This window comes from Cohnella baijiui (assembly GCF_020731285.1).
GTDB lineage: Bacteria > Bacillota > Bacilli > Paenibacillales > Paenibacillaceae > Cohnella.
In genome coordinates this window covers 1-56,929 of the sequence record NZ_JAJFOW010000036.1, presented here as the reverse complement: position 1 = coordinate 56,929, position 56,929 = coordinate 1, and the positions used below count along the sequence as shown (strand labels likewise).

56 protein-coding genes and 2 riboswitches (1 of these 58 cut by a window edge) are annotated in these 56,929 nt (G+C 59.0%); of the genes, 42 read left to right on the top strand and 14 right to left on the bottom strand.

Features of this window, described 5'->3' with window-relative positions; genetic code table 11:
* Together LKX83_RS24940 and LKX83_RS24935 are read left to right on the top strand one after the other, a co-directional pair.
* Positions 1–1,109, top strand: the 3' portion of a protein-coding gene (locus LKX83_RS24940) for a glycoside hydrolase family 30 protein (RefSeq protein ID WP_227885550.1). Its footprint begins 250 nt before the window's first position; only the last 1,109 of its 1,359 coding nucleotides appear in the window; its start codon lies off the left edge, out of view; it ends in the stop codon at positions 1,107–1,109.
* A gap of 182 nt (positions 1,110–1,291) precedes the next feature.
* Positions 1,292–1,789: a DUF3995 domain-containing protein gene (locus tag LKX83_RS24935; protein ID WP_227885549.1), complete on the top strand. Its 498-nt coding sequence runs from the start codon at positions 1,292–1,294 to the stop codon at positions 1,787–1,789.
* A 363-nt stretch (positions 1,790–2,152) separates the two neighbouring features.
* Here the strand turns inward: LKX83_RS24935 and LKX83_RS24930 are convergent, their stop codons facing one another.
* On the bottom strand, positions 2,153–2,506 hold the full coding sequence (locus tag LKX83_RS24930; RefSeq protein ID WP_227885548.1) for a DoxX family protein: 354 nt from the start codon (positions 2,504–2,506) through the stop codon (positions 2,153–2,155).
* Positions 2,507–2,647: 141 nt separating this feature from the next.
* On the opposite strand from LKX83_RS24930, the gene LKX83_RS24925 reads away from it, so the two are divergent.
* The 11 genes from LKX83_RS24925 (at position 2,648) to LKX83_RS24880 (ending at position 14,319) form a co-directional block, all read left to right on the top strand.
* A complete protein-coding gene (locus tag LKX83_RS24925; RefSeq protein ID WP_227885547.1) occupies positions 2,648–3,013 on the top strand; it encodes a winged helix-turn-helix transcriptional regulator in 366 nt (121 codons plus the stop codon).
* 66 nt (positions 3,014–3,079) lie between these two features.
* Complete coding sequence (locus LKX83_RS24920; protein WP_227885546.1) at positions 3,080–3,676, top strand: DUF3995 domain-containing protein; 597 nt, start codon at positions 3,080–3,082, stop codon at positions 3,674–3,676.
* A 504-nt stretch (positions 3,677–4,180) separates the two neighbouring features.
* Positions 4,181–5,017, top strand: a complete 837-nt coding sequence (gene erm, locus LKX83_RS24915) for a 23S ribosomal RNA methyltransferase Erm (RefSeq protein ID WP_227885545.1) — start codon at positions 4,181–4,183, stop codon at positions 5,015–5,017.
* A 296-nt stretch (positions 5,018–5,313) separates the two neighbouring features.
* Positions 5,314–5,748 (top strand): hypothetical protein, encoded by a 435-nt coding sequence (locus LKX83_RS24910; RefSeq protein WP_227885544.1) that lies wholly within the window; start codon positions 5,314–5,316, stop codon positions 5,746–5,748.
* Between the two features lie 121 nt (positions 5,749–5,869).
* Complete coding sequence (locus tag LKX83_RS34020; protein ID WP_255654851.1) at positions 5,870–5,998, top strand: hypothetical protein; 129 nt, start codon at positions 5,870–5,872, stop codon at positions 5,996–5,998.
* Between the two features lie 108 nt (positions 5,999–6,106).
* A complete protein-coding gene (locus tag LKX83_RS24905; RefSeq protein ID WP_227885543.1) occupies positions 6,107–7,960 on the top strand; it encodes a cache domain-containing sensor histidine kinase in 1,854 nt (617 codons plus the stop codon).
* On the top strand, positions 7,920–9,038 hold the full coding sequence (locus LKX83_RS24900) for a response regulator (RefSeq protein ID WP_227885542.1): 1,119 nt from the start codon (positions 7,920–7,922) through the stop codon (positions 9,036–9,038). Before LKX83_RS24905 ends, LKX83_RS24900 begins: the two co-directional genes overlap by 41 nt.
* 139 nt (positions 9,039–9,177) lie before the next feature.
* Positions 9,178–10,602: an ABC transporter substrate-binding protein gene (locus LKX83_RS24895; RefSeq protein WP_227885541.1), complete on the top strand. Its 1,425-nt coding sequence runs from the start codon at positions 9,178–9,180 to the stop codon at positions 10,600–10,602.
* A gap of 99 nt (positions 10,603–10,701) precedes the next feature.
* The gene (locus LKX83_RS24890; protein ID WP_227885540.1) at positions 10,702–11,610 is read left to right on the top strand and encodes a carbohydrate ABC transporter permease; all 909 of its coding nucleotides are present in this window, start codon (positions 10,702–10,704) and stop codon (positions 11,608–11,610) included.
* A 2-nt stretch (positions 11,611–11,612) separates the two neighbouring features.
* Positions 11,613–12,446 carry a carbohydrate ABC transporter permease gene (locus tag LKX83_RS24885; protein ID WP_227885567.1) on the top strand — a complete coding sequence of 278 codons (834 nt, stop codon included), beginning with the start codon at positions 11,613–11,615 and terminating at the stop codon, positions 12,444–12,446.
* A 25-nt stretch (positions 12,447–12,471) separates the two neighbouring features.
* On the top strand, positions 12,472–14,319 hold the full coding sequence (locus LKX83_RS24880; RefSeq protein WP_227885539.1) for a glycoside hydrolase family 127 protein: 1,848 nt from the start codon (positions 12,472–12,474) through the stop codon (positions 14,317–14,319).
* Positions 14,320–14,379: 60 nt separating this feature from the next.
* Here LKX83_RS24880 and LKX83_RS24875 read toward each other — a convergent pair whose 3' ends face one another.
* Positions 14,380–14,898: a hypothetical protein gene (locus tag LKX83_RS24875; RefSeq protein ID WP_227885538.1), complete on the bottom strand. Its 519-nt coding sequence runs from the start codon at positions 14,896–14,898 to the stop codon at positions 14,380–14,382.
* 169 nt (positions 14,899–15,067) lie between these two features.
* Here LKX83_RS24875 and LKX83_RS24870 point away from each other — a divergent pair, with 169 nt between their 5' ends.
* Positions 15,068–16,210 (top strand): response regulator, encoded by a 1,143-nt coding sequence (locus LKX83_RS24870; RefSeq protein WP_227885537.1) that lies wholly within the window; start codon positions 15,068–15,070, stop codon positions 16,208–16,210.
* Positions 16,211–16,481: 271 nt separating this feature from the next.
* On the opposite strand, the gene LKX83_RS24865 is transcribed toward LKX83_RS24870, so the two are convergent.
* On the bottom strand, positions 16,482–16,892 hold the full coding sequence (locus LKX83_RS24865) for a hypothetical protein (protein ID WP_227885536.1): 411 nt from the start codon (positions 16,890–16,892) through the stop codon (positions 16,482–16,484).
* Positions 16,893–17,227: 335 nt separating this feature from the next.
* Positions 17,228–17,322: riboswitch (cyclic di-GMP riboswitch) on the top strand.
* A gap of 76 nt (positions 17,323–17,398) precedes the next feature.
* On the opposite strand from LKX83_RS24865, the gene LKX83_RS24860 reads away from it, so the two are divergent.
* The 3 genes from LKX83_RS24860 (at position 17,399) to LKX83_RS24850 (ending at position 20,837) form a co-directional block, all read left to right on the top strand.
* Positions 17,399–18,397, top strand: a complete 999-nt coding sequence (locus LKX83_RS24860; protein ID WP_227885535.1) for a DUF11 domain-containing protein — start codon at positions 17,399–17,401, stop codon at positions 18,395–18,397.
* 116 nt (positions 18,398–18,513) lie between these two features.
* Positions 18,514–20,043 carry an Ig-like domain-containing protein gene (locus tag LKX83_RS24855; protein WP_227885534.1) on the top strand — a complete coding sequence of 510 codons (1,530 nt, stop codon included), beginning with the start codon at positions 18,514–18,516 and terminating at the stop codon, positions 20,041–20,043.
* A gap of 101 nt (positions 20,044–20,144) precedes the next feature.
* Positions 20,145–20,837, top strand: coding sequence for a class D sortase (locus LKX83_RS24850; RefSeq protein WP_227885533.1), 693 nt, complete (start codon positions 20,145–20,147; stop codon positions 20,835–20,837).
* 48 nt (positions 20,838–20,885) lie between these two features.
* On the opposite strand, the gene LKX83_RS24845 is transcribed toward LKX83_RS24850, so the two are convergent.
* Both LKX83_RS24845 and LKX83_RS24840 read right to left on the bottom strand, forming a co-directional pair.
* Entirely contained in the window at positions 20,886–21,917 is a 1,032-nt protein-coding gene (locus LKX83_RS24845) for an aminoglycoside phosphotransferase family protein (RefSeq protein ID WP_227885532.1), read from the bottom strand.
* 159 nt (positions 21,918–22,076) lie between these two features.
* Entirely contained in the window at positions 22,077–22,652 is a 576-nt protein-coding gene (locus LKX83_RS24840) for an NAD(P)H oxidoreductase (protein ID WP_227885566.1), read from the bottom strand.
* A gap of 174 nt (positions 22,653–22,826) precedes the next feature.
* Between LKX83_RS24840 and LKX83_RS24835 the strand changes: the two genes are divergently transcribed.
* Positions 22,827–23,183: a winged helix-turn-helix transcriptional regulator gene (locus tag LKX83_RS24835; protein WP_227885531.1), complete on the top strand. Its 357-nt coding sequence runs from the start codon at positions 22,827–22,829 to the stop codon at positions 23,181–23,183.
* Positions 23,184–23,200: 17 nt separating this feature from the next.
* Here LKX83_RS24835 and LKX83_RS24830 read toward each other — a convergent pair whose 3' ends face one another.
* Positions 23,201–23,899: a L,D-transpeptidase family protein gene (locus LKX83_RS24830; protein WP_227885530.1), complete on the bottom strand. Its 699-nt coding sequence runs from the start codon at positions 23,897–23,899 to the stop codon at positions 23,201–23,203.
* Between the two features lie 259 nt (positions 23,900–24,158).
* Between LKX83_RS24830 and LKX83_RS24825 the strand changes: the two genes are divergently transcribed.
* A complete protein-coding gene (locus LKX83_RS24825) occupies positions 24,159–24,725 on the top strand; it encodes a TetR/AcrR family transcriptional regulator (RefSeq protein ID WP_227885529.1) in 567 nt (188 codons plus the stop codon).
* Positions 24,726–25,961: a glycosyltransferase gene (locus tag LKX83_RS24820; protein ID WP_227885528.1), complete on the top strand. Its 1,236-nt coding sequence runs from the start codon at positions 24,726–24,728 to the stop codon at positions 25,959–25,961. It begins immediately after the preceding gene.
* Positions 25,962–26,001: 40 nt separating this feature from the next.
* Here LKX83_RS24820 and LKX83_RS24815 read toward each other — a convergent pair whose 3' ends face one another.
* Positions 26,002–26,541, bottom strand: coding sequence for a DinB family protein (locus LKX83_RS24815; RefSeq protein ID WP_227885527.1), 540 nt, complete (start codon positions 26,539–26,541; stop codon positions 26,002–26,004).
* Positions 26,542–26,688: 147 nt separating this feature from the next.
* On the opposite strand from LKX83_RS24815, the gene LKX83_RS24810 reads away from it, so the two are divergent.
* On the top strand, positions 26,689–27,474 hold the full coding sequence (locus LKX83_RS24810; protein ID WP_227885526.1) for a TetR/AcrR family transcriptional regulator: 786 nt from the start codon (positions 26,689–26,691) through the stop codon (positions 27,472–27,474).
* An 88-nt stretch (positions 27,475–27,562) separates the two neighbouring features.
* Here LKX83_RS24810 and LKX83_RS24805 read toward each other — a convergent pair whose 3' ends face one another.
* A complete protein-coding gene (locus LKX83_RS24805) occupies positions 27,563–29,110 on the bottom strand; it encodes an MFS transporter (protein WP_227885525.1) in 1,548 nt (515 codons plus the stop codon).
* A 199-nt stretch (positions 29,111–29,309) separates the two neighbouring features.
* On the opposite strand from LKX83_RS24805, the gene LKX83_RS24800 reads away from it, so the two are divergent.
* The 5 genes from LKX83_RS24800 (at position 29,310) to LKX83_RS24780 (ending at position 35,431) form a co-directional block, all read left to right on the top strand.
* Positions 29,310–29,888, top strand: a complete 579-nt coding sequence (locus LKX83_RS24800; RefSeq protein WP_227885565.1) for a TMEM175 family protein — start codon at positions 29,310–29,312, stop codon at positions 29,886–29,888.
* Between the two features lie 299 nt (positions 29,889–30,187).
* Complete coding sequence (helD, locus tag LKX83_RS24795) at positions 30,188–32,602, top strand: RNA polymerase recycling motor HelD (RefSeq protein WP_227885564.1); 2,415 nt, start codon at positions 30,188–30,190, stop codon at positions 32,600–32,602.
* A 137-nt stretch (positions 32,603–32,739) separates the two neighbouring features.
* Positions 32,740–33,615 carry a PhzF family phenazine biosynthesis protein gene (locus tag LKX83_RS24790; protein WP_227885524.1) on the top strand — a complete coding sequence of 292 codons (876 nt, stop codon included), beginning with the start codon at positions 32,740–32,742 and terminating at the stop codon, positions 33,613–33,615.
* Between the two features lie 13 nt (positions 33,616–33,628).
* Positions 33,629–34,414, top strand: a complete 786-nt coding sequence (locus tag LKX83_RS24785; RefSeq protein ID WP_227885523.1) for a class I SAM-dependent methyltransferase — start codon at positions 33,629–33,631, stop codon at positions 34,412–34,414.
* 114 nt (positions 34,415–34,528) lie between these two features.
* Positions 34,529–35,431: an aldo/keto reductase gene (locus LKX83_RS24780; protein WP_227885522.1), complete on the top strand. Its 903-nt coding sequence runs from the start codon at positions 34,529–34,531 to the stop codon at positions 35,429–35,431.
* On the opposite strand, the gene LKX83_RS24775 is transcribed toward LKX83_RS24780, so the two are convergent.
* Positions 35,428–35,910 (bottom strand): GNAT family N-acetyltransferase, encoded by a 483-nt coding sequence (locus LKX83_RS24775; RefSeq protein WP_227885521.1) that lies wholly within the window; start codon positions 35,908–35,910, stop codon positions 35,428–35,430. The genes LKX83_RS24780 and LKX83_RS24775 overlap by 4 nt on opposite strands.
* Before the next feature lie 209 nt (positions 35,911–36,119).
* On the opposite strand from LKX83_RS24775, the gene LKX83_RS24770 reads away from it, so the two are divergent.
* The 3 genes from LKX83_RS24770 to LKX83_RS24760 all read left to right on the top strand — a co-directional run bounded on the left by LKX83_RS24770 (position 36,120) and on the right by LKX83_RS24760 (position 39,627).
* Complete coding sequence (locus tag LKX83_RS24770; protein ID WP_227885520.1) at positions 36,120–37,133, top strand: hypothetical protein; 1,014 nt, start codon at positions 36,120–36,122, stop codon at positions 37,131–37,133.
* 92 nt (positions 37,134–37,225) lie between these two features.
* Positions 37,226–37,585 carry a BlaI/MecI/CopY family transcriptional regulator gene (locus LKX83_RS24765; RefSeq protein ID WP_227885519.1) on the top strand — a complete coding sequence of 120 codons (360 nt, stop codon included), beginning with the start codon at positions 37,226–37,228 and terminating at the stop codon, positions 37,583–37,585.
* Positions 37,582–39,627, top strand: coding sequence for a M56 family metallopeptidase (locus LKX83_RS24760; RefSeq protein WP_227885518.1), 2,046 nt, complete (start codon positions 37,582–37,584; stop codon positions 39,625–39,627). Before LKX83_RS24765 ends, LKX83_RS24760 begins: the two co-directional genes overlap by 4 nt.
* A 90-nt stretch (positions 39,628–39,717) precedes the next feature.
* Here LKX83_RS24760 and LKX83_RS24755 read toward each other — a convergent pair whose 3' ends face one another.
* Positions 39,718–40,602 (bottom strand): TetR/AcrR family transcriptional regulator, encoded by an 885-nt coding sequence (locus LKX83_RS24755; protein WP_227885517.1) that lies wholly within the window; start codon positions 40,600–40,602, stop codon positions 39,718–39,720.
* Between the two features lie 133 nt (positions 40,603–40,735).
* Between LKX83_RS24755 and LKX83_RS24750 the strand changes: the two genes are divergently transcribed.
* The 4 genes from LKX83_RS24750 (at position 40,736) to LKX83_RS24735 (ending at position 45,212) form a co-directional block, all read left to right on the top strand.
* A complete protein-coding gene (locus LKX83_RS24750) occupies positions 40,736–41,509 on the top strand; it encodes an MBL fold metallo-hydrolase (protein ID WP_227885516.1) in 774 nt (257 codons plus the stop codon).
* On the top strand, positions 41,506–42,606 hold the full coding sequence (locus LKX83_RS24745; RefSeq protein WP_227885515.1) for an AbrB family transcriptional regulator: 1,101 nt from the start codon (positions 41,506–41,508) through the stop codon (positions 42,604–42,606). Before LKX83_RS24750 ends, LKX83_RS24745 begins: the two co-directional genes overlap by 4 nt.
* Positions 42,607–43,524: 918 nt before the next feature.
* Positions 43,525–44,469, top strand: coding sequence for a helix-turn-helix domain-containing protein (locus LKX83_RS24740; RefSeq protein ID WP_227885514.1), 945 nt, complete (start codon positions 43,525–43,527; stop codon positions 44,467–44,469).
* A gap of 119 nt (positions 44,470–44,588) precedes the next feature.
* Positions 44,589–45,212, top strand: a complete 624-nt coding sequence (locus LKX83_RS24735) for a hypothetical protein (RefSeq protein WP_227885513.1) — start codon at positions 44,589–44,591, stop codon at positions 45,210–45,212.
* Positions 45,213–45,369: 157 nt separating this feature from the next.
* Here LKX83_RS24735 and LKX83_RS24730 read toward each other — a convergent pair whose 3' ends face one another.
* Positions 45,370–45,750: a DUF1259 domain-containing protein gene (locus LKX83_RS24730; RefSeq protein WP_227885512.1), complete on the bottom strand. Its 381-nt coding sequence runs from the start codon at positions 45,748–45,750 to the stop codon at positions 45,370–45,372.
* A gap of 293 nt (positions 45,751–46,043) precedes the next feature.
* Here LKX83_RS24730 and LKX83_RS24725 point away from each other — a divergent pair, with 293 nt between their 5' ends.
* The 3 genes from LKX83_RS24725 to LKX83_RS24715 all read left to right on the top strand — a co-directional run bounded on the left by LKX83_RS24725 (position 46,044) and on the right by LKX83_RS24715 (position 48,565).
* A complete protein-coding gene (locus LKX83_RS24725; protein WP_370639126.1) occupies positions 46,044–47,006 on the top strand; it encodes an MraY family glycosyltransferase in 963 nt (320 codons plus the stop codon).
* Positions 47,007–47,130: 124 nt separating this feature from the next.
* Positions 47,131–47,739, top strand: a complete 609-nt coding sequence (locus tag LKX83_RS24720; protein WP_227885510.1) for a manganese efflux pump — start codon at positions 47,131–47,133, stop codon at positions 47,737–47,739.
* 241 nt (positions 47,740–47,980) lie between these two features.
* Positions 47,981–48,565, top strand: coding sequence for a GNAT family N-acetyltransferase (locus LKX83_RS24715; RefSeq protein WP_227885509.1), 585 nt, complete (start codon positions 47,981–47,983; stop codon positions 48,563–48,565).
* A 1,001-nt stretch (positions 48,566–49,566) separates the two neighbouring features.
* Here LKX83_RS24715 and LKX83_RS24710 read toward each other — a convergent pair.
* Positions 49,567–50,547, bottom strand: coding sequence for a phosphotransferase enzyme family protein (locus tag LKX83_RS24710; protein WP_227885508.1), 981 nt, complete (start codon positions 50,545–50,547; stop codon positions 49,567–49,569).
* 208 nt (positions 50,548–50,755) lie between these two features.
* On the opposite strand from LKX83_RS24710, the gene LKX83_RS24705 reads away from it, so the two are divergent.
* From LKX83_RS24705 to LKX83_RS24690, 4 genes are all read left to right on the top strand, one after another.
* Complete coding sequence (locus tag LKX83_RS24705) at positions 50,756–51,067, top strand: ArsR/SmtB family transcription factor (protein ID WP_227885507.1); 312 nt, start codon at positions 50,756–50,758, stop codon at positions 51,065–51,067.
* A gap of 2 nt (positions 51,068–51,069) precedes the next feature.
* On the top strand, positions 51,070–51,552 hold the full coding sequence (locus LKX83_RS24700) for an SRPBCC family protein (RefSeq protein WP_227885506.1): 483 nt from the start codon (positions 51,070–51,072) through the stop codon (positions 51,550–51,552).
* A gap of 89 nt (positions 51,553–51,641) precedes the next feature.
* Entirely contained in the window at positions 51,642–52,094 is a 453-nt protein-coding gene (locus LKX83_RS24695; RefSeq protein WP_227885505.1) for a MarR family winged helix-turn-helix transcriptional regulator, read from the top strand.
* A 72-nt stretch (positions 52,095–52,166) separates the two neighbouring features.
* Positions 52,167–52,982: an NAD(P)H-binding protein gene (locus tag LKX83_RS24690; protein ID WP_227885504.1), complete on the top strand. Its 816-nt coding sequence runs from the start codon at positions 52,167–52,169 to the stop codon at positions 52,980–52,982.
* 53 nt (positions 52,983–53,035) lie between these two features.
* On the opposite strand, the gene LKX83_RS24685 is transcribed toward LKX83_RS24690, so the two are convergent.
* Positions 53,036–53,827: an exodeoxyribonuclease III gene (locus LKX83_RS24685; protein WP_227885503.1), complete on the bottom strand. Its 792-nt coding sequence runs from the start codon at positions 53,825–53,827 to the stop codon at positions 53,036–53,038.
* A 119-nt stretch (positions 53,828–53,946) separates the two neighbouring features.
* A riboswitch (ZMP/ZTP riboswitch) is annotated at positions 53,947–54,028 on the top strand.
* A 63-nt stretch (positions 54,029–54,091) separates the two neighbouring features.
* Between LKX83_RS24685 and LKX83_RS24680 the strand changes: the two genes are divergently transcribed.
* Positions 54,092–54,934: a bifunctional 5,10-methylenetetrahydrofolate dehydrogenase/5,10-methenyltetrahydrofolate cyclohydrolase gene (locus LKX83_RS24680; protein ID WP_227885502.1), complete on the top strand. Its 843-nt coding sequence runs from the start codon at positions 54,092–54,094 to the stop codon at positions 54,932–54,934.
* A 73-nt stretch (positions 54,935–55,007) separates the two neighbouring features.
* Here LKX83_RS24680 and LKX83_RS24675 read toward each other — a convergent pair whose 3' ends face one another.
* Positions 55,008–55,568: a DUF1697 domain-containing protein gene (locus LKX83_RS24675; RefSeq protein ID WP_227885501.1), complete on the bottom strand. Its 561-nt coding sequence runs from the start codon at positions 55,566–55,568 to the stop codon at positions 55,008–55,010.
* A 133-nt stretch (positions 55,569–55,701) separates the two neighbouring features.
* On the opposite strand from LKX83_RS24675, the gene LKX83_RS24670 reads away from it, so the two are divergent.
* Positions 55,702–56,121, top strand: a complete 420-nt coding sequence (locus LKX83_RS24670) for a DUF6157 family protein (protein WP_227885563.1) — start codon at positions 55,702–55,704, stop codon at positions 56,119–56,121.
* Positions 56,122–56,929: the final 808 nt, after the last annotated feature.

The window sequence follows — 56,929 nt, the reverse complement described above, 5'->3', positions numbered from 1 at the left end:
GAATCGGTTTGTCGGTGTTGCGGAACCCGATGGGAGCCTCCGATTATGCGCGGGATTTCTACAGCTATAATGATTTGCCGGCAGGCGAAACCGACGCGGAGCTCAAGCGGTTCTCGATCGCGCATGATGAGGAGGATATTATTCCCCTTCTGCAAGAAGCCGTACGGTTAAATCCTTACATCAAGCTTATGGCCTCGCCTTGGAGTCCGCCGGGCTGGATGAAAACAAGCGGGTCCATGATCGGCGGGGAGCTGAGACGGCAATACTATTCGGTCTACGCTAATTATTTCGTACGTTATATTAAAGCGTATGCGGCCAACGGACTGCCGATCTATGCCGTTACTCCTCAGAATGAGGCGCTGTACTCGCCGGGTCATTATCCCGGCATGATGATGTTGCCCGAGGCGCAAATCGATTTTATCAACAATCATCTCAAGCCAAGTTTCATCGAGCACCATATCGATACGAAGATTCTCTGTTACGATCACAACTGGGACCGTGCCGACTATCCGCGAACAGTGCTGGAGCAAGCGAATGCCGCTGTCGATGGCGTCGCATGGCACTGGTATGGCGGGAAACCGTCAGCCCAGACCGAAATCTATGAAGCATTTCCCGACAAGGAGGTCCATTTTACCGAAGGCTCGGGCGGAGAGTGGATTCCGCCGTTTGAGCAGGCCTTCTCCAATGTGATGCGAATGGGAATCGAGATTCTCAGAAATTACAGCAAATCCTTCGTGTTATGGAATATGGCTCTGGATGAGGAGAATGGCCCGTTCGTACCAGGATTCGGCAATAGCACCTGCCGCGGTATCGTGAAGGTCGATAAGCGGACCAAGGAGCTTACGTATACGTTGGATTATTACGCGCTGGCACATTTCAGTACATGTATACGACCGAAGGCTGTATGCATTGCGTCTTCTGCAAGCCATGACTTTATTCGTTCCGTAGCTTTCAAGAATACGGATGATTCGATCGCGGTCATTATGTTTAACGATAGCGATGAATTAGCGAATATCGCTTTGAAGCTGCAGGGGGAAGATCCTATAAGCTTCGGGCTAGAGTCGAAAAGCGCCATATCATTCCTAATCAAACGCGAACGTTTCTTTTAAAACGGCCTTTGGCGATTCGGGGCACGTCGCTGCCGCGTCGGACGCGGGTTCAGGGGGCAGGAACGGCTTGCCGTAGGGCAGGCTGTCCCTGCTCCCTTTTTTGTTCGTTGCCGTTCGAAGCGGCCGATATGATATGATCGTGGTGAATGAAGAGGAACGCTGCGGGAAGGAGTGTTTCTGAATTGAAGAGGAATTTCGGGTTCATCGCGCTGGGCATGGGATGGTCGATTCTTTTTGCGGGGATGAGTTTCTATTGGGCTATGGGCGGCTTGCTCGGGCTCCGGTCGCTGGGAGGGTCCATTTACGAGCTGTCCCTGAATCCGCCGCCCTCTTTCGTCCGAATGGTATGGCTGACCGGATTCTTGAAATTACTCGGCTTCGTCTTGCTGTTGGCGCTGCTAATTCGGTGGAAAAAGCCGATTATCGCCAAGGCGCTATATTTTGCTGCGAAAATAGCGGGGGCTTTTTTGTTTCTATACGGCCTTCTTAATTTCATCACCATAACCTTAAGCGCCATGAATATTTTACATTTTGAATTGGATGCCTACGCGACGGTTTGGAGACTCGTGTTTTGGGAACCTTTTTGGATGGCCGGCGGGGTGTTTTACTTTTTCGCAGGGACAAGAAGCGCGCAAACGCCGCAATCGAGAAGAAATGAGGCGGCCGATCCGGAGATATAGTCAGCATCGCCCGGCCGGGGTGCGAATGGAAAGGCTGCAACAGATTGCCGCGGGGTAAGTCGTTGCAGCCATTTTGTGCTTCTTGATCCGCTTTCCCCTGGGCATGATTGGAAATCTATATGATTTTTCGAATAGAATCGCCGCAAAAAACACCAAATGACCAATTTCTATGCGATTTTTCATACAAAATCGCTCATTTTTCCTTTTTGCGGCTCCATCTATATGATTTTTCATATACAATCGCAAGAGGCCGGCATCCATCTGTTTCCGTTCCTTGGCATGCTCCCGTTCCTTCGCTCGAGGACAACATCCCCTTGCTACCGTTCCTTCGCACGAGTCCGTCCCCACCCGCCTACAGCCAACTCATAGGCGCCCGAATGCTACAAAGACAGCCAGCGCCAGAAAAACGACGTTCACGCCGATCTCCCGATACTCTTTTCGCATCACATGGAAGACGGCTCCGAACAGCACGATTGCCCCAAGCCCGATGGCGGCGATCGGCGTCAGATTCGGCGCGATACCGGTCGCTTGAGGCAAGATCAACCCGAGCGCTCCGATCAGTTCCGCGATCCCGATAAAAGCAACGAGCCCTTTCGGCACTTCGCCCGCCCAAGGCCAGGACGCCTTTGCTTTTTCCTGCCGGAACGCCTTCATCCATCCGGAGAAAACGAAGCCGATGACCAGAACTCCCTGCACGATCCATAATGCGATATTCACGATCCGCCCGCTCCTTCTCTTGATCTTTACCAACCCTCGGATCTATCATATTTGTAAGGGTCGCGACGAGGAAGTAGGCACTTCAAATAAACGTAGTATAGAAAAAGAAACCTTAGGCGGATCAACGGACGGAGGGTTTTCATGACGACTTATTGCAAGTTCGAAACGGCGTTGGATATTCTGGTCGGGAAGTGGAAGCCCGTCATTCTGCTTCGTCTTTTTGCGAATGGCACCATGCGATTTAGCGAGCTTCAGAAAGCGATCCCGGACATCACCAGAAAAATGCTGACCCAGCAGCTTAGGGAATTGGAGTATCACGATATCGTCCATCGCGAGGTGTATCGCGAGATTCCTCCCAAGGTCGAATACTCCATCACGGCGTACGGTCAGCGAATGACCTCTTTGTTACAGGCGATGAACGACTGGGGGGTTGCCCATCTCGCCCATTTGAACGAGCTGTACGGGGAAGCGCGCATGGAGGGACCCGAAGAACGTCATGGCGGCTAAAGGCTCATTGCCTATTTTCCATTCCATTGCTAAAATAGCGCACGAGCAGGAAAAGGAGGGCCAATCATGAAGGCGAGTGCACCCGATCTTCGCATGCAGCCCCAAATGGGCAGAAGCCGATCTTTAACATGGGCCGGATACGCCGTATTCGTTTGGTCGATCGCCTACATGCTTCCTCATCTTTATTGGGCGCTGGACGGCAGGGTCGGTTTGTCTCTTTTAAAACCGGAAATTTCCGCTTCTCCCGATTGGGAAATGATCAACTGGGTTGCTTCGGGCATACTCACGGCGGCAGGATTGCTGGGAATTACAATGATCTATCTCAGAAAGCGATCGTTGCTCAGTTGGTCGTTGCTGGCGGTCATCGTGGCTGGATGCGCCGTAGCGACCTCGCACGGCATCTATGGAGTCGGCTATCGCGCCCTACAAATCATGGGCGTGATCGAGACGGATTCCGGCCCGTTTGACTTGAAGCAGCATGCTTATGTCCTTTGGGATCTTTTGTTGTTCGAACCTTGGTTTGCGATCGAGGGCATTCTTTTAGGCGTTCTTGGCTTTTGTTTCATGGACAAACCGCGCGGCAAGCGAATCTGGTTAACGCTCTGTACGGTGGGCGTCCTTGTCGGCTTGATCACGGGTTTGATTGGCGTCAGATTCGCGTAATGCCAATCGATGGCCGCGTTCGCAGCTCGCCAAGCGAGAGCCGATCGAATGGAAAATGCGTTTCCGCTGGCGCAAGCGCCCGCCGTATGCTACAATATCCCCAACTTTAGGAATGGAGGGTTGTCCTACAATGGGTGTTATTTATTTCGTCAGATTGCGTTTTGTATCCTTTGCCACTAACTGAATAGTGAACAAAGGCTCTGCCTGCGTGCGGAGCAAAACGGAATCGGACTGCCCATTTTAGGATATCCTTCGCGTCGATGGATGGAGAGGGACAGCGCGCCGCGTCTGTCTCTTTTTTGCGTTTTTCTAAGGCGATACGATCGCCCTGTCCGTCTATGCACTAGAGATCCGGCTAACCATGGCCCCGCGCAAGCAGGGGACCATGGCTGGTTCGATGCGCATCCCCACCCTTCTCGATATCCGTCGTTCCGCCGCAGGCCCGCGCCTGCGGCTTTTTCCATTTTGGGCCGCGGGACATTTCGATACGGGAGGAATCGATCTATGCGCAGACAAAACAAAAAGCATCGCACGATCCGAAAATGCATATCCGGACCCAACTTTACGGGGCAGCATCTGCTTCATCACCCGGGCACGATCCGGCAGTTGGTGGAGACGGCGCGGCTGCAGCCGACCGATACCGTGCTGGAGATCGGCGCCGGCAAAGGCAGCCTGACGTTCCCGCTCGCGGAGCGGGCAGCCAGGGTGCTGGCGGTGGAGGTCGACGCGGCCTTCGCGGAGACGCTCCGCGAGAAGGCGGAGGGCGATCCCCGCATTACCGTCCTTCTGGGCGACATCCGCGACATTCGACTGCCGGCGAAGCCGTTCTGCGTGGTGGCGAACATCCCGTTCGCGATCACGACGGCGATTCTGGAGAAGCTGTTGGGGCCCGAGGGCAAAGGATTCCAGAGAGGCGCGCTGATTCTGGAAAAGGGAGCGGCCCGGCGGTTCACGGAAGAGACGACGGCGGACCCGCGGCTGCTGGCATGGCGAATGCAGTTCCGCTTCGAGATGCGGACGGCGATTCCCCGCGCGCACTTCGCCCCGCCTCCGCGCGTCGACGCGGCGATCGTCCGCATCGCCCGCCGGGAGCGGCCGCTCGTGCCCGCCGCCGAGAGCCGGCGTTTCGCGGCCTTCGCCGCCTATCTCCTGCGCCAGCCGCGGCTGCCCGCGGCGGAGGCGCTGCGGGGCGTCTTCACGCCGGCGCAGCTGCGGCCGACGCTGCAGCTCGCCCGGATCGACCGGGAGCAGACGGCCGTCTCGCTGTCGCCGGAGCAGTGGGCATCGCTTTTTCTCGCGATGCGCCGGCATGTTGCGCCTTACCGCTGGCCGAAGGACTAAGACTCATACGTTTGGCGGTACCGGAATTGCAGCAGGGGCGACCCCCGTCGCTTCCATGAATCGTTTGCCAAAATTGTGAGTGCCCTCGTAGCTGCCTCGCTGCCAATGGAGGAGACGGTGGCGGTCGTCGATTGGAATGGATATTGGGCGCGCTAAGTTAACACTCATTAGTCGCTGATCGGAAAAATACGCAAGGTTGGCACCAAACGGCAGTAAAAAGCATGGTTTTGGCAGTCGTTTGTGGACTAAACTCCGGGGTGTAAGGACGCAACCGAACCACTAGGAGGGAATCGATTATGAAACCGAATGGAGTAATAACGCCGGCAGGAGAATCACTCATTCGCAAAGTTCTGCTGACGAATGCCGTTTCGTCCGGGGCATGCGGGCTTCTTCTGCTGTTCTTTGCCGGGTATGTCTCCGATTGGACGGGACTGGGCAACAGGAGCGCTTTGGTTGAGACCGGGGTTTTCCTGCTTGTATTCGTCGCATTTCTCGTCTGGACCGCGTCTAGGCCCGTGGTTTCTCCGACTGCCGTGCTTATCATCACTGTGCTCGACTTCCTATGGGTCATCGGCAGCGCGCTTCTGCTGGGAGGCCAAGGAACGACGATGACCGTTTTTGGCGTGTTGGCGGTCATTCTGGTTGCCGCGGTCGTCGGGGTATTCGGGATTTTCGAGGCGGTTTATTGCTGGCGCAACCGTGATTTCGGAAGAGGTCAAACGGTCCGGTAAAGGACTCGGCTTCCGGCAAATCCGCGAGATTTTCAAGGACTGCATCGGGCTGTCGTAGCCGCTGCAGTCCTTTTCGGTTTTTCTCATTCGCTATTTTATTTCGCAAGGTACCTTGTATAGCATGCAACTTCGGCCGACGCTGCAGCTCGCCCGGGTCGACCGGGCGCAGACGACCGCCTCGCCGTCGCCGGAGCAGGGGGCATCGCTTTTTCTCGCGATGCGCCGGGGGAGAGAGCCTCCTTCTTCATAGGCCCAACGTCGCTCTTGCGTTCTATGGAGCGGCAGGGTAAAATAGGCCAAATTCACGTTTGAAAGCGCTTCAATCGAATAATATCCGCCTGCCGAACGGGGTGCGTCCATGACCGATACGATTCGCGAGCTGTTCCGCTTCAAGAAGATCCGCGGCAAGCTGTTCATTCTCACGACCGTCATCACGCTGGTGCCGATGCTGTTTATCAGCGTCGCCGTCTACCAGATTTCCGCGGACCGCTTCATGAAAAACGCCGAGAAGCATACGCTGGCCGCAGGCGGCATCGCCAACCACTACCTGAACCAGATCGCCCTCGACCTGAACGACCTCTTTAACGTCATCATCAGCAGTTCGCAAATCCAATGCTCCCTCACCGGCGCGAAGGACCAAGTGTGCCAAAACATCCAGATCGCAAGCGATGACGGCGACTACAGCTACATGAAAAACACGTACCGCATCGGCAACGCGATGAACTCGATCACCCAATCCAAAGATTACGTCGTGCATTATTCGATCTACCACATGACGGCGCCGCCGGAATGGCGGGTATTCGGCTCCTACATCAACCCCGACGAAGCGCGCGGCTGGTATGACGAGCTGGCTGCCAGCGGGCAAGTGCTGATTCGGGACAACGAGTCGCTGGATCAAAATATGAAGACCAATCCGAGCACGATGCTGGTCGGCAGGCTGCTTCGGCGGACGAGCGGCGACTTTTCTCCGCTCGGCTTTATTTTGCTGGAGATCGACAAGGGGCGTTTCTTCGAAGGGCTGTCCTTTCTGAAAACGGACGAGCAGGCGCGGCTGATGATCGCCGATCGGGAGGGCCACATGCTCTACTCGCTCCCGGAGCTGCCGGAAGAGCGGCAGACGAACGAACGGCTGCTGTCGGAGACGCGGAGCCGCAACCCGAACGCCGGGCAGTTCGTCTCGATCGAGGACAAGTGGATGAGCTCCCTGCAGCGCAGCACGCCTTATGACTGGTCCCTCGTCTACAGCACCGACGCCAAGAGCCTGTCCGCGGATGCCAGATCGATCCGGGCGATCACGATCTGGATCCTGCTCGGGACGCTCGTGGCCGGGCTGCTGCTCGCCGACTGGATCAGCGGGACGATTCGCCGGCCGCTCCATCGGCTGTCCAGGCTGATCAAGGTCAGCGGCATGATCGCGCCGCCGCCGGCCGACCGCTTCGATCCGGAGGACGAGGTCGGTCAGATCGGGCAACGCTTCATTCGCATGACGCAGGAGAATCACGCGCTGAACCAGCAGGTGTACAATGCACTCAAAAAAAGCAAGCAGGCGGAGATCCACGCCCTGCAGGCGCAAATCAATCCCCATTTTCTGTACAACACGCTCGAATCGCTCAAGTGGCTCGCTTTCTCGCGGCGGCAGTTCGAGATCAGCGGCGTCATCGACAAGCTGGGCAAGTATTTCAGGCTCACGATCAACAAAGGCAGCCAGATGATTCCGGTCGCCCAGGAGCTGGAGCACGTCATGGCCTACGTCGAGGTTCAGAACTTCCGCTACGAGAACCGGTTCGACTGCTTCCTCGCCTTGGAGGCAGACCTGTCCGCCTACCGGGTCCCGAAATTCGTCTTGCAGCCGATCGTCGAAAACGCGATCTATCACGGCTTGAAGGAGAAGGAGGGACCCGGCTCCATCGTCATCTCCGGCGAAGTGCTGGAAGGCACGCTGCTGTTTCACATTACCTACGACGGTCAAGGGATGGCGCCCGAGCGGATCGAGGAGCTGACCCGGGCGCTGGAACAGGAGGAGACAAGCGCCACCTACGGGTTGAAAAACGTGCACGACCGGCTGAAGCTGAGATACGGCGAAGGCTTCGGCGTGCGCATCCGCAGCAGCTTGGGTCTCTATACGACCATAACGCTGGCGATGCCGGCGATCGAGGAGGAGGAGCAGGGCGATGACGAACATCGGGATCAAAGCGCTGATCGTGGACGATGAAGTCCATATCCGCAGGGGGATCGGAGCTTCCGTGCCCTGGCGGGAGCTGGAGGTGACGGAAGTCTACGAGGCGGAGGACGGGGCGGGGGCGATCGCGCTGTACGACGAGCATGCGCCCGATCTCGTCCTGCTCGATATCAACATGCCGGGGATCAACGGTCTCGACGTGGCCAGGCATATTCGGCAGCGCAGCTCCGTCTCGCGGATCGTCTTTTTGACGGGGTACGACGACTTTCCGCTCGTGAAGGAAGCGGTGACGCTGGAGGCGACCGACTATTTGCTGAAGCCCGTCTCCTACGAGGAGCTGTTGGAGGCGCTGAACCGGGCGATCCGGCAGGCGGCGGAGAGCCGTCGGCGAACGGGCTATGTCGACGATCTGAAGCGGCAGCTGACGATGTCGATTCAGCCTTCCCGATTGCTAGAGGCGCCTGGAGGCAGCGGGTCGAACCTGCTGGCGAAGGAGCTGTATCTGCTAGGCGAGCTCCGGGCGGGCCGCGAGCAGCTCGAGCGTCTTGGTGCACTGGACGAGTGGCTGGACGAGCTGACGGGGCTGCCTGTGCCCCAAGCGCGGATGATCGCCTCCCAATTCGTCCTCAACGCGAGCCGTTCGTGCATCGAGAAAGGGCACGAGCTGGAGGAGGCTCAGACGTTCGTTTCTGCCCTGTCGGCCTGCGAAGCGCATCCGGCGATCGAAGCTTGCGTCCGCGATTTTTTCGCGCTCCTGTCCGAAGTGCAGCAGATGGCCAAGAAAAAACCGGGGCTGAACGCCATCGAGCAAGCGCAAGCCTGGATACGGGCGCATATGGGCGAAGACATCAGCCTGCAGTCGCTCGCCGCCGCGCTGCATCTGAACCCGTACTACGTGAGCCGGCTGTTCAAGCAGGAGACGGGCGAGACGTACGGAGAGTTCACGACGCGCATCCGCTTCGAGAAGGCCCGGGAGCTGCTGTCGGGAAGCGAGCTGAAGATGCATGAGATCGCCGCCGCGGTCGGGTACCCGGACGCCAATTACTTCAGCATCGCCTTCAAAAAGCAAGAGGGCGTAAGCCCCACCGACTACCGCAAAAGGTTCCGGTAAACGTGGAAGGCGAAGTCGGACGCTCCCCGAAAAGATGTCAACATATCAAAGAGCGGCGCAACGGATTCTATAGAACCCCCTTCGGCGGCCGGGCATAATAGCTTTGAAAGCGCACACAAATTGGGAGGGGGAACCGGAAATGAACTTGCGATACGGTCCGCGGAAGATCGTTCTGCTGCTGCTGCTTTGCCTGTCGCTGACGGCGACGGCCTGCAGCGGCGGTTCCAAGAATGCCGGCGGAGGCGGAGGCGCCGCGAGCCCGTCCGCGAGCGGCAGCGAAAGTGCGGGCGGCAGCGAAAGCGCAGGTGGCGGAAAGGTCAAGCTGAAGTTCATGTATTGGGGCAGCGCGTTCGAGAAAGCGGCGATGGAGAAGACGATCCAGTCGTTTAACGAGTCGCACCCGAACATCGAGGTCAAGGGTGAGCACGTCACCGGAGACTACAACGCAAAAATGAACACGCTGATGGCGACCGGCGAGCTGCCGGACGTTGCCTATCTCGGCGAAGGACTGGCGCTGAAGTGGGCGACGGACGGCAAGCTGCTCGACATGACGCCGTTTCTGGACACGTACCCGGAGCTCGGCAACCGGCTGAAGCAATCCTATTACTACTATGCGCCGGGCAAGACAATCGGGACGAATTCGGCCGTAGAGATGATCACGCTTTACTATAATCGCGAACTATTCGAGGAAGCGGGGGTGGCTCCGCCGCCGTCGAAGGGAGACGACGCGTGGACGTGGGATCAATTCGTGGACACGGCCAAGAAGCTGACGAAGGACGGCAGCGGGAAGACGCCGTACGATACCGGTTTTAATCCGAAGAACATCGTTCAATACGGCGTGTCCGTGCCGACCTGGTTCGGCGGGTGGTATCCGCTTCTGTTGAGCAACGGAGGAGACATCACGAACGAGGACGGCAGCAAGTTCACGATGGACTCGCCCGAAGCGATCGAAGTGTTCACGAAGCTGCAGGATTTGATGTACAAGGACTACGTGGCGCCGACGGCGACGCAGCAGCAAAACATGCCGGCGACGAACCTGAGGCTGCAGACGAAGAAGGTCGCGATGGCGATCGAGGGGCAATGGTCGCTGCTCGACTTCGCTTCGACCAAGATGAACGTGGGAATCGGCGTGCTGCCGAAGTTCAAGCAGCCGACGACGATCGTGCTGGGCGCCCCGACGGTCATCTTCGCCAATACGAAGCACCAGCAGGAAGCGCTCGAATTCTACATGTACCACAACAACCCGGAGCAGGTGGACCTGTTCAGCAAAGGGTTGTGGATGCCGCTGCAGGAAGAGTATTATACCGACCAGTCGAAAATCGACTCCTGGATCAAAAACGACGCGCATCCGGCGGAATACCGGCAGGCGGTCATCGACTATACGCTCGGCTTTGCCAAGCGATCGCCGGCCTACTCGCTGAAGAACTTCGTGGAGATCGAGCCGAAGATCAACGCCGCGCTCGACAAGGTGTGGACGAACAAAGAGCCGGCGGAGAAGGTGCTTCGCGACATGGCGAAGGACGTACAGCCGCTGCTGCAGGGCAAGTACGACGCCGGGCAATAACGACGGCTGCAGGCCTTGCGCGGGAGAGCGTCCCCGGATTCGCCGGGACGCTCTCCCGTCCGCGCCACAGGCCAGGCCAGAGGGGATGGAGGGATCAACATGCGCGCGCAGCCGCGTTCCGGGATCGTCCGCATGGAGCGGAAGTGGGGCATCGCGTTCGCCCTGCCCGCGATCATCGGATTCGTCGTGTTCGTCTTCGGTCCGATGGTCGCTTCGCTGGTGTTCAGTTTGACCGACTGGAGCATCGGTTCGGATTTCCGGTTCGTCGGCTTGGACAATTACAGGCAGATGACGACCGGCGATCCGCTTTTCAGCAAATCCTTGTACGTCACGCTCTACTACACGATCGGTAGCGTGCCGCTCTGCATGCTGGCCGCCTTCCTCGTCGCCATGCTGCTGAATCAGAAGGTCAAGGCGCTGCCGATTTTCCGGACGATCTACTACTTGCCCGTCCTCGTGCCGAGCATCGCGAACAGCATGCTCTGGCTGTGGCTGTTCAATCCGGACTTCGGGTTGTTCAACTCCGCGCTGCGGTCGGTCGGGCTGCCGGGCTCGCAGTGGATCTACAGCGAGACGGCGGCGATCCCCTCGCTCATTCTGATGAGCTCCTGGGGCGTCGGCAACGCTGCCGTCATCTTCCTGGCCGGTTTGCAGGGCGTGCCGCGCCACCTGTACGAAGCGGTCGAAGTCGACGGCGGCGGTGCGCTCCGCAAGTTCTGGCACGTGACGCTGCCGTCGATGACGCCGACTATTTTCTTCAACGTCATCATGGGCATGATCGGCACGCTCCAGGTGTTCGACCAGGCCTACGTCATGACGAACGGAGGACCGAACAACGCGACATTGTTCTATATTTTCTACCTGTACCGCAAAGCGTTCGCGGAAACCGAAATGGCCTACGCGTCGGCGATGGCATGGGTGCTGTTCCTCCTCATTATGGCGTTGACGGCGCTGGTCTTCCGCTCCTCGCGCTTTTGGGTCTATTATGAAGGAGGGAACAAGCCATGAGGATGAGCACCGCGAAGCTTCTGCACCGGTCCGCGATCTATCTGATCCTCGTCGCGGGCAGCATCGCGATGATCTTCCCGTTCGCGTGGCTCGTCCGCAGCTCGTTCATGTCGACGGCCCAGATCTTCACCTTTCCGCCGGAGTGGATTCCGAGGCCGTTCGAGTGGCAGAATTACCGCGACGCGCTGACGGTCGTGCCGTTTCGGCGGTACTTCCTGAATACGATGCTGCTCGAGGTCTGCGTCGTATCCGGCGTCGTGCTCACGAGCGCCATGGCCGGATACAGCTTCGCCAGGCTGAGATGGCCGGGGCGCGGTGTCATGTTCGGGCTGCTGCTCAGCACGCTGATGCTCCCCTATGCGGTCACGCTCATCCCGACCTTCATGCTGTGGAAGTCCGTCGGCGCCATCAACACGTACTGGCCGCTGATCGTCCCGGCTTGGTTCGGCGGGGGCGCGTTCAACATTTTTCTGCTGCGGCAATTTTTCAGCACGATCCCCAAAGATTTGGACGAGGCGGCTTATATGGACGGGGCGAGCCCGCCCACCGTCCTGTGGAAGCTGATCCTGCCGCTGTCCAAGCCGGCGATCATCGTCATCCTGATCTTTACGTTCATCGGCACGTGGAACGACTTTCTCGGGCCGCTGATTTACTTGAGCGACAATGACAAGTACACGCTCGCGCTCGGCCTGGCCTCGTTCCGGGGCATGTACAACGCGCAGTGGGGCTATCTGATGGCCGCTTCGTCCGCGATCGTGGCACCGATCATTCTGCTCTTCTTCGTCGCGCAGCGGTACTTTATCGGCGGCATCACGCTGACCGGCATCAAGGGCTGACGCCCAAAGGAATGGAGAGATTCGCATGGACACGACAAACGAGCAGCGATTGACCGGCTGGAGAGGCGTTCCCTTCACGAGCGTGCGCATCGAAGACGAGTTCTGGCGCCCGCGGCTCGCCTTGTTGAGAGACGTCACGCTCCCGGCCTGTCTTGCGCAATGCCGGGACACCGGGCGGATCGACAATTTCGCGAAGGCGGCGGGAACGGCGGAAGGGTCGTTCAAGGGCATTTACTTCGACGACTCCGACGTCTACAAGGTGCTCGAAGGGGCGGCCTACGCCCTCATGCACCGCCGCGATGCCGAGCTGGAGGAGACGGTCGACCGGATCGCCGAGCTCATCGCCGCGGCGCAGGAGCCGGACGGCTACTTGTGCACGTATTTTACGCTCGAGGCGCCGGAACGCAAGTGGACCGATATGGAGAAGCACGAGATGTACAACGGCGGCCATCTGATCGAGGCGGCGACGGCTTACTACGAAGCGACGGGCAAGCGCGTGCTGCTGGACGTCGCCTGCCGGCTGGCGGACCACTACGATCGGCTGTTCGGTCCGGGCAAGCGGCATTGGGTCGAAGGGCACGAGGAGATCGAGCTGGCGCTCCTGAAGCTCTACCGCGCGACGGGCGAGGAACGCTATCGGAAGCTTTCGCTCTGGCTGCTGGAGGAGCGGGGGCACGGCCACGGCGTCGGGGCGATCTGGGACAAGGCGGATTGGGGACCGGCCTACTGCCAGGACGATGTGCCGGTGAGGGACATTCGCCAGGTGACGGGCCATGCCGTGCGCGCGATGTATTTGTATGCCGGCATGGCGGATGCCGTCCGGCTTACCGGGGACCCGGGCTATGTCGACGCCCTGCACCGGGTGTGGTCGCATACGGTCGAGCGCAACATGTACGTGACCGGCGGCATCGGGCCGTCGCGGCACAACGAGGGGTTCACCCGGGATTACGATCTGCCGAACGAGTCCGCCTACTGCGAGACGTGCGCGGCGATTGCGATGGCGCTCTGGAACCATCGCATGAACCTGCTGTTCGGCGACGCCCGCTATGCCGACATCGTCGAGCGGGAGATGTACAACGGCGCGCTGGCCGGGTGGTCGCTGTCGGGCGACCGGTTTTTCTACGAAAACCCGCTGGCCTCGCGAGGCGATCATCACCGGGTCGAATGGTTCGGCACGTCGTGCTGCCCGACGAACCTGGCCCGCTTCCTGCCGTCGATCGGCAATTACGCCTATGCCCTCGCGGAGGACGGTCTGGTCGTCAATCAATACATGAGCGGGACGTGCGAGCTGGCGGTCGGTCCCGATGGGACGAAGGTGCGGATCGAGCAGCGGACCGGCTACCCGTGGGATGGCGGCATCGCGCTTATTCTGGCGCCCGAACGGGCGTCGGCGTTCGCCGTGCGACTGCGGATCCCGGGCTGGTGCCGGGGATACCGGCTGTCGGTGAACGGCGAGGCGCTGCCGGGGCATGCGCTGAAGCCGGATCAAGGCTACGTCGTCGTCGAGCGGTACTGGTCCGAAGGAGATACGGTCGAGCTGCGGTTAGATATGTCTGTAGAGACCGTGCGGTCGCATCCGAAAGTGGAGGCGAATGAGGGTCGAATCGCCTTGCAGCGCGGACCGGTGGTCTATTGCGCGGAGCAGGCCGGCAACGAAGGGCTCGCGTACGAGGCGTTCTCCTGGTCGCCGGACGCGCCGCTCGAGATCCGGTACCGCGCCGACCTGCTGGGCGGCGTCGTCACCCTGTCGGGAATGACGGCAGAGGGCGTCCCCTGCACGTTCACTCCCTATTACGCTTGGGACAACCGGGAGCCGGGCTTTATGCAGGTCTGGATCGCGGAAGCGGGGAGCGTCAGGCTTTACTCGTATTAGCGGCAAAAAAGGCGATTCCGACGGCGGCCGACGGGCTGCGGAGGAATCGCCTCTTATTTTTCATGCCAGGGAGACGAGCCGTTCCCTCACTTCGTCGGGGAGCGGTTCTTGGGTCAAAATTTGAATCGCCCGCCAATCCGCTCCCTTCTCCTTTAGATAGGAGAATAGCAAATCGGCTTTATCTTGTCGGTTCATGAGCGCGTAGGCTGCATACCATACTTCCGGACTACCGACGCGGATACCGTTCCACACGGAAGCCGGAACGGTCGGCAATCGGCAAAGCCCCTTGTCGGTATGAATGGAGAACCGGCTCAGTATTTCCACTTGGGGATCCTCTTGATGGATGACCAGCTTATACGCACTTCCAAAAGGGTAATCCCCGCTCTTTCCTTCCTGCACGACCAAATGGCGCAAAGCCTCCTCTACTTGCTCTTTGGGAGCTTCGGTCGTCAGATCCCAGTCTCGAACCTTGTCCGTCAAGCCCAGGCTGTGCAATAATCCGCTGCCGCCCAATGCGTACGGAACGCCGCGACGTTGAAGTTCGTCCGTTACTGCTACCAAATGGACCAGATCCGGCATCGTCTCATCCCTCCTATAAACCAATATATCGATGATAAGGGAGGATGGCCAGAAGTAGGCGCATGCCGAAAAAGCCGAAATCCGATTACCAATAGATGTCTATTCATAGTAAAATGGGATCATAGCGTTTGAATCGGCACGTCGGCGAGGACGGGGGGGGTGATCTCGGATGAGAGCGATTCTGGTAGACGATGAATACCTGGCGCTGACCTGGCTGCAGAGACTTCTGCGCGAGAGGGGCGATTGCGAGGTCATCGGCTCCTATCTGAATGCCGAAGAGGCGATCGAGGAAGTCGGGCGCAGCCAGCCGGATATCGTCTTCATGGATATACTCATGCCGGGCATGAACGGCATGCAGGCCACGGCGCGCATTCGGGAGATTTCGCCCGAGACGGAGGTCATTTTTACGACCGGCCACAATGAATATGCGCTTACGGCCTTCGGGCTCGAGGTACTGGATTATATCATGAAGCCCGTCACGCAGGATCGGCTGGAGAAGACGATGCGGATGCTCCAGCGCCGTATGACGCCCGCGACAGAGCGACCCATTGCAACGGAGCGGCCTGTCGTAATTCATTGCATGGGGGCGCTGCAGGTTCGGCAAACGCCGGAACAAATGCCGATACGCATGAAGTTCAGAACGGCCAAGATCAAAGAGTTATTCGCCTATCTGCTGCACCACCGGTCGAGATCGATTAGCAAGGATATGCTGCTTGAACTGTTATGGCCGGACCTGGACGAGCAGAAAGGGCTCGTCAACCTCCACACCAGCATTCACCGGCTGCGCGGCATCCTGAACGAATATGCGGGAGAGAATAAGCTCTCGATCCGCTATGTCCAAAACGGCTATCTGCTGGAAGGGAAGGAAATCAGGACCGATACGGAGGAATGGGAGAGTCAGCTTAGCCAGCTGCCTCCGCTGGCCCCCGCCAGCATGGCGGGGCATCGGAACGCGGTGGATCTGTACGAAGGCGCGTACTTCGGGGAGGACAACTATGTCTGGGCCGAGGCGGAGCGGCGGCGATTGCAGGCGCTATGGCTCCAGCATGCCAGACAGCTCGCCCAATATTACGCCGGACAGGGCATGGACGAAGAAGCGCTTGCGGTGCATCATCGGATCCAGCAATTCGAGCCCCTCCTCGAGGACAACAGCTTGTCCTTGATGCGAATCTACGACCGATTGGGGGACGCCGGCTCGGTCGAGTCCCAGTACAACCAGCTGGTCGCCGCGCTGCGGCAAGAAGCCGGAATCGAACCGGGCCGAGAAATCGAAGATTGGTATTGGCAGTGGAAGGAAGCGGGCGTTCGATAGGCAGGAGCAGCAGACGGGGCTTTCTCAAGTCATCCTGTTCATTTTACGCCCCCCGCGCAGAACCGATTTTCATCGAGAAAAAGGACTTCAACCTCCACTTGTTACTGGAGGTTGAAGTCCTTTTGTTTGAACGTCGGGATATTCCCAGTCACGCGAATGGAAACCGCAGTGCGCCAGATGGAGCAAAATGCTCCAACCAGGGTGGTCGGGGGGCCGCGACGTCGCCAGATGGAGCAAAATGCTCCAACCAAGTGCGAGTCGCGCATCCCGCCTATACGACGAAATAGGGAGCAAATTGTTCCTTATTCCCCCGCGCCCCCGCTATTCCGTCGAAATAGGGAGCAAATTGTTCCTTATTCCCCCGTGCCCCCGCTATTCCGCCGAAATAGGGAGCAAATTGTTCCTTATTCCTCCGCGCTCCCGCCACTACGACGAAATAGGGAGCAAATTGTTCCTTATTCCCCCGCGCCCCCGCCTCTCCGCCGAAATAGGGAACAAATTGTTCCTTATTCCCCCGCGCTCCCGCCACTCCGCCGAAATAGGGAGCAAATTGTTCTTTATTCCCCCGCGCTCCCGCCCCTCCGTCGAAATAGGGAGCAAATTGTTCCTTATTCCCCCGCGCACCCCGCCACTCCGCCGAAATGAGGCTGTCCCAGAAGGTCATAAACTGACCTTCTATCACCCCAAGATGCTCCCAAAGTCATCGTCTATCCTACATGCAGCAAACACCGTTTTTCACAATCAGGCTGTTTTCAAGAGTAGTTGAAACTTACTTTTGGGACAGCCCCGTTTTTTTTTTTTTTCGGGGGGAGGAATTTGTCGATCGGGGACCTTTAGGCTAGGTCTACCGCCTTGCCCGACGGCATGTTTCCCAGACCTTTGAATCCATTCCAAAGGCTAATATGTCTCCTATAAAGTTACAAAACAATCAAAAAGTCCTATCGATTTTTGCTGGAAAAAAAGGTATATTCTGAACAACTCTACATCATGAGAGCGCAATCGACAACTTCATCATTCGTACGACAATAGCAAATCCACTGAAAAGTGGAGACGCAAAACTACAGGGGCTAATGCGGATCTTCCCAGGTCCGCGATGCCAGCCAGTTGCCGAATACGGGGAAACCTCCGTCTTTTGTCATACTGGGCGGAGGTTTTTTGCGTTTTCATACGATTCCGAAAGAGAGGTTGATGATCAACAAAGCACAACGCGGTGACGTGCGGATTCGCAAATCATCGGACATCTTATTAACCATGATTGGAGGAGTGAAATTGCGTAATACTCGCTTAACAACGAGGACAAACCAATTAAAAAAATGGTTGATGAAGTCTTCCATGGCTCTGCTTGTCGTTGCCGGGTCGGTCCCCCTCTCCCCGGCAATGACACATGCCGATCCTTCTTCCAATGGATGCGGAACAAGAGTGGCCTTGATTAACGGCAGTTTCGAGGAACCGCCTGGACCAGGTTCTATGGGTTCCTTCGCATACACGGTAGATGAGGTTCCGGGATGGAAGACTACGGATACATGGATTGAAATATGGGACTATGCTGCAGGCTACCCTGCTCCTTATGTACAACAGCATGTTCCTCCTGTTGAGGGGAATCGATACGCAGAATTAAATGCTGCAATAGACGGCATGTTATATCAAGATGTACAGACCACGCCGGGTCAAACGATCTATTGGAGATTTTCACACATCGGCCTAAGCGGAGTTGATACGATGCAGCTTCGTATCGGTCCGGTAACGGCTGACCCCTACGATACCTCAATCATCCAACAAATGTCTGACGACAATAAGGCCTGGGGAACTTATTCGGGAACCTACACGGTGCCGGCAGGACAAACCATGACCAGGTTTGGTTTTGAAGCCGTTTCTACCTCCACTGGATCGATTGGGCACGGCAACCATTTGGACGACGTCTTCCTGGGTACTGAGCCTTGCGGAATGGTCACCAAATCCGTCTCTCCGAACGCCATCGTGCAAGTGGGAGATACGTTGACGTACACGGTTGATTTTAAAAACGAGGGCGGCGACGATACAGCCGGCACGGTATTTTCGGACAACATTCCGGTTGGGACCGAATACGTTCCGGGGTCGTTGAAGATTGTTTCCGGCCCGAATAGCGGGGCCTTAACGACTCCGCCGGAGATGATCAGGGAGAATTTATCGCTGGCGACAATCGGGTAGTCGTTCGCTTGGGAACCGGAGCCAATCAGGCTCAAGGCGGAAGAGTCTCGAATACAGACAAATTGCCCGGAGGAACGACGGTCCAATTCCAGGTAAAAGTACTTCCGGGTTACGGAATGATCAAAGCAGCTAATAAAGCGGTTGTGCAATACGATAATTTGTTGACCGGACAAACGGTCGTTCGCGAATCGAACACCATAGAGTCCGATGTGAATCTAGCGCCGATCGCGCCGGATTTTGAAGAGTCGACATGGAAAGATACCTCGGTGACGGGCAGCGTGTATGGGGTGGATTCGAACGGACATCCGCTGACATTCGCGAAAGGCAGCGACCCGCAGAACGGTACGGTAACCGTCAACCCGGACGGCACGTGGACATATGTGCCGAATCCGGGCTATACCGGCACGGATAGCTTCGAGGTAACGGTAAGCGATGGGAAAGGCGGCACCTCTACCTCTACGGTGACGATCAACGTGACAGACCCGCCGAATCTGCCGCCGACGGTATCGAATTACAGCGTAACGACGCAGCAGGATGCGTCGGTATCCGGCAGCGTATATGGCACGGATCCGGATGGGGACCCGCTGACCTACGCCATAGAAAGCAATCCGGCATACGGGACGGTTACGGTAAATCCGGACGGCACGTGGACGTATGTGCCGAACCCGGGCTATGTCGGCCCGGATATCTTTACGGTAACGGTCAGCGACGGGAAGGGCGGGGTCACCACGTCTGCCGTTACGGTCAACGTGACGGACAAGCCGAACCAAGCGCCGACCGTACCGGACTACGACGTGACGACCGGGAACAACGCTTCCTTAAGCGGAACCGTAAAGGGAACGGATCCGGATGGGAATCCACTCACGTACACGAAAGGAAGCGATCCGCAGCATGGAACGGTAGTTGTTAATCCGGACGGCACGTGGACGTATGTACCTACACCCGGCTATGTAGGCAAAGACAGCTTTACCGTCATTGTCGATGATGGAAAAGGCGGAACGACCACGTCGACGATCACGGTCGACGTAACGGATCCGGGTTCGTCGAACCCGCCGCCGAGCACGCCAACTCCGCCGCCGGGCACGGCGAATCAACCGCCGTCCGTGCAGGATCAAACTGTGACGGGACAAAAGGACACGCCTGTGACCGGAAACGTAAATGGGACGGATCCGGACGGAGATCCGCTGACGTATGCGAAAGGAAGCGATCCGCAGCACGGAACGGCGACGGTGAATCCGAACGGCACGTGGACGTATGTGCCGAAGCCGGGATTTGTCGGCTCGGACAGCTTCACGGTAACGGTCAGCGACGGCCGGGGCGGCGTGGTGACGTCGACGGTCAAGATCAATGTGACGGATCCGGGGGCCGGTACCCCTCCGGGGACAGACCCGACGAATCCTGATCCGGTTGATCCAACGCCACCGCCTGTCGTAACGGATCCTGGTATGGGCACGGATCCGATCCCCCCAGTCGGACCTTCGACAGATTCCGAAAACGGAACGGGGTCGTCGCACGATGCGGATCAAGATCATCGACAAACGAATAAACTGCCCAACACCTCGGCCAATTTCTACAACCTGGGTCTTGCGGGATTGGCTGCCTTGATCGCGGGATTGATTCTGATGAGAAGAAAAAACAAAGCGTAATCCGATCGAAAAGCAAACATGTTCCCCTTCGGCGGGAACGGTTTGCTTTTCTTCTCAGACGCGGCGGTCCGCTCAAACCGATGAGTCAAGGGAGGGGCAATATGCGCAACATACTGGGTGCTTTCCTAGCAATATCGGGAGCGATTGTCCTAACTTTCGCTATTCTGCAATATGTAGAGTATCAAGCAGGCACGAAGAAAGCGCTGGCGGAAGCGAATGCATTGATCGATCCGTCAAATAAGCAGTACAATCCGGGTCATGATCATGTTGTTCCTCCGAACGAGATGGCGCATCGCGAATCGTCCGAAACGCTTCCCGATCCTCATGTCGGCAGACGGACATTCCGTCCCGAACTCGATGACGTCATCGGAATATTGGAAATTCCGAAGCTGAAAGCCGAACTTCCGATGATAGAAGGCGCAGACGAGGAAATGCTCAAAAAAGGAGTCGGACATTACAGCTCGAGTGCGTTTCCTTTGGACGACGAGCAAATCCTCCTATCCGGGCATCGGGACACCGTGTTTCGAAATTTCGACAAGTTGGAGTTGGGAGACCGCTTTATCGTCAAACTGCCCTATGGCACATTCGAATACGAAATTAAGAGCACGGATATTGTAGATAAAGACGATACAACGGTTATTCGTTCGATGGGAACGGAAGCGCTGGTCGTCACGACTTGCTATCCGTTCCGTTATGTAGGAAGCGCACCGGAACGATATATTCTGTACGCTTACCCAGTTAAAGACGAGAAGAAATCTTTACTTGAACGAGTCACAAGCAGCCTCAACGACTAGCTTGGCCGAAACAACCATCCCCGACGATCGATGTCGGGGATGGTTGTTTTATGGCTGCAATTCGATCGCAGGGGTATCCTCCTGCCGATTTGCCCATTCCTCTAGAAAGGCCATGGCTTTTGCTCGGTGAGGCCAGGTTTGCTCCACCGTCTTGAGCAGGCTGCCGCTGCGCGGGCGGTGGGAGTACCGGACGGCGAGCCAAGCCTCTCGGGGCAAGCGATACAGCGAAGCGATCACAAGGCGTTCGGCCCGGGTTAGCGGGCGGACCTCCTCGTATCCGTCTAACAACGATTGGATGAATTCGGGTCGAAATCGAGTCGTGTTCATTAGGGCCGTGGCGACGTCCGCATAGCTGAATCCCGGCTTCAGCCGGTCCCAGTCGATCAGGAAAAGCTGCCCGTTATCGGCAATCAGGACATTCTGCGAAGTGATATCGCTGTGGATCAAAGCCGGACTCGCCCTTTCCCGCTCCAGCAGCTCTGCGATCTCCGGGTTGCTTAATTCGGTCCAGGACCGGTCCGAAAGCCCGTTGCAGGATTCTCCGAATTTTCGATACCATCTGCGGTGCGTTCGATTCGTTCGGCTAGTTTCTGCCATTCGCCTGCGAAAGAGACGGTCCAGACCTTTCCAAAATCCAATAAGGTCATAAAAGGCGCCGTTCGCGGGAACGGAACGACTGGATATCGCGTGCAAGGAAGCCAACGCCCGTCCCAGCTTTTCGAAATCCTCCGGATTCTCCATGCTTTTTCCAGAGATCCATTCGGTTACGTAGAAGGGCCGGCCTTGGTCTAACGTCCATAACTTTCCGGAGCTGCTCTGCAGCCATTTCGGTATGGCAGCGAAGCCGTTATTCGTCAAGAACTGGATGTTGTATGCGATGGATTTCATTTGATCAACGGTACTCGAGCGAAGCAGATTGCTCCGGATAAAGGGCTTCATCGCGTAAGTCCCGCTTTCCGTCCGTATCCGAACGACGGCATTCTTTCGATAAAACGACGCAACCGATTTGGCGGATAACGGATGTAAACCGAAGCGGCGAACGATTCTGCGTATCCGGCTAAAGGTATAGGCATTCGGCATGGACAACCTCGCCTCCTCCAAGGGAGCGGAATGGAGATAGTGGCTCTTAGCAAGGCTATTCACGGAGGGGGAATCGGGTATGGACGCGTATCATGACAAAGACCACCGATAGCCAAAAAGCTTCGCCCGGATCTTCGGGCGAAGCCTTCTTTGCCACGCTCAATCGTTGTCGTAATAGCGTCCGAGCTGATAAGCTTGCGTTAGGATTTTATCGTACACTTCCGGCTTTTCGTCTAACGTATCGTACAAGAGTTCAACCTTGCTGTTCGAGATCCCGCAGTAGCCGGCGATGGCGACGTTCAAATGGCGGTTCATCATCTGTTCGTACTGCCTCTTCGCCATATGTTCCTTAGAATCCGCCGCGAGACCCAGCCAGAGTACTTTGCGATGAGGCAGCTTGTTCGAGCCATAGGCAAATCCGTTGTTCCAAACCCGGTCGATATATCCCTTCAGCATCGCAGGAAGATCGTACCACCAAACCGGGAAAACAAAGGCGAGCGCGTCGTGTTTCTTCATCCGCTCCATCTCGGCCTCGACATCCGGCGAAAAGATCTGGCGATCGGACGACCAATCGGGCTCGTCCGCTTCCCGCAGCACGGGATCGAATCCGCTGCGATGCAAATCCAGCAGCTCCGTATGGTGTCCCGCATCGGCGAGGCCTTGCGTAAATTTGGCGGCCGCGGAGAAGGTTAATGAGTTCACCCTAGGGTGCGAAACGACGGTTAAAATATGCATAGTCATCCCCTTCCATTTCCCTGCTTTTTTGCCTCGAATCAGGTACATTCAAATTATTGAGGATGCAACGGGAAAAGGGAAGAACGCACTTTGATGTGCGATAAGCACATCAAAGTACTATAGGTACCTCCGGGTACCTGTTCGTGAAGAATGAGGAGAGAGGATGGTTCTTACATGGAAAGGCAGCCGATACAGACCTATAACATTCCTTCGGAAGCGACGTTGGAGGTGATAGGGGGGAAGTGGAAACTATTGATTTTGTGCCATTTAAATTGCCTCCCCGGCTCTATGAGAACGAGCGAATTAAAAAAGGCCATTCCCGACATTTCGCAGAAAGTGCTGACTCAGCAGCTTCGCGAGTTGGAGGAAGACGGCATCATCCATAGAACGGTATACAATCAAGTGCCGCCGAAAGTCGTCTATGAAATAAGCGAGTTCGGCATGTCGCTGAAATCCATCTTAGACCAGTTGGACGAGTGGGGAGAGCAATATATCCATCGACGCGCATGGAAAACCTCCTGCTCGGAATGAAGCTTGACGCTTCCGTCTTATTCCAGCAATCCGAGCGATTCGTACACGCGAAGCGACACCACTCCGTTCGCCGTTAAGCGGAGCTCGCGCTGGAGCTTCTTTACGGCCTCCGTCGTGTCCGACCTGAATTTGCCATTGCAAACGCCGCGGTAGTAGCCTGCGCTTTTCAGCCGGGACTGAATGAGCTGCACGTCGCCCCCGATATCCCCTTCGGCCAACTGCCGAGGCTCTTGCATCGACCCGCCAAGCACGTGCCCGAGAATGACGACTCGCGTTCCGAGCGGTACGATCTTGTATAGTTCCTTCACGTCGCGGTTAAACATGCGAATGCAGCCGTGACTCATATGCTGTCCGATCGAGTGCGGCTTGTTCGTGCCATGAATGCCGTATACGCCCCAAGGAACGTCTAGGCCAAGCCATCTGGGGCCGTAAGAGGGCCCCCAGTTCGTGCCTTTAAAAATAATCCGGTATTCCCCGACGGGCGTGGGCGTGGAAAGATTGCCGACGGAGACCGGATAAGTACGTAGGACTTGTCCTTGCATGAGCAGGACCAACCGATGCCGGGCCGGATCCACTTCGATCGTATAGAGCCCTTGATCGGCGACAATCGGGAGGGATGGATCCGCGAAGACGCGCCTGTCTTCCGAATTCCAGAAGAGCAAGAAGAGAACCGATACGCCGATTCGGATCAGTTTGTGCAGACGTCTGCGATTCATTCCGTCACCATCATCCCAAAAGAGTGTAATATCGCCAAACGGTATTTTCCCCCACGATGGAGGGGTTCATTCGCGGTTGGTCGGCATCGCCGGCATCAGAAAGTTGAAAATCGTCCGCGAATTCAAAATAGCCGCATTGCTAATTGACTTGCCATATATTTGGTGTTAGTGTGATTAACATGAATATGATGGAAAGCGAAAGGAATGAAAAGTGGAAAACGACAAGGATCGGCCCGGGAACCTTACGCGATCTTACCGAATGCAGGCTAGAGCGGACGCTGCGGCAGAGACCGGCGAACGAATACTGGATGCAGCCATCGGTATTTTTTACGAGAAGCCTGTCGATAACATCCCGCTTGAGGAGGTGGCGCGCCGTGCCGGCGTTACGGTGCAGACGGTAATACGCCGCTACGGCGGCAAGGACGGTCTTTTCAATGCGGCCGCCGAGCGCGAATACAAGCGAATTGCCAGCCATCGCGACCAATCGAAAGCAGATGACGTGACGGGAGCTCTGCGAATATTGCTCGATCACTATGAAGAGGTAGGCGACGGGGTGCTTCGCATGTTGGCTGAGGAACAGCGGATCACCGCCGTGAGCCGGATTCTCGATCAAGGCCGAGCGTATCATGAGCAATGGTGCGAGCGGGTCTTCGCCCAGGCGCTGACGGGACGAAAAGGCGCAGAGTGGAAGAGACGTCTTGCTCAATTGATCGCCATAACCGACGTCAGCACCTGGAGGCTCTTGCGCCGTTATCGGGGCTTGAGCCGCAGGCAAACCGAGCTCGCTCTGCACGAGCTCCTTCAACCTTGGATAGGAGGTCAGTAGATGGCCCGTATTCTTGCCTATACTTCGCCCGCCCGCGGACATTTGTTTCCGCTGGTTCCGATTCTGGATGAGCTGAACTATCGGGGTCATACCATCATCTTGCGTACATTAGCTTCCCAGGTGGATCTTTCGCGAGCGCATGGATTCGACGCCGCTCCCATCGACAGCCGCATTGAAACGATGCCCCACGATGATTACAAAGCGCGCACGGCCCGGGGAGGGTTGCAACGTTCCGTAAGCATGTTCAGCGCGCGAGCGGAATATGACGGTTCCGATCTGCAGCAAGCGATCGCGGAAACCTCTCCCGACGCTGTCATCGTGGATGTGAACTGCTGGGGCGCAGTTACGGCTGCCGAGGCTTGGGGCGGTCCGTGGGCGACATTCTGCCCCTATCCGCTCGCGGTGACTTCGCGAGACGCTCCGCCGTTTGGCCCCGGGCTGCCGCCTGCGCGAGGACCGTTGGGCAGGATTCGCGACCGTGCGTTGAAGCCGCTATTTGTAGGCACCTTCGAGCGCATGCTGCTGTCGCCGCTCAACGAGATACGCAAAAGATCGGGGCTCGGCCCGGTCAGCAGCGCCGATGGTCTGTTTGGCCGGCCGCCGCTGCTTCTTTACCTCACCGCCGAGCCTTTCGAATACCCGCGCTCGGATTGGCCGCCCAATATCGCCATGGTCGGCCCCTGTGCTTGGGATCCTCCTGCCGAACCTCCGGCATGGCTCACGAAGATCGAACGGCCGATCGTACTGGTGACAACCTCCTCGGAGTTCCAGAATGACGGTCGCCTCATCGCAACCGCGCTGGACGCTCTTGCGAAAGAGAATGTCCACCTCATCGCAACGCTCCCCTCGCAAGATGCAGCCTCCTTTCGATCATCAGCCCATGCCAGCTTATTGCCGTTTCTTCCCCATGGACTCGTACTTGACCGAGCCGTATGCGCCATTACGCATGGCGGCATGGGGGCGACCCAGAAAGCGCTTCTGCACGGCGTGCCTGTATGCGCGGTGCCTTTCGGTCGCGATCAATTGGAGGTAGCACGACGCGTCGAGGTAGCGGGAGCCGGCACGCGGTTGCCCGCCAGTCGGCTCAGCCCGGATCGCCTTCGGATGAAGGTGCGCGAGGCGATGACGTGCGTCGAAGGTGCCCGCAAAGTATCCGAAGGATTCGCGTCGGCGGGCGGACCTATTGCCGCGGCAACCGCTGTTGAAATGCGGCTATTAGGGCATCCGCGCAGCTAAGTCACGCCTGCGGACGCTGCGGTGACCCCTATCGGAAATATCAATGCCGCTCTCCGATCGCTTGCTTCAACCGATTCAACTGCAGCAAATGGTGGCGGTAGTGCATTTCCACGAGCAGGAACCATTCTTCGGCATTGAGCCCTCCGAATCTCGGGTGAGGAACGGTGTTTTGAGCCGATGTTTCTTCCAGGGAAGGTTGAATTTCCTTCATCCGCCGGATCACTGACGCGAGTCCCTGAATCAGCTGATCTTTGGTCTCCGGCTGCTGCGGCGTATACTGCGGGGACGGCGGAACATGAATACGCATAGGCGGAAAGCTTCCCTGTTTGAAGACGGCGGCACCCACATCAGTTTTTTCCATGATGGGCGCTTCCGAATCGTTGCTTCCCGTCAGGCATTGCTCCGCATTTCGAAGTTGCATAAATAGGGCGGATTGAACCAAATGCTGATACATCTGCCCGATTGACCATTCGCTTTCCGACGGCCGGAAGCTCAACTGCTCCATGCTGAAACCGTCCAATTCTCGCAGATACACATTCACCGTTTCTTGGAATTGCTGCAAAGCCTCGTTTGTACGCACGTTTCAACAGCTCCTTGGATCGTTTATGTGCATCATATAAAAACGCTCCTGACACCGATATGTCAGTAGCGTTTTTTGTTGTTTTCCGATTTTAGCCGTAGTGTGATATACTGTTTATTGTATAAACATTTAATGGGAGGTCAAGAGATGTCTAAAGAAGACTTGACGCCGGAAGAGGCGGCAAAGCTGCTCCCGGCGGGGGCCGCGCTCGGCTGGGGACTGGTGAAGCCGCCGCAGCGCGGGCCCAAGCGGGAGATGAGCATCGACCAGATCGTGGCGAAGGCGGTCGAAGTCGCGGACAAGGACGGCATCCAAGCCGTTTCGATGAATCGGGTGGCATCGGAGCTCGGCTTCACGGCGATGTCGCTCTACCGCTACATTCCGAGCAAGGACGCTCTGCTGCTTCTCATGCAGGACGCGGCCTGCGATATTCCGCTGCCTCCGGAGAGACCGCCGCAGGAATGGCGGGAGGGCTTGCGGGAGTATGTGATGGGGACCATCGACATTTTTCGGAATCATCCCTGGTACGGAGATATCCCGATCTTAGGGATTCCGATCGGGCCCAACAATCTTCGCATCGTCGATTGGGGGCTTCGGCCCCTGCGGGGCCTGGAGCTGGGCGAATACGAGAAAATGTCCATCGTGCTTCTAGTGAGCGGCTACGCCCGCACCTGCGGGATGCTGCAGCGTGATATCGACCGGGCCGTTCAGACGGGCACCAGCGTGGAGGAGTTCAGCGGGCTGAATTATTCGGCGGCGCTTCGGGCGCTGGTCAAGCCGGAACAATTCCCGCATCTGCATCCGCTCGTCATGTCCGGCGCCTACACCGGGGAGAACGAGGAAGAGAACAATGTCGGCAGCGACGTCGATTTCGGATTAGAGCGGATTCTGGATGGCATCGAACTATTTTTAGAGCGAAAAAAGGAACGCTAAAGGGTTCAGCAACGAGAAAGGCTGCTTCCGGGGTCGCGACCCTGGAAGCAGCTTTTTTCATCGGTCACACATCAGTTTTAGCCCGATATTACGCGGCGTGGCTGACGGCTTGTTTCTTTTCGCGGAGCAGCACCAGCGAGACTGCCGTGGTGATCAGCAGGATGACGCAGGCGACAAGGCAGGTGGCATGCATCGCGGTCATAAAGGCGTCCTTGGAAGCGGCCATCACTTGGGACGCCGTTTCGGCGGGCAAATGCTGCGCGGCGATGGACGCTCCGGCAATGGTTTGTTTGGCCTCATGAGCCGCTTCCGCCGTGAGATGAGCGGGCAGAAGGGGTGCTACCGCGCGGTGATAAACCGCCGCGAAGATGCAGCCGAGAAGGGCGATGCCGAAGGCGCCTCCGAGCTCGCTGGAGGTCTCGATAAGGCCTCCGACCGCGCCCGCCCGATCGGCCGGCGCGACGCTTACGACATAGTCGGTGACGAGGGTCATGACGGACACGATTCCCGCCGCGACCAATCCGGCTCCGACCAGCACGACGGTCAGCGGAGAGAAGCCATCGAGCCGGACCTGGGTCAGGACGGCGAATCCGATCGCCGACAGCAGGAAGCCTCCGGCCATCACCCGCGGCCGCCCATGGGCGAGCGACAGCTTCGCGGCGAGCGGCGCCGCCGCTCCGACGGCTACCGAGGGCAGCACGCTCCAAAGGGCGGCAACGAACGGAGAATATCCGAGCACCGATTGGAGGAATTGAGTGTTCACCAATGCGCTTGCCATTAACGCGAACGTGGCGATCAGGTTCATGAGGATCGAACCGCCGGTCCGCCTCTCCGTCAACGCGCGGATATCGATCAAAGGATGCGAGACGCTCAACTGACGCTTCACGAATCCGATTCCGAAGAGGATGCCGACCACGAGAACAACGACGGGAGCAATAGCCCAGCCGTCTTCGGCGAGCGTTTTGACGCCGTAGGTGACGGGCAGAATGGCGGCGAGTACCAGGAACGAGCCGAACAGATCGAGCCGGGTGCGTGCGGCGCTGCGGGACTCCGGCAGCAGGAACGGCGCGATGGCCAGCAGCAGCGCCATCGCCGGGATGTTGATGAGGAACACCGAACCCCAAGAGAAGGATTGGATGAGCAGACCGCCGATGATCGGCCCGACGGTGACGCCGCTGGCCATGACGGCGCTCCAGACGGACAGCGCTTTGGTCCGCTGGGCGGGGTTCTGAAACATCGTACGTACGAGAGCGAGCGTCGAAGGCATGAGGGTCGATCCCGCAATGCCCATGATTCCCCGGGCCAGGATCAAGGACTCGGCCGAATGGGCGTACGCGGCGAACGCCGAACTGACCGCGAATCCGACAGAGCCGATCATCAACAGGCGACGTCGCCCGATGCGGTCGCCGACGGCGCCCATGGTGAGCAGCAGACCGGCGAGAATAAATCCGTACACGTCGAAAATCCACAATTGCTGCGTAGCCGTCGGCTGCAAATCCGCGGCAATGGCGGGGGCGGCAAAGAACAGGACGGAGACGTCCATCGAGACGACCATCAGCGGGAGACAAAGGACGACAAGCGCGATCCATTCCTTGCGGCCGGCTTGGTGCGTGTCGGCATGCGTTGCTTGGGTCACAACAATCCACTCCTTTTCGGTTTCGTTCGAAACTGTATTTGATGTAATCAGTATATTGTATAAACAGTATATGGTCAATACAGATTTTTCGAGGCTTGGCTGAACGCTTGCAATTGGACTTGACAAACGGAAGGGCGATATGCGAAGTTACTGTTGTTTAGTAAGTGAAGAGCGGAGAAGAAAGGAAGAGGTGAAGCCTCTGAAAGCGAACCGGATGGAAGCGTTCAGCGACGGCGTGCTGGCGATCATCATTACGATCATGGTGCTGGAATTGAAAATTCCGGAAGAACATGATTGGCATGCGTTGGTCGACCTCGGCCCGAAAATGCTGAGCTACATTTTCAGTTTCGTCTATGTCGGCATCTACTGGAACAACCATCACCATCTGCTGCATATGGTTCGAACGATGAACGGCCGGCTGATGTGGCTGAACCTGCTGCTGCTCTTTTGGTTATCCCTGATCCCGTTCACGACGGCCTGGATGGGGGAGAGCCACTTTTCGGCGACGCCGACGGCTCTCTACGGCATCATCCTGCTGTTGGCGGCAATCTCCTATTCGCTCGTTCAACGGACGATCATGAGCCAGCATAGCGGCGATTCCAGGTTCGTCATCGCGATGGGCAAAGACTGGAAGGGGAAGTTGTCCCCCTTTCTCTACTTGATCGCCGCCTTGACCGCGTATATAAGTCCTTGGATATCCGGCTTCTTTTTCGTCCTTGTTGCCGTGATCTGGTTCGTGCCGGACAAGCGAATCGAGCATGTTCTGAAAGGGCGCTAGCATCGGGTCTTCGGCGCGCGCGCGGCCATTTCCGTTCAAACAAAAAATCACCCCGCATAGGGGTGATTTTTTGTTGGAGGACCCGGCACGAAAAATCCCGGCAGCTTGCTGCCGGGATTGACTCTTAAATCCAATATTGCGCGCAAAGAAATGCTGTGGTAAGCTTAGAAAACCACTGCATTTGAATTTAGGCATATGTAGTCCATCTTATCTACAATTCTATATTATCATGTGGCGCAGCGGTTTGTCAAACGTCTTTTTCTGCAGATATCACTGAAGGGGAGCGTGGGCAGAGGATGATGAACGAAAAAGATTGGAAGGAAGAGCAAGAGAGGCTGAACGGGGTGACGGATAAGCTGCGGGCGAGAATCGCCGAGCTGGAGCCGGAAGTAGCCGGGCTGCGCGATCAGACGACGGATTTCCGCAGGCGATTCTGGGAGGAAGTGACGGTCAATACGAGCACCCAAGAAGATTTCGAAGAGACGTTCTACAGCATCAGGCAGCAGGAGGCGCTCTTGTCCGAACGGGAGAGAAGCCACCGGCTTCGCTTGCAGCAATGGAAAAACATAAATCGGCTGCTGCCATCCCCTTATTTTGGGCGCATCGATTTTCATGAGGAGGGTCTGAGCTCCGGCGAGCGGATCTACATCGGCGTATCGTCCTTCGTCGATTCGGATGGCCTTAGCTTTCTGATCTATGACTGGCGGTCGCCGATCGCGAGCATGTACTACGACTATTCCCCGGGAGCGGCTTCCTACGAGACGCCGGCGGGCTCCGTCGCGGGGACGATGAAGCTGAAGCGGCAGTATCAGATTCGCGAGGGCCGATTAATGAACGTGTTCGACACGAGCTTGACGATCGGCGACGAATTGCTGCAGCAGGTGCTTGGCAAAGGGGCGGATGCCCAGATGAAGAGCATCGTGGCGACGATCCAAAAAGAGCAAAACGCCATTATCCGGGAGGACAAAAGCCGGATGCTCGTCGTGCAGGGGGCGGCGGGCAGCGGGAAGACCTCCGCCGCCCTGCAGCGGGTCGCGTATTTGCTGTACAAACACCGGGAGCGGCTCAAAGCGGATCAAATCGTATTGTTCTCGCCCAATCCCATGTTCAACAGCTATGTATCCACCGTTCTTCCCGAGCTGGGGGAAGAAAACATGCAGCAGACGACCTTCCAGGAATATCTGGATAACGAGCTCGGTGCGACGTTCCGTCTGGAGGATCCGTTCGACCAGATCGAATACACGCTGACGGCGCCGGAGCGCGATGCAAGGCTGAGCGGGATCGCCTACAAAGCCTCCCCGGCCTTTCTGCGAGCTCTCCAACAGTACGCGCAGTGGCTGGAGCAGGAGGGCATGCGATTCAACGGCATCCGTTTCAGGGACCGCGAATTGATCTCGGCCGCGCAAATCAAAGCCAAGTTTTACGATTACGATCCTTCCGTCCGGTTGGCCAATCGCGTCACCTTGCTGCAAGAGTGGCTGTTGAATGAGCTGACCGTGCTGGAGCGCAAGGAGCGGGAGGCTCCCTGGGTCGAGGAGGAGCTTCATTATCTGGACAAAGACCAATATGCCGCGGCGTTCGGCGAGTTGCACAAAGAGAGGGGCGTATTTGACTTTGCCGAGCAGTATGAGGAAATTCAAGAGAGGGTGAACCGCAGGCCCCGGCGGGACGAGGGCGCATTCGACTATGCGGACCGGGAAGAAGAAATACTGCGCCGCATGCTCGTCAAAGAAAGCTTTAAGCCGTTAAGGCGAAGCGTGAAGCGAATGGCGTTCCTCGATATGGCGGGACTTTACGCGCAGCTATTCGGTCAAGAGGACACATATCGGAGGATGACGGAGGAGAACGAAGTTCCCGAGCTGTGGTCGGACATTTGCGAACAAACCAAGGAGAAGCTGGGTCGTTTCGAGCTGTTCTATGAAGATGCGACGCCTTACCTGTATTTAAAGGAGCTCGTGGAGGGCATTCGGACGAATGCGGAGGTGCGGCATGTCTTCGTCGACGAGGGTCAGGATTATTCGATGTTTCAATACGAATTTCTGAAAAAGCTGTTCCCCCGCGCGCGCATGACGGTGCTCGGCGATTTCGGCCAGGCCATCTTCGCGCAGTCGACGGAGCTGCACGGTCCGGACTCGTCGCTGCTCGGGCTTTACGGCGAGTCCGACACGAAGCTCATTCGGCTTGTCCGCAGTTACCGGTCCACCCGGGAGATCGTGGCGTTTACCAAGGCGATGCTGCCGGATGGAGGGGAGATCGTGCCCTTCGACCGAAGCGGGGAGAAGCCGCTCCTCTCGAGGTCGGACGACGGCGAGCGGCTGGCGTCGCGAATGGCGGAGGATCTCGCGGCACTTCAGGCGGAAGGCTTCTCCTCCATTGCCGTCATTGCGAAAACGGCGGCCGAAAGCCGCGACGCTTACGACCTCTTAACCGCGGAGGGATGCCCGTCGCTGCGGCTGGTTACGAAGACGACGCCGACCTTCGAGAAGGGAACGCTGGTCATTCCCGCGTATCTCGCGAAGGGCGTCGAATTCGACGCCGTACTGATCTATGACGCTTCTTCGCGGACGTATCGGCGGGAGAGCGAGCGCAAGCTCTTCTATACGGCGTGCACGCGCGCGATGCATCGGCTGCTGCTGTATGCGGCAGGAGAATGGACCCCGTTTGTCCAAGGATTGGATGCGTCCTTGTATGAGGTGGACGGAACGAACCCATGAAACGATAGCTCGGAGAATCTGGGGGAACCGGATAGGCCTCAACGATGGTTGCCCCTTGTTGCCGGGAATGCTCATTAAAAGGAATTAGCCATTTCGCATCGAACTTTCCTTTTTAACAAACGGAAAGGGGTCATCTTATGAAGATTCGGGTCGACCACTACGATGCGTTCAGCCCGATCCCCCATCAAGGCAATCCCGCGGGGATCGTGTGGGGCGGCGAGCGGCTGAGCGACGATCAGATGAGGGCGATTGCGGGCGAGGTCGGATTTAACGAAACCGCGTTCCCGCTCCCTTCGGATCGGGCCGATGCGAGAATCCGCTTCTTCACGCCGGGGCATGAGATCGATCTGTGCGGACACGCGACGATGGCCACCCTGTATGCTTTGAAAATGAAAGGAAATCTGGGCGGCCGGACGCAGCTGACGATCGAGACGCGGGCGGGGATTTTGCCGATTCGGCTTCGTCAAAATGACGGCTGGCACATCACCATGCGCCAAGCGGCGCCTCGCTTCGAGCCGTTTCGCGGTTCGCTTCCTGCCTTGGCGCATGCCTTGGGCCTGGAGGAAGACGACATTCGGACGGATCTGCCTGTCTGTTATGGCAGCACGGGGACGTGGACCTTGCTGGTGCCGATTCGCCATCTATCCGCCTTTTCCCGGATGAAGCCGGACAACGCGAGGTTTCCGCAACTGTTGGTTGAGATGCCACGCGCGTCCGTCCATCCCTTTTGCCTGGACGCGTACGACCCCCTGGCGCACATGCATGCCCGCCATTTTTCCTCCCCTTTTTCCGGAACGGTGGAGGATCCCGTGACGGGAACGGCCTCGGGCGTCATGGGGGCTTACTATGCGAGATACATCGACCCGACGCCGGATGCCGCAAGGAATCTTCTGATCGAACAAGGCCAAGAAATCGGAAGGGACGGAAGGGTTCGGGTAACCGTCGCGAATGGCGACATCGTAGAGATCACGGGAACCGCCGTCTACGTGCAGCAGTTCGAAGTCTCCATCTGAAAGGAGCGGGGATATGTTTCCCGATTTGACGCGCCACCCGGATTATTTGAAGCCGCAATCGCTGGCATGGTGCAATCAATTGGCGGCCCGGACGGGGAAATACGAGTTTCCTTGGCGGAGCGTCTATGAAGGACCGACCGATGAAGAAGTTCTGACGGATAAGCTCATCTCCGCCGCGCGCGGCAGGGTGCTGGACGTCGGGTGCGCTCACGGCGGTTATACGAGCCGTTGGGCGAGCCAAGCCGAGGAAGTGGTCGGTTACGATATGACGGAAGGGTTTTTGGCGACCGCCGACCGGAATCGCCCGCCGAATGTCCGATACGTGTTGGGAAACACGCATGACGGCCTGCCTTTTCCGAACGATACTTTCGATATGGCCTACACCAAAAAGGGACCGACCAGCTGGTACAAAGAGGGCAACCGCGTCGTGCGGCCCGGCGGTGCAATCGTGCTGTTCCATCCGGGCGACGGCAATGGCGAAGGGGGAGAGCTAGGCATCGTTTTTCCAGGCTTGTTCGCTCCGCCCGCGGCGGGTACGCCGATCTTGGATCAAATCCGGGAGAGGCTGGCGGACAGCGGCTTGACCGACATCCGTCTGACGACGCTGAGAGAGACTGCATGGCTTCCCTCGCCGGAAGACGTCTTCGAAATCGCCTGCTTCGGACAAAGCGACGAGTTCCGCGCGTACGCGAGGGAACAATGCTACGGCCGGATCGTCAAGCAATTCGAGAAACACGCCGGCGACAAGGGTCTCCGGACGACAGGCTTTCACTATCTCATTGAAGCCAAGGAAAGATAAGAAGATCCATAGGTGTTTGAAGGCCGGCATCTCTGAAGGAGAGGCCGGTCTTCGTTATGGTAGACTAATAGCATAACGTAACGTCTATCACCGCAAAGGGAGGCCAAACAAGCCATGAAGCAAAATCGGCTAGGCGCGTCCGAGCTGATCGTCGGCGAGATCGGACTCGGCTGCATGTCGCTAGGGACGGAGGAGCGCAAGGCGACGGCCATCATCCACGAGGCGCTCGAGCGGGGCGTCACGCTGCTCGATACGGCAGATCTGTACGATGCGGGGCGCAACGAGGAGATCGTCGGCCAAGCGATCAAGGGAAGGCGAGAGCGCGTCGTGCTGGCGACGAAGGTCGGCAACCGGCGCATCCCCGGCCAGGAAGGCTGGACCTGGGATGCATCCAAGGCGTACATCCTGTCGGCGGTTAAGATGAGCCTGCACAGGCTGGGGACGGACTACATCGATCTGTACCAGCTGCACGGGGGCACGCTGGACGATCCGATCGACGAGACGATCGAGGCTTTCGAGCAACTGAAGCGGGAAGGGGTCGTCCGCGCTTACGGCATCTCCTCCATCCGGCCGAACGTCATTCGCGAGTATGCCGCGCGTTCCGCCATCGCGAGCGTCATGAATAGCTATAGCATCGTGGACCGCCGCGCGGAGGAGACGGTGCTGCCGCTCCTGGAGGAGCATTCAATCAGCGTTATCGCGCGAGGTCCGCTCGCGAGCGGGGCGCTGGCCGCGAATCGGCAGCCGTCCAAGGGCTTGCCGGACTACGAGCTGGACGAGCTGCTCGAGCTCCGCGAGCGGCTGAAGGAGCTGACGGCGGATTCGCGGAGCCTCACGCAGCTCGCAATCCGGTACGCGCTGAGCCACCCGGCGGTCGCCGTCGCGATCCCGGGCGCCAGTTCGCGCGAGCAGCTCCTGCAGAACCTCGCCGCAGCGGACGTGCCGCCTCTCGCCCAAGCGGAGGTCGAGGCGATCCGCCGTCTCAGCAAGGCGAACCGGTATACGCTGCATCGCTAACGTCTCGGGGCTCCGGAGGCCCCGTCCAACGGATAGTCGTAGCGGATGAAGCCCCGGTGCTCTCCGACCTTGTCGTAAAGCGCCCGCGCGACGGCATTGTCGTGACGGGTCTGCCAATACAATCTCGCGGCACCCCGCCTCCGCGACTCTTCCGCGACCCGTTCGATGAGCGCGCGTGCCGCGCCTTGCCCGCGCGCCGCCTCGTCTACGAACAGGTCTTGCAGGTAGCAGACATCCTCCGACCAGATCGCCCGGTGGAACAAATAGTGGGCGATGCCGATCAATTCTCCCCGCTTATAGGCGCCGAGCCCGAAGACCCCGTCGCGGGCGAGCAGGCGCCGCCAAGTCTCTTCGTAGGCGGCATCGGGAAGCTCCGTTTCATAGAACGCTTTGTACCCGCGAGCGAGCGTCTCCCAACGGTTGCGATCCTCCTCGGCGAACGGCGCGATCGTCAGATCGGGTTGCGGACGATACGGCATCAATCCTCGCTCCTTTTTCGTCATTTCGTAGATCTATCGTATAGACAAGTCGCACGCACGGGAAGATCCAATTCCGCGCCATCCGGCAAGTCCACTGCCTTCTTTTTGTCCGGTGCCGATAGATTTCCGAAGCCGGCGGCATCTAACCGGATAAGCGCTGCAACATCGTGGGGACGCCCGCGGGCTAATCCGATGGAGGAGGAAGCAACTTGGCGGAGGTCAATCGCAAGGACAATTGGAATGAAACGTGGACGACGGCGGCTTACGCCATCTTCGGGGCGGTCGGCTATACGGACAAAAAGCACCTGTCCCTCGTGGACGTGATGGGCCTGACCGGGCACGCGTTCCGCATGAACATCGAACGGGAACGCATCGGCATCGAAGGTCCGACTTCGTTTCCCGGAGGCTATATTCTGCGCCGCAATCTGTGCAACCTGGGCTTCATCAGCAACATGGGAGGAGCGCCGGTCCCGCCGACGCCCGACCAGCTGGAGCGGACGATGGCCATGCTGCACGAGACGATCGACAAGGGCGTGCCCGCGATCGGCTTCGACCTGTTCGGGCCGGAATTCGGCCTGATCTACGGCTACGACGACGAGAAGCAGCTGCTCTACGCCAAGGATGTGACCCAAGAGGGCACGATCCCGTACGACAAGTTCGCGAACCCGCGCATCCATGTGCTGTATTTGATCACCATTAGCGAAAGCCTCCCCCATTCCAAATACGAGATGCTGCGGATGGCGCTCGACATGATCGTGGATCATTCGCGGGGACGGGAATGGAGCGACGCCGATTTTTTCCGGGACCGGATCGCCACGGGACTCGCCGGATACGACGCGTGGATCCAGGTCATGAAAAACCGCGCGGCGGACGAATTGGGCAACGCCTACAACGCGGGAGTCGTCGGCGACGCGCGCGAGTTTGCGGCTCGATTTCTGCAAGAGCTCGTCGGCGGCTGGGACGGCGCCAACTTCGTGGAGCGCAAAGTGCGCGAGTACGCCGCGGCGGCCGCGGGCCATTACGAAGAGGTGGCGTCGGCCTTCGCCGAGCTGCGAGCGCTGTTTCCGTTTCCCCAAGGCGGCGCGCCGAAGGATCCCGCCATCGCGGATCGCGCCGTCTTGCTGCTGGAGCGGGCCCGGAAGGCCGAGACCGCGGGCGTCGCCTTGTTGGAAGGGTTTCTCGACTTCATGAAGGCCTACCACTCGGAGGTTTGGGTGCATTAGCGGCGAGTTGCAAGGGTTGCTTTTCGGAGGTTTATTGCGATAAACTTTATGGAGTAGGTTTATTCGAATAAACCTTTCTGGAGGAGCCCGACATGGAAGCCATCAAGCTGTACGACGCCGAATACAAGTTTGTTAGTCTCGTCTGGGAGCGCGAACCGATCAACTCGACGGAGCTCGCGCGGCTGTGCGAGGAGCGGCTCGGCTGGAAAAAGTCGACGACTTACACGGTGCTGCGCAAGCTGTGCGCACGGGGCGTTTTGAGCAACGAGGACGCCGTGGTGCGCGCGCTCGTCAAGCTGGAGGACATCCAGCGGTACGAGAGCGAGGCGCTCATCGACAGGAGCTTCGGCGGGTCGCTGCCGCAGTTTTTGACCGCCTTCCTGGACCGGAAGAAGCTGTCGCCCCAAGAGGCGGAAAAGCTAAAGCGCATCATCGAAGAGGCCTCGGAATGAGCCGCGTCGCCGAGCTGTTCGCCGCGGTGCTCAACATGAGCGTTACGGCGTCCGTCGTGGCGGCGGGCGTCTTCGCGGTCCGCGCGCTGCTCCGACGCGCCCCGAAGATCTATTCGTACGCGCTGTGGTCCGCCGTTCTCTTCCGCATGACGGTGCCGATCGCGCTCCCCTCGGCCGTCAGCCTGCTTGGCATGCTCCCCGCGTCGGGCCGGGACGAGACGGGGCGGCTCGTCTACGTGCCGCCCGGGTTCGGGCTCATGCCGCAGCCCGGGACGACGACGGGCATTCCCGCCGTGGACCGCGCGGCCGGCGCGAGCCTGCCGGGGGCCGTCGCAACGGCCAGCGTCAATCCGATGCAGCTCGTCATGACGGCGGCAGGCATCATCTGGGTCGCCGGGATGGTCGCGCTGCTCGTCTACGGCGTCTACGCCTATTGGCGGACCGCAAGCCGGGTCCGGACGGCGACGCGCGTGCGCGGCCGGATCTACGAGACGGATCGGATACGGACGCCGTTCGTCTTCGGCCTCCTGCGGCCGAAGATTTACGTGCCCGCGGGACTGGGGGATGCGGAGTTCCGCCACATCGCGGCGCACGAGGAGGCCCACATTTTCAGGCGCGACCACTGGGTCAAGCCGATTGCCTGCCTCGCGCTCGTCGTCCATTGGTTCAATCCGCTGCTCTGGCTGTCCTTCCGGGCGATGGCCAAGGACATGGAGATGGCCTGCGACGAGCGCGTGTTGCGGTCGCTCGACCGCAGCGGCCGACAGGGCTATGCGGAAACGCTGCTGTCGCTGTCGACGGGCGGGCGAGGCTGGCTGCGGGCGGGTCCGCTCTCCTTCGGCGAGGATCACGTGACGTCGAGGATCAAGCGGATCGTACGCTATCGGCGGCCGGGGCCGCGCGTCGTCGCCCTCGTCTTCGTCGTCGTAGCGGCGCTGATCGCGGGTTTCGTCGCCGATCCGCGTCTTCCGGCGGACCGCGGGCCGGAGGCGTCTTCCGGCGACGGCGCCGTCGGGACCTATCCCGTTCGGGAGCTGCTGCGCTACAAGACCGCGTACGTAGGGGACAACAGCCGCGTCGTCGCCTTGATCGATCTGCTGCCGCTGCCGCCCGGCCTCAAGCGCGGGACGGTGGAGCTGCATACGGCCGAGGCGCCTTACGGCCTGACGACCCACTATCGGGAGGACGCCGGCGCGGCCGCATCCGAAAGGGATGCCGCGAGCCGGGAGGCGCTGTTCCGGCGCCATGCGGCGGTGCTGTTCAGCCTGATCGGCAACGTGGACCGCATCGTCGCGATCGAGACGGTCGATGACGATGCGGGCAGGAGCTACTCCTATGCCGTGAACAGGAGCGAGATCGAGGCAATCTTCGGGGGCGACGTGAGACCGCAAGCGGCCGACGAGGCGAAGCTCTCGGCTTACGTCGCCGAGGTGGAGCGGCAGGCCGGCGCCTCCGGCGATCCGGATCCCGCCCCGCCGACGGGAGACAGCTCCGTCGTCCTGTCGACGGCCAGGGTCGATCTGGCCGATGGCGGCCTTCTCTACGTGAAGGTGGAGATGACCGCGGGCAAGCACGAGACCGAAGCGGAGGCGGGCGGCCCCGGCGGCGGCATTTATGCCGACAACTATATCGGAACCTACCGGATCCGGGTCGTCAATCCGGCTCTGTCTACCCCAGGCAGCACGGCTTTCGTCTACGACGGGCTGATGGAGGATTTCCGGGAGCGGGAGCTGAACTTCGGCGGGCCTTTCGACCTCGCGATCGCGGACTACAACGGCGACGGGCGGCCCGACTTCACGCTCGGCCAGTGGGCCGGCAGCAACGGTGCCATCTACCATCTCTATACGTTGAACGACCGGGGGGAGATCGAGAAGCTGGATACGGGCGGAGAAATCTACGTGGCGGATCATCGGCCTTCGGTTCATCTGGACCGCATCGACGGCCCCGGCTTCGCCGCCTCGTATTACGATCAAGAGAGCGGTACGTACCGGCAGAGCGTTTATAACTGGACGGGCGACCGATTTGTCCTCGCCCGTCCCTGAGGATCCGCGCGAACCTACAAAAGGGAAAGGCCGCAGCGGCCTGCCGGATGGCAGTCGCTGCGGCCTTTTTGACCTTGCGCCGATCTTGCGCTAGGACAGCAAGAGCTTGAATTGACGGACATCCGCCCGCAGCTCCGGCACGGCGTCGAGATAGGCGGAAAGCGCGCGCAGCAGCGTCGGATTCGGCTTTTCCCGATCCAGCTCCTGCCGCATCAGTCCCGCGATCTCTCCCATCTCCTTGCGGACGGCTTCCGGGAGCTCCAGGCTCCGGACCCGGCGCTCCACCGCCTGGAGCAGCTCTCCCGCCGTCCGTTGGCGGGTCCGTTCGTCGCTCGGATTCAGGTAGTTGAAGCGGACGATGTCCTCGCCGACGACCGGCTGCGGCCGCGTCCGGATCAGATCGTCGACGACGGCGTCGGTCCGGTCGACGATAAAGGCCGCGAGCTCGGCCATCGGCAGGGCGATCACCTTTTGCACGGCATAGCGCATGTATTCGACCAGGATGCCGCGGAACAGCGTGACGACGTCCCAGAGAAAGGGCTCGATCGCTGGGCCGTATTTATCCAGCATCAGGTCCCGCATCCAGGTGAGCAGGGCGGACTTTTTGCGTTTCCAAGCCGCGACGAACAGCTCGTGGTCGTTGAGCGGCAGCTCCTTGAGATCCATCATGAACAGATGGTTCTCGACCGTGTACGACAGCTGGAATTCGATCTTGCGGACCAGCTTCTCCTTGGGTGAGAGGCCGAGCAGGTCGCCAGACCGGTCAAGCTCGGCGAACCCGTCCAGCAGGATCTGATGGCAAAGCACGAATACTTCCGTGAACAGCTCTTCCTTGGAAGCGAATAATTTATAAATGCTGGCTTTGGCCATGCCGCAGGCTTCCGCGATATCCTGCATGGACGTGGCGCTGTAGCCTTTCTGGCGAAACAAATCCATGGCGACATCCAATATTTTCGCTTTTCTCCAGTCCTCCAACCCGACCACCTCACTCCCTATCTTGACATGCGCGGCATGGGAGGTCAACGTCTGCCGGTTGACAATAAAACTCAATAGTTCTATATTGAACTCGTGGGTTTTGTGTTCATCATCATACAGAGGAGGTGAGCCGGTGCCGCCGGATCGCCGGCAGGCATCGGATCGGATGAGAATCGCAGAAGGACTGGAAATGCTGGAATTGACGTTGGGCCACGGCGAACAGACGATGATGATCCATCCCGTCGCTTTGTACGACGCTGAAGGCTGGGTATTGATCGACACGGGTATGCCTGGTTCCGAAGGCGCCATTCGCGCGTTGGCGGGTCAGGCGGGCATCCCAGCGCATCCGCTTCGGGCCGTCATCCTGACGCATCAGGATATCGATCATATCGGCGGCTTGCCGGGCTTTCTCGATTCGGAGCCCGCTCCGTTCGACGTGTATGCGCACGAGGACGACCGCTCCGCCATCGACGGCCGGGCGCCGATGATCAAGTTCGGGCCGGAGCGGAGGAGCGCGCTGTTAGCTTCTCTCCCCGATGCGCTGCGTATTCCGTTCGAGCGCGTCTTTGTCCATCCGTCCCGACCGAATGTGACTCGCGTGCTGCAGGACGGCGAGACGCTGCCGTTCGGCGGCGGGCTGACCGTCATCCACACGCCGGGCCATACGCCGGGCCACGTCAGCCTTTATCATCAGGCTAGCAAGACGTTGATCGCGGGCGACGCGATGGTGGCTGAAAGCGGGGAACTGTACGGACCGCGACCGGCGATGACGCCGCAATTGGAGCAGGCCTATGCTTCGGTAAACAAGCTTAAGGCGTACGATATCGAACAAGTCGTCTGCTACCACGGGGGATTGGTGAGGGGCGACGTCAACGCGCGCATCGCGAAGCTGTCTGATCGGTCGTGAGCCGGCTCTTCCGATTTCTGGCGACGCTCGTTCCTTCGCTTGCGGGCGGCTTCCTGTTCACGGTTATCCACGCGCCGCTGCCTTGGCTGCTCGGCCCGATGGTGGGCGCCTTCGCGGGCGCCAGACTGCTGAAGCGCGTCAAGCCGCTATGGCCGAGCCCGATGCGGAACGCCGCGATGCTCTTGATCGGCTATTCGCTCGGCCTGGCATTCACCTCGGAGACGCTCAGGGAGATGGGCCGGCAGCTGCCGACAATGGTCCTCATGACCGTGCTGCTGCTCCTGCTGAGCGCGCTGATCGCCTTTGTCGTGTCGCGCCTGTCGGGACAGCCGCTTGCGACCGTGCTGATGGGCAGCATTCCCGGCGGTCTCTCGCAGATGCTCATCCTGGCGGAGGAAAGCAAAGGCGTCGACCTGACGGTCATCACGTTCCTTCAGGTGTCGCGCCTCGTGATGATCATTTTCTGCGTGCCGCTGATGGTGTTCAGCCCGCTCTTCGGCGGGACGCACGGCGATATCGGCGCGGCAGCGGGAACTTCCGCCTCCTGGAGCGGACTGCTTCCCGGCGCTCTCCCCTACGCGGCCGTGTGCGTGGCGGCGGCCGTGCTGGGCAAGCGCGTGCGGTTTCCTTCGGCCTTTTTGCTGGGGCCGATGATCGCGACGGCCATTCTCCATCTGTCCGGCGTTCACGGGCCGGCGTTGCCTTCGGGGCTGCTGGAAGCCGCCCAACTGCTGATCGGAACATACGTCGGCTTGATGCTGCGGCCGGAAAGTCTGGAGCATAAGCTGCGGATCATCGGGCTGGCACTGCTCAGCGGCGTCCTCCTCATCGGCGGGGCGCTCGGCCTAAGCTGGCTGCTGACCCGGATTCACGACGTGTCCCCCGCGACGGCTTTTCTCGGCATGGCGCCGGGCGGCATGGACCAGATGGGGATCATGGCGAAAGAAATCAATGCCGACATCGCCATCGTGAGCTGCTATCAGCTGTTTCGAACGTGGTTTATTTTCTTTGCGGTCCCTCCGCTGATCCGATACTTGCTGCGGAGGGTGGAGGCGCGACGCGGCGCGGAAGAGGTTGCGGACGGCCATCGCGCATGACGGGCAGGATACGTATAGGCGCGCGTAATAGAGACGGGCCCCTGGGCTGCCCCCGGGCCCGTCTTTTTTCGCGTTTCATCCATCCGTCTCGATGGGGGACGGGAAGGCGGAGGAGTCGCGGAGCGTTGTTCGATTTTTCATATTTCAGCTGCTGTCATCGTAGCTTTAGGCGTAGAAAAAGCCACCCAGAAGGTGGCTAAAAATGGTATAATAGAGTTAGTGCAACTCGCCTGAGTGGGATAGTATCGCCTCCAGATTGGAGGTGATGTCTATGAACTTTTCGTTCCAGGAAGTGATCATGCTAGGGATGTTTCTCCTCGCGCTGCTCACCTACCTAAAACGAAAATAACCCGCCCAGGTTAGCGCCACGGGAACGGGTTATTTTCAGGTCACCTGGAGGTAATCCCGCCAGAGCAGTTGTGCGGAAGTCGGCGATGGCGTCGCCGACTTCTTTTTTCTATTCTAAGCTTAACATACCCATTTTAGACATTCAATCACGGTATAACAGGAAATGACCACCCCCAACGAAGGATAACGGTCATTTCCGGTCACATATCCGATAGAGAGCCTTTGATGTTTCCCGCATCAACGGCGCTTATGTCATTTTTTCCAAAAAGCGCTAGTTCGCAACAAGCTTTTTTCGGTAGTTTAATGTCCGACCAAGCGGGAGCCGATGGAGGCCGCAGGTTGGCTGGGCACGGTGCCGGCAGAGGCCACGGAGTAGGGTCCGGAATTTCATTGAGATGGCCGGTGGAGGTCCGGCGTCTCGGGGCCGGGCCTGCCGATTTCGCCGCGCGATTCAACCGTCGGTTGAAATGCCCGCTTCAACCGCGATTTGATAGAGTGCGATACGGACGTCGTGCTATGCTGGAGTCAGACAGTGCGCACTGTACATTGAACTAGCGGAGGCGTTCGACGATGGATATGCGCAAGATCGGAGCTCTGATTTCCACGCTAAGAAAAGAAAAAGGAATGACGCAGGCGGAATTTGCCGAACAGCTGAACTTAAGCCATCAAGCCGTGTCCAAATGGGAAAGGGGAGAGTCGCTGCCGGACATCGCGATGCTGCCGGCGATCGGCAAGCTCCTCGGCACGACGATCGATAACCTGTTGGCCGGCGAGCGACCGGTGGCCGTCTCTTCCTGGGAGGAGGCTCGGTCCGACGCGGCGATCGCGCCCGAACCGATCCCGGCTTCGGCGGTGCTCGAATCGATCCTCGCGGAATCCTATCCTTCCTTGCCGCCGCGAGACGGCGAGACCGATCCCGGCCGGATCACGGCGGCTGAGCCCGACTTCCCGTCTGCGGCGACTGCTTCCCCGTCCGCGGCGCCCACCCTGCAGGAGATCCTGAAGCTTGCTCCTTTCTTGAGCAGCTCAACGCTGGATCTCCTTCTCACGGAAGCGGCCGAAGCGGCCGATCTGCAGGCGGTTCAGGGGCTCGGTCCTTTCGCAAGCAGGGAAACGCTGGAGCGGCTCGCGGACCGGACTTTTGCCGAAGGCGCCGATATCCGCGGCCTGGTCGGTCTGGCGCCCTTCCTGGGGACGGAGCAGCTCGACCGGCTCGTTCGCCGGGCCGCGCAAGAGGGGAGCGACGACCAAGTTGTCGTATCGCTGGCCCCTTTTCTCAGCCAGGACACGCTCTTCGATTTGGCGGAGCGGGCGTGGGAGGGGAACGACGTGAACGTCAAAACGCTTCAAAAGCTGGCCCCTTTCCTGGGCCGGGAGCGGCTCGTGCAGCTGCTGGAACGCGCGGAGCCCGGCAGCTTCCAAGCAGACGTCATCGCCGGCCTCGCGCCTTTCATGCCCGGCGAGACGCTGGACCGACTTGTCCGCGGCATGCTCGGGCGGGCTCCTACACCTTAACAATCTCATAGTTCGGACAGGAGAAATCTCATGGAAAAGGATGAACTTATGCACTGACATAAGGGCATCCTTTTTCTTTACAATGAGGTCTATCAGCAATCGAAGAGGGGGCCTTAGAAATGAAACATGTCCAAGTTCGCGTACCAGGGGCGGCCATTCGCGGCACCGCATCCGGCGTATTTTTCATGGCGGTATTCGGAACGCTGTGGGCTTATACGGGCATTATGGGTTTGCGGCACCCGGCGTCGCAGCTCCTGTTGATCGCAGCCGTTATCGTCGGAGCATCTCTCATCGCAGGGGGCGTCGGATTGGTTCGGGCTTCGCGGAAGCTTCCCGTGCAGGAGATGTCAGCCGGTGATCGGAGAGGCCGAAAGTCCGTCCGTTTCTGGTTCAACATCGTCTTTGCGGCGGAGGGGGCGGCGATCGGCCTCGCCACCGCGGTGTGTTACGCAACGGAGCGTCTCGAGTTGGTTCCCGTCGTGGTCGTCGCGATCGTCGGCGCGCATTTTTTTCCGCTCGCTCCATTGTTCGGCGTCGGGCTGTACTACGTGACGGGGACGCTCCTCTGCGGGTGGGCATTGGCCAGCTGGCTTTTCGCTTCCGCCGGCTCGGCGTCCGGCGATGAGGCGGCGTTCGCTTACATGGCCTTTGCGGGCTGCGGTTCCGCCCTTATCCTATGGGGGACGGCATGGGCGATTTGGCGGATGGGGCGTCGTTTGCTGGCAGAGGCGTCGTCGGCGTAAAGAAACGCAGCCTGCGCATGATGGGGGAATGCAACCATCCGTCACGATATCGCATCATGCGTCGGTTCGATCGTGATTCGGACGAAAAAATAGCCTGCCGAAGTTGCCTGGCAGGCTGACAAAGCCCTGCCGCGGCAGGGCTTTCGTTTTGAGCCGACTACTTGATCCGCTTCAGGATGGAGGCGAGCTTGGTTGCGAATACGATCGGGTTTTCTACCGATTCGACGTGCACATACATGAGTCTGGGCTTGTCGAACAACCAGTGATTGTGGATCGCCGTTACTTTAAGCCCCTTTTTGACAGCCTGTCTTACAAACATTTGTACTTCGCGCTGCAGCAGCGTGATTTCTCCCGTGTTCAGCGATTTGCCGTTTTTCAAAGATTGGATCACGATTTCGTGTTCGGTATCGTATTTTTTTCCCAAGATCGTGGCGTTCAGGTTTCGTTTGACCGTGATGGAACACTCGTTATCCTCGTGCTGTCCTTTCCCGCCGAGTATACGGGCCAGTCTGTCGCAAAGGGATTTCGTCAGTCCCATTCGGATCCCCTCCTTTCATCAAAGCTTGCTTTAGCGTATGCCATCGGCAGTAGGACGTATGGTCTTTTGGAAGAGTCCTCCGCAGAGCCCCAGCGGAAATTATCGGCAGGCCCGACTGGTCGACATTGCCCCTTCTTGTCCTTGGCACCGGCATTTTCATCGTCCAGTCGATAACCGGGCAGGCCCCGGATTTATCATTTCTACTGTGACAATCTGTCCCATGAGTCGACAGCCTTTGGGGTTCGATTGTATAATGGTGTCTGGAATCTATCGAAATTACGGTGGTGAAAGATATTTTATACGTAATCGCTTTTGCGCTGTCGTTTCTGATTGTTTATCTACTAATTCCTCCTTTCGGCAAATTGGCGTTTCGGCTTGATTTTGTGGACAAGCCCAGAAAGGACGTCGAACGCAAGCTGCACCGAGAAGCGATCCCGCTCACGGCCAGCTATGCCATCTTCATCGGATTTTTCGTCGCGTACATATTGGTAGCCAGAGCTTGGAACTGGGAGACGGGCGCGCTATTCGCGGGCGGCGTGCTGCTGCTCACCATCGGCACGATCGACGATTGGTACAAGACCAAGGGCAAAGACTTTCCGGCTTTGCCGAAGTTTATCGTACAGGTGTCCGCGGCCGTGCTGGTCTATTTTTCGGGCAATGCGTTTACCGGCTTTTACAATCCGTTATCGGGCGATTACGTCACCCTGCCGGTTGTCGTTTCGTTTCTGCTGACGATTCTCTGGATTTTCGGCGTCACCACGGTTATCAACTTTTCGGATGGCTTGGACGGGTTGGCGGGCGGATTGTCCGCGATCTCCGCCGGTACGCTGTTCATCGTGGCGCTCGTCATGGGGCAGTCGAATTCGGCTATCATGGCGATCATTCTGGTGGGCGTTACCGTCGCCTATCTCCGGTTCAACAAGCCGCCGGCCAAGATCTTCATGGGCGACGCGGGGGCGACCTTCCTCGGGTTCGTGCTCGCGGTCATCGCCCTGGACGGCGCGTTCAAGCAGGCCACGGTCCTGTCGCTGTTCATTCCGATCCTGGCGCTGGGCGTGCCGATCTTCGACAACATTTTCGTCGTGATCAAGCGCTTCATGCAGGGCAAGTCGATCTACCAGGCCGATGCCAGCCAGGTGCACTATCGGTTGCTGCGAGCGGGTCTCAACACGAAGCAGGCGCTCGGATTTTTGTTCCTGGCGAGCACATGCTTCAGTTTGTTCTCGATCATCCTGCTGCTGGTTCAGCTGCAATAGGACCGGAGGGGGTCGCAATCGTCTGCCGCAGGGCGGGCCGTTGCGGCCCTTTTCGTTTTACCGGCTCGGCTGGGCGATCCCTGCGCATCCTACCGGAGTTCAGACATCAGGGGAGGCACCCGCCATGCACTGGCTTTCGATCATCCTCATCGGCATAGCCGCCAATATCGACAACTTGGGGATCGGCGTGACGTTCGGTGCGCGAGCGACCCGCGTGCCGTTTCGGGCCAACCTGGTCATCGCGCTCCTGTCCCTGGCCGCGACCTACGTGGCGATGACGGCCGGGATGTATTTTGCCGAGCTGTTTCCCCTCTACTGGGCCAATCTGCTGGGAGGCGGCGTCTTAGTCGTATTGGGCGCATGGGGAATCATTGGTATCGTTCGCCGGAAAAAGGGGAGCGTCGCCAGCGAGACACCCATCGATAGATCTCTCGCGGCGGAGAGAAACAAGGATCGCATGGATCGAAAGGGAGATCGCGCCATCTCCTGGGCGGAATCGCTCTCGCTTGGCTTCGCCCTGTCCGTCAACTGCATCGCAAGCAGCTTCGGCGCGGGCGCGAGCGGCGTCTCACCGTGGCTGACGGCGATCTCGGTCGGCGTCTTCTCGCTCGTGTCGGTCGATGTCGGCGTCCGGATGGGCGGCAGGATCGCGAAGTCCTGGCTGGGCCGGCACGCCGAGCTGACGGGATGCATCCTGCTGATGGCCATCGGCTGTTATGAGATGGTTTTCTGAAGCCGGGAAGGTACCCGCCGAGCAAAAGCGGACGATGTCTGGTGGATCAAATGGAAGAATGGGCATCGTCGAGGAAGGCGCTCGGAGGCCAGACGACTCTCGTGCCATTCAGGGGCAAATCGAAGCATTGGCGCAGACGCTGACTGGCTGGGAAAAGTAAAAAATTGGTATGCGCTCGGCCGGGATTATGGTAGGATAGGTTCACCGTGAAACTCGAGACCAACCGAAACGGGGGAGCATCATGAACCTGTCAACCACCCAACCGCTGCTTTTGTCCGTTCCCGAGCAGTTCGAGACGGCGCGGCTGCTCATTCGGGCCCCGCAGTGGGAGGACGGCAAGCTCGTCAACGAGGCCGTCCTAGAGAGCCTGGATGAGTTGCGGCCTTGGCTGCCCTGGGCCAAGCAGGCGCCGACGATCGAGGATTCGGAGGTCTCCGTCCGCAAAGCACGCATTCAGTATTTGGAGCGTTCCGACCTCCGTTTGCATCTAATTCAGAAGGAGACGGGCCGCTTGGTGGGAGGCAGCGGGCTGCATCGCATCGACTGGGCGGCGCGCAGGTTCGAAATCGGCTACTGGCTGCGGACTTCCTGTACGGGCCAAGGCTATATGGCCGAAGCCGTGGAAGGGATCGAGCGTTTCGCCATCCACGACCTTCAGGCGAACCGGATCGAGATCCGCTGCGATTCCCGCAATACGCGAAGCGCGCGCGTAGCCGAGCGGCTCGGCTATCTGAAGGAAGGGGTCCTGCGCCGCGAGCGGCTGGACGCGAACGGCGAGCTGTTCGACATGTTCGTGTTCGCGAAGGTGCGGGGAGAGGATTTTTGAGTGATGGATGACTCCTTCGGACGAGGCGAGGTAGGGTAGAGTAAGGGCTGACTTCAGCAAAAGGTGGGCGGGTGAATGGCTTGCTGCAGCCGATCCTATCGCGATTTGCCGTTCACGCGCTGCTGCTTCGGGAAACGAATTAAAAGTAACGAGTTAGAGGACAAGAGGGCCGTATTGGAAAAATGTAAAGATATGCGGTTTTTCCGCATCACTCAGCGCGAAAGCGCGGAAATGCCTGGAGTTATGCGTGTTTTCCGCATCACTCAATGCGAAGGCGCATGACCGTCGAACTCCACTAGCTGCTTCCATTCCTCGCTGTAATCCAGCACTTCAAGGTATACAATCTTCTCCACTGCGTCCGTGTAGGGTAGGGTGTGCGTTGGACGACAATTCCGAGAGTACCCTACTTTTTTGCTGCCTGGATAAGCTCTTACACAAACTATTTTCCTTTATCGTCTACGCCGGTAATGTGTATGAAATTTCGAATAGAATCGCGGAGTTCTACCGTTTGCGAAGGGAATGTGTATGAAATTTCGAATACAATCGCCGAATTCAGCCATCTACGCCGGTAATGTATATGAAATTTCGAATACAATCGCCGGATTCTGCCGTCTACGCCAGTGATATATGAAATTTCGAATAGGATCGCGGAGTTCTGCCGCCTACGCCGGCAATGTGTATGAAATTTCGAATACAATCGCGGAGTTCTACCGTTTGCGAAGGGAATGTATATGAAATTTCGAATACAATCGCCGAATTCAGCCATCTACGCCGGTAATGTATATGAAATTTCGAATACAATCGCCGGATTCTGCCGTCTACGCCAGTGATATATGAAATTTCGAATAGGATCGCGGAGTTCTGCCGCCTACGCCGGCAATGTGTATGAAATTTCGAATACAATCGCGGAGTTCTACCGTCTGCGCAGGGAGTGTGTATGAAATTTCGCATATGAACGCCGAAGCCGGCCGCGCTTTTGCTGGCATCGACGGGTGCGGCGACTAGCGGCTTCGCAGCCGCTCCCGGATGGGCCCGCAGGCTTGCTGCAGCTTGGCGTGAAGGCTGACGGCCCATTCCGGCGCGCCAGCAGGATCGAAGTCCCGGATGCTGCGAACGATTCGCGCATATCGATAGAAGTCGGCGTACTGCCGAAAGACGGGGAACAGGTCCAACTCATCCTCGCCCAGCGCCCGAACGGACCGATACCCTTCCACGAAGCTCCCCTGCAAGCCGCCCGTCCGATCGTCCCGCTGATCCTGCAAATCGGATAGCGCGGACGCGACGTCCATCGCAAACCAATGCGTCATCGCATCGTCGAAGTCGTAGACGGCGAATCTCCCTTCCTCCGGGATATAGCGCAGATTATCCCATTCGAAATCGTAGTGGATCATGCCCGTCACCCCCGGTCCGGCAGGCAGCTCGGAGAGCCGTATGCGCAGCGCGTGCAGGGCGGGGAGCAGCTCCTCGTCCCGCGGGTCCCGGAGGAGGATCGACGACGCCCAAATAAGCGTATCTTCCCATCCCCTCCGCATAGGGGATTCTTCGACATAAGCTTCGGCCAGCCGATGGAGCTCGGCGAGCGAGCGGCCCCAAGCGGCGCAGTGCTCCTCCGACATTCGGTCGGCCGGAAGAGACTGGCCGCGCGCATGCTCGAAGACGACGCCGTAGTATTGGCCGCTGTCCGTGGAGACGGTCTCGATCAGCCGCCCTTCCTCAGAACGGACCGGCGCCGCCGCCGGATAGCCTTGGCCGATCAAATAAGACACGAAGCGCAGCTCCGCCTCGATCCGCTCGGGGCGGTTGTCGTCCTCGTGGATGAATCGGAGGAAGTGCCGTTCGCCGCGTCGGGAGAACGTATAGACGAAGTTGCTGCTGGCCCGCCAAAACGAGAGCGTATCGGCATCATGCGCCCAGCGCTGGAGCAGCAGGCGGGCGGGAACGTCGCCTTCGCGTCCCCGCACCATATTCGTTAAGGTCATCATGGACGGTTTCCCTCCTCGGGTCGTCGGAGAGCCGGCTCGAGGATTTCGCGCGCGCCTCTCTCCAAGACGATTATGGAAGGGGACGGCCGAGCGGGCAAGACGCGGAACGGCTATAGTTGTTTTTGCCCGGCTTGACAGGATTCCGAATGTGCTTATCCCTTTCATTACATAACTTGACGGAAATATAACTGATGGGTAATATATAAGCATGATCCCGAACCTGTTTGAAGTGTTGGCGGAGCCCAACCGCCGGACGATCCTCGATGCCTTGCGCGCGAAGGACCGGACGGTCGGCGAGCTCGTTGCCCTGACGTCCCTAAGTCAACCTGGCGTATCCAAACATCTGCGCATCCTTCGAGAGGCGGGACTCGTCTCGTCTTCCAAGGACGCGCAGAAGCATCTGTACCGGCTGCGCGCGGAGCCGCTGGCCGACGTAGATCGCTGGCTTGCGCCTTACCGGCCGTACTGGCTGGACAAGCTGGATGCCCTCGAACGGCATCTGAACGAGGAGGAGTCCTGAATATGCTGGCAGTCATTTCGCGAGACGAGCGGGGCTATACGGTCCGCTACGAGCGCCATCTGAAGCATCCTGTCGAGAAGGTTTGGGCGATGCTGACGGAAAACGACAAGCTCGCCAAGTGGTTTTCCGAATTGAGCGTGGACGACCTGAGGGTGGGAAGCGCGATCAAGTTCGACATGGGCAACGGGTCTTACGAGGAGCTGGAGATTCTGGCGATGCGCGAGCGGGAGGTGCTGTCCTACCGCTGGGGAGGCGAGGATACGGTCCGCTTTGAGTTGTACCCGGAGCCCGAGGGCACGAGGCTCGTCCTGATCGAGAAGGTCAAGCAGCTGACGGACCATACGCCGAAGGATCTGGCCGGCTGGCACGTCTGCCTGGACGTCGTCGAAACGCTGCTGGACGGCCGGACGTTCGGCTCGCGGAAAGAAGCTTGGCAGAAGCTGTATGGGGAGTACGAGCGGGCGGTCGGCGAGATCGAGTCGTGATGCGGAGGGAGCGGGACGGCATTGACAGGCGCCGTCCCGCCCGGTATATTGAATTTAATTAAACATTTAACTAATTTGAGGCGACCGACATGACAGACATTCAGCAATACGTGACGCGGCAGCCGCTCGAGGTCGAGACCTTCTTCGCCATGGTCGACGCGACCGCGGCGCTCGTCGGCGTATCGGAGCGGTACTGGCACAGCCAGGGGCTCAACGGCGCCCGCATTCGGATTCTGGTCGAGATCGCCAAGGCCGGCGGCGCCATCCTGCCGACCGACCTGGCGGCGCGGATCGGCGTGACCAAGCCGAACGTGAGCGTCTTGCTCGCGCCCCTGGAGGAGGCGGGCTACATTCGCAGCTCCAGCCATCCCGATGACGGGCGCAAGCGGCGGATCCAGCTGACGACCGAGGGTGAGCGGCTGCTGTTCGAGAAGCTGCCCGGCAGCCGGGCGGTCGTCTCCGGGCGGATGGACCGGCTGAGCCAGGCGGAGCTGCGCCAGCTGCGGGAGTTGTGCGCCAAGCTGCGGGGAGAGGACGAGTAAGGTTCCTTCCCTTTCTCGCGCGCAAATGGTTAAATGTTTAACTACATTTGCGGAATAGGACGTGATCCATCGATGAAAATCGCGATGACAGGCGCTACCGGCCACTTGGGCCGCCTCGTCGCTCAGGCGCTCGTTCGCGCCGGAGGGGCGGCGCAGACGAGCGCAATCGTCCGGCAGCCGGAAAAGGCGGCCAACCTGGCGGAGGCCGGCGTCGAGGTCCGGTACGGCGATTACGACGCGCCCGCATCGCTCGCGGAGGCGCTTCGGGACGTTTCGGCGCTGCTGTTCATTTCCTCGCCGGAGCGCGACGATACGATTCGGCTGCGGCAGCACCGGGACGTCATCGGGGCGGCCCAGGCCGCCGGCGTCCGCCGCATCGTCTATACGAGCATCGCCTACGCGGAGCGGGGACGGCTCCCGCTGCACCGGCTGCACCTGGGTACCGAGCAGGCCATTCGCGAATCGGGACTCGCTTACACCATTCTTCGCAATGCCGGTTACCTGGACATCGTCCGCTTCCTCGGCGTGCGCGAAGCGGCCGCGAGCGGCGTCCTGGTCAGTCCGCCCGGCGACTGGACGTTCAACAACGCCGCGCGGGAAGATCTGGCGCGGGCGACGGCGGCGGTCCTGACCGAGGACGGGCACGAAGGCCGGACGTACGAGCTGACGGCGCCGCGCGTATGGCGGCCCCGCGATCTGGCGCGCGCCATCTCGGCGGCGTCCGGGCGGCGCGTCGTCCACCGCGCGGATCCGGACATGCACGGCGACATCTATCGCATGCTCCCGCTTTCGGAGACGCGTCTCGTCTCGCCGGATCTCGAGCGGCTGGCCGGCGGGCCGCTGCGGACGATGCGGGACGAGGTGAACCGCATCTTCGGAACGGCCTGAGCAGGCCGCAGACGGTCCGAGCCCGATCGCCGCGGCAAGCGCGCCCCCGGCGGCTATTCCGCAGCGGCCGGCGCCGGGGGCGGCTCCGACAGGTCCGCGAACTCGACCAGGACGGGACAGTGGTCGCTGCCCAGCACATGGCAGTCGATCTTCGCGTCCACCAGCCAGGGCGCGAGCCGGGCCGAGGCCAGGAAATAGTCGATGCGCCAGCCGACGTTCCGGGCGCGGACGCCGGGCATGTTGGACCACCAGGAGTAGACGTCCGTCCGGTCCGGATGCAGATGCCGGAACGTGTCGATGAAGCCCGCGTCCAATAACCGCGTCATTTTCTCCCGTTCCTCGTCCGTGAAGCCGGAGTTGCCCCGGTTGGCCTTGGCGTTTTTGATGTCGATCTCTTGGTGCGCCACGTTCAGATCGCCGCAGACGATGACGGGCTTGACCGCGTCCAGCTCCTGCAAATAGCCGCGGAAGCGGTCTTCCCATTCGAGCCGGTAGTCCAGCCGCGACAGGTCCCGCTTGGCGTTTGGCGTATAGACGGTCACCAGATAGAAAGCTTCGAACTCTAGCGCCAGGATGCGTCCTTCGGGCTCCGCGTCTTCCTCGATCCCGTAACGCACCGACAGCGGCTTGATTCTCGTAAAGACGGCCGTGCCGGAGTAGCCCTTTTTGACCGCATAGTTCCAGTAGGCTTCATAGGTTTCCCCGTGGTCGAGGCTGATTTGCCCTTCCTGCAGCTTCGTTTCCTGCACGCAGAAAATGTCGGCGTCCGTCTCCCGGAAGTAATCGCCGAAGCCCTTGTTGACACAGGCCCGCAAGCCGTTGACGTTCCACGAAACCAGCTTCATTTTCATTCCTCCGTCTCTGTCTTCTCGTAAGCACCAGTGTATCACAGATCGTCCTGACGGGAGCAAGGCCGAATTCCGGTTGAACGAACGGCGAAGATCCGGTATGCTCTAATCAGATAACGACCGCACGTGACTGGCGGAGCATGGGGAACCATGAGGGAGCGCGCGGATATGCGGTTGCCGTACGCCTGGGCAGAGGTAAGGGGATGCGTCCCCTTGCCTCTTTATGTTTTCTAAAGACGAAACATAAGGGAGATGCGGAGCATGACGGAATCGAAACTGATCTTGGACGGAGCGCGGGTCGCACAGGCAATCAAGGACGAGCTCGCGGGGAGGGTGCACAAGCTGTCGGAACGGGGCGTGACGCCCTGTCTCGCGACGATCCTGGTGGGGGACGATCCGGCGTCCGAGACGTACGTGCGGATGAAAGGCAATGCGTGCCGGCGGCTCGGCATCGCGTCGCGGAAAGTGGAGCTCGGCGCGGAGACGACGACGGAGGAGCTGCTCGCCGTTATCCGAGGGTTGAACGAAGACCCGACGGTGCACGGCATCCTGCTCCAGCATCCGGTGCCGAACCACATCGACGAGCGCGCCGCTTTCGAGGCGATCGATCTGGCCAAGGATGTAGACGGCGTCACGACGCTGGGCTTTGCCCAGAACGCGTTCGGATTCGCGGCGTATCCCTCCTGCACGCCGGCGGCAATCGTGGCGATTCTCGATCATTATCGGATCCCGATCGAGGGCAAGCACGCCGTCGTGGTCGGCCGCAGCCCGATCCTCGGCAAGCCGGTCTCGCTCATGCTGTTGAACCGGAACGCCACCGTGACGATCTGTCACTCCAAGACGCGGGATCTCGATCGTGTCGTAGGCACGGGGGACCTCGTCGTGGCCGCGGTGGGCAAGCCGAAGTTCATCCAGGGCGGCTGGATCAAGGAAGGCGCGGTTGTGCTCGACGCAGGCTATAACCCGGGCAACGTCGGCGATGTCGATTATGAGGCATGCCTTGCGCGGGCCTCCGCGATCACGCCGGTTCCCGCGGGCGTCGGGCCCGTCACGATCGCCACGCTGCTGAAGCATACGGTGGAAGCTGCGGAGCGGCGGGTATAGCCGGACGAGGCGGGCCGGCCAGAGTGCCCGCGAGGCTTGAGCGGACTTATCCGGTACCGCCCGCCGGCCTTGCTTAGCCGGCCATTTCGCGCGCAAGGGCGACGAGCTTGGAGATCGTCTTCCAGTTCCGATTGGTGGACGGGACCTTGATCTTGTGGACGTCGGTCCCGAGCTTGGAATTGCGGATCGAAAGGTCGAACAACAGATAAATATCGCGGCCGACGATACGGGACGCCTCATTCTCATAAGTGGCCGCGTTCAATTTGGCGACGACGTCGTCGGGGAGCGGCGCGGCAAACATGGAGACATAGAGGCTCTCCTTTTCCGACTTGGCGTCCGCCGCCGCGATTTCCTCCGGTGTGAACGGGCAGCGCGCCAAAATGCCTTCCAGCTCCTCCGCCGTGCGGAAGATGAACCGCGACGCAAAGCCGAACTTCGCCTCGAACGCCGGCTCGATGCGCGCGCGCAGCGTCTCTTCGTCCTCGTCGGATACGAAGAGGACGTTGCCGCTCTGAATATACGTCTGCACCTGCTCGTAACCGAGTTCCGCGAACATGCGTTTCAACTCGTCCATTTTGACTTTGTTGTGGCCTCCCACGTTAATGCCGCGGAGCAGCCCGACATAGACCGACATAGGCGATTCTCCTCTCGATTGGACATGCTGCGTCTATCATAGCAAAGATCGGCTGCCGAATTCGACTGACCGTTTCTGTCAGGGATGATCGGTTATAATGGGGGGAGACAAGTTTTCCGGAGGTGGGTTTGTGATGGAGCTAAATTACTACGATACGTTCATCACGGTATCGCGAGATTGCCCAACGGAGCGCGGCATGGTGCCGCAGGACAAAAAGAGCGGGAAGACGAAGCCAGGGATCGAGTTCGAGCTGGCCTACAACCACCCTTATACCTATACGCAAGAGCAGCTGCTTTATGAAGTCCACGTCCGTCACCGGGACATTCCCGAGAACGAGCGGGGCAGCGAACTGTGGGATTCGTTTTTCGCCAAGCCGCATCCCTGCCTGAGAGCTTCGATGCTGCCCAAAAAATACGGCTGGGGCATCCACTTCAACGCGGAGGGCAAGCTCGCGATCTACCCCGTCGAGTCGCCGGAGTATCGGGCCTTCGTTGACGGGGATAGCGTGCGGCTGGTGCCGGCGATGGCGAACAGCAAAAAGAAGGAAGGTTAGCCAAGATTGGCGCGAGGTTGCGGCGGAATTCCCGAGCTGCGAGTCTGGGAGATCCGATCGGCGTTTGTGTTGGAGAAGGCTCCCGGAGCTAACAAGCGCCGTCTTCCGAAAACCCGCGTGCATGCCAATAGGCCGTCCCCACGTCGGGAGCAGGTGCATCACCTGTTCGAGGCGGGGACGGCCTTATTCGTATGTGGTGGACGGCTAGAAAGGCGGCGCTCTTCCGACCTGGGGGCCGCACTACCGGCGATGTGCCGTTTTACCGCCTTTGAAGTCGAACCACCCGCCGATGGTGTCGCTCTAGCGCCTTTGGAGTCGCATCACCCGCCGACGGTGCTGCTCTACTGTCTTTGGTGCCACACCACTGCCGAGTCTCACTTTATCGCCGATGGTGTCGCACTGCCGCCGATGGTGTCGCACTACCCACCGTCCATAGTGCCGCCACCCTCCGAAGTTGGGCCAATCCTCCCCAATTAGTTGCAATCGTACCACTATTTCGTGCGGAAAGCGTGTGTTTGGAGCAATTAGTTGCATTCGTACCTCTAATTTGTGAATTAGGAGCCTCTTTCGTCGAAAACCCCGATTTTAGATGTACAATTACAACTAATCGTCTCCGATCGCCAGTTTCGCCAAGATTTAGATGTATTTTTGCAACTAATGGTGCAACCCGTCGAGAGGGGCAGTGTCTGGGCGGGCGCCGGGAGTCTGGGCAAAAGAGCGCGCCTTCAACATAAGCCAACGCATGTACCTTCACACCCAACTCAGCCCTGCCTACCGCGCCCCGGTTCCTACACCGCCGCCAGCACGC

Coding starts and splice junctions, on each gene's coding strand:
- LKX83_RS24925 (WP_227885547.1), top strand. CDS start 2,648: ATGACGACTTATTGCAAGTTCGAAACGGCGTTGGATATTCTGGTCGGG.
- LKX83_RS24920 (WP_227885546.1), top strand. CDS start 3,080: ATGAAGGCGAGTGCACCCGATCTTCGCATGCAGCCCCAAATGGGCAGA.
- erm (WP_227885545.1), top strand. CDS start 4,181: ATGCGCAGACAAAACAAAAAGCATCGCACGATCCGAAAATGCATATCC.
- LKX83_RS24910 (WP_227885544.1), top strand. CDS start 5,314: ATGAAACCGAATGGAGTAATAACGCCGGCAGGAGAATCACTCATTCGC.
- LKX83_RS34020 (WP_255654851.1), top strand. CDS start 5,870: ATGCAACTTCGGCCGACGCTGCAGCTCGCCCGGGTCGACCGGGCGCAG.
- LKX83_RS24905 (WP_227885543.1), top strand. CDS start 6,107: ATGACCGATACGATTCGCGAGCTGTTCCGCTTCAAGAAGATCCGCGGC.
- LKX83_RS24900 (WP_227885542.1), top strand. CDS start 7,920: ATGACGAACATCGGGATCAAAGCGCTGATCGTGGACGATGAAGTCCAT.
- LKX83_RS24895 (WP_227885541.1), top strand. CDS start 9,178: ATGAACTTGCGATACGGTCCGCGGAAGATCGTTCTGCTGCTGCTGCTT.
- LKX83_RS24890 (WP_227885540.1), top strand. CDS start 10,702: ATGCGCGCGCAGCCGCGTTCCGGGATCGTCCGCATGGAGCGGAAGTGG.
- LKX83_RS24885 (WP_227885567.1), top strand. CDS start 11,613: ATGAGCACCGCGAAGCTTCTGCACCGGTCCGCGATCTATCTGATCCTC.
- LKX83_RS24880 (WP_227885539.1), top strand. CDS start 12,472: ATGGACACGACAAACGAGCAGCGATTGACCGGCTGGAGAGGCGTTCCC.
- LKX83_RS24875 (WP_227885538.1), bottom strand. CDS start 14,898: ATGCCGGATCTGGTCCATTTGGTAGCAGTAACGGACGAACTTCAACGT.
- LKX83_RS24870 (WP_227885537.1), top strand. CDS start 15,068: ATGAGAGCGATTCTGGTAGACGATGAATACCTGGCGCTGACCTGGCTG.
- LKX83_RS24860 (WP_227885535.1), top strand. CDS start 17,399: ATGATCAACAAAGCACAACGCGGTGACGTGCGGATTCGCAAATCATCG.
- LKX83_RS24855 (WP_227885534.1), top strand. CDS start 18,514: ATGATCAAAGCAGCTAATAAAGCGGTTGTGCAATACGATAATTTGTTG.
- LKX83_RS24850 (WP_227885533.1), top strand. CDS start 20,145: ATGCGCAACATACTGGGTGCTTTCCTAGCAATATCGGGAGCGATTGTC.
- LKX83_RS24845 (WP_227885532.1), bottom strand. CDS start 21,917: ATGCCGAATGCCTATACCTTTAGCCGGATACGCAGAATCGTTCGCCGC.
- LKX83_RS24840 (WP_227885566.1), bottom strand. CDS start 22,652: ATGCATATTTTAACCGTCGTTTCGCACCCTAGGGTGAACTCATTAACC.
- LKX83_RS24835 (WP_227885531.1), top strand. CDS start 22,827: ATGGAAAGGCAGCCGATACAGACCTATAACATTCCTTCGGAAGCGACG.
- LKX83_RS24830 (WP_227885530.1), bottom strand. CDS start 23,899: ATGAATCGCAGACGTCTGCACAAACTGATCCGAATCGGCGTATCGGTT.
- LKX83_RS24825 (WP_227885529.1), top strand. CDS start 24,159: ATGCAGGCTAGAGCGGACGCTGCGGCAGAGACCGGCGAACGAATACTG.
- LKX83_RS24820 (WP_227885528.1), top strand. CDS start 24,726: ATGGCCCGTATTCTTGCCTATACTTCGCCCGCCCGCGGACATTTGTTT.
- LKX83_RS24810 (WP_227885526.1), top strand. CDS start 26,689: ATGTCTAAAGAAGACTTGACGCCGGAAGAGGCGGCAAAGCTGCTCCCG.
- helD (WP_227885564.1), top strand. CDS start 30,188: ATGAACGAAAAAGATTGGAAGGAAGAGCAAGAGAGGCTGAACGGGGTG.
- LKX83_RS24790 (WP_227885524.1), top strand. CDS start 32,740: ATGAAGATTCGGGTCGACCACTACGATGCGTTCAGCCCGATCCCCCAT.
- LKX83_RS24785 (WP_227885523.1), top strand. CDS start 33,629: ATGTTTCCCGATTTGACGCGCCACCCGGATTATTTGAAGCCGCAATCG.
- LKX83_RS24780 (WP_227885522.1), top strand. CDS start 34,529: ATGAAGCAAAATCGGCTAGGCGCGTCCGAGCTGATCGTCGGCGAGATC.
- LKX83_RS24775 (WP_227885521.1), bottom strand. CDS start 35,910: ATGCCGTATCGTCCGCAACCCGATCTGACGATCGCGCCGTTCGCCGAG.
- LKX83_RS24765 (WP_227885519.1), top strand. CDS start 37,226: ATGGAAGCCATCAAGCTGTACGACGCCGAATACAAGTTTGTTAGTCTC.
- LKX83_RS24760 (WP_227885518.1), top strand. CDS start 37,582: ATGAGCCGCGTCGCCGAGCTGTTCGCCGCGGTGCTCAACATGAGCGTT.
- LKX83_RS24740 (WP_227885514.1), top strand. CDS start 43,525: ATGGATATGCGCAAGATCGGAGCTCTGATTTCCACGCTAAGAAAAGAA.
- LKX83_RS24735 (WP_227885513.1), top strand. CDS start 44,589: ATGAAACATGTCCAAGTTCGCGTACCAGGGGCGGCCATTCGCGGCACC.
- LKX83_RS24730 (WP_227885512.1), bottom strand. CDS start 45,750: ATGGGACTGACGAAATCCCTTTGCGACAGACTGGCCCGTATACTCGGC.
- LKX83_RS24720 (WP_227885510.1), top strand. CDS start 47,131: ATGCACTGGCTTTCGATCATCCTCATCGGCATAGCCGCCAATATCGAC.
- LKX83_RS24715 (WP_227885509.1), top strand. CDS start 47,981: ATGAACCTGTCAACCACCCAACCGCTGCTTTTGTCCGTTCCCGAGCAG.
- LKX83_RS24710 (WP_227885508.1), bottom strand. CDS start 50,547: ATGATGACCTTAACGAATATGGTGCGGGGACGCGAAGGCGACGTTCCC.
- LKX83_RS24705 (WP_227885507.1), top strand. CDS start 50,756: ATGATCCCGAACCTGTTTGAAGTGTTGGCGGAGCCCAACCGCCGGACG.
- LKX83_RS24700 (WP_227885506.1), top strand. CDS start 51,070: ATGCTGGCAGTCATTTCGCGAGACGAGCGGGGCTATACGGTCCGCTAC.
- LKX83_RS24695 (WP_227885505.1), top strand. CDS start 51,642: ATGACAGACATTCAGCAATACGTGACGCGGCAGCCGCTCGAGGTCGAG.
- LKX83_RS24690 (WP_227885504.1), top strand. CDS start 52,167: ATGAAAATCGCGATGACAGGCGCTACCGGCCACTTGGGCCGCCTCGTC.
- LKX83_RS24685 (WP_227885503.1), bottom strand. CDS start 53,827: ATGAAGCTGGTTTCGTGGAACGTCAACGGCTTGCGGGCCTGTGTCAAC.
- LKX83_RS24680 (WP_227885502.1), top strand. CDS start 54,092: ATGACGGAATCGAAACTGATCTTGGACGGAGCGCGGGTCGCACAGGCA.
- LKX83_RS24675 (WP_227885501.1), bottom strand. CDS start 55,568: ATGTCGGTCTATGTCGGGCTGCTCCGCGGCATTAACGTGGGAGGCCAC.
- LKX83_RS24670 (WP_227885563.1), top strand. CDS start 55,702: ATGGAGCTAAATTACTACGATACGTTCATCACGGTATCGCGAGATTGC.